Annotated in this window: 49 protein-coding genes and 2 tRNA genes; 32 read left to right on the top strand and 19 right to left on the bottom strand. The window is 60.5% G+C overall.

Annotated features, from left to right (window positions below):
- Positions 1-256: 256 nt before the first annotated feature.
- A tRNA-Arg gene (locus C4334_RS05275) sits at positions 257-333 on the bottom strand.
- A gap of 340 nt (positions 334-673) precedes the next feature.
- Positions 674-1138, bottom strand: a complete 465-nt coding sequence (locus tag C4334_RS05270; RefSeq protein WP_352431035.1) for a c-type cytochrome — start codon at positions 1136-1138, stop codon at positions 674-676.
- A gap of 522 nt (positions 1139-1660) precedes the next feature.
- Here C4334_RS05270 and C4334_RS05265 point away from each other — a divergent pair.
- Genes C4334_RS05265 through C4334_RS05245 form a run of 5 tightly spaced genes read left to right on the top strand, consistent with a single transcriptional unit; the run spans position 1661 to position 6937 of the window.
- A complete protein-coding gene (locus tag C4334_RS05265) occupies positions 1661-3295 on the top strand; it encodes an ATP-grasp domain-containing protein (RefSeq protein ID WP_352431034.1) in 1635 nt (544 codons plus the stop codon).
- Complete coding sequence (locus C4334_RS05260; protein ID WP_352431033.1) at positions 3283-4206, top strand: succinate--CoA ligase subunit alpha; 924 nt, start codon at positions 3283-3285, stop codon at positions 4204-4206. The genes C4334_RS05265 and C4334_RS05260 overlap by 13 nt, the downstream gene beginning before the upstream one ends.
- The gene (locus C4334_RS05255) at positions 4199-4975 is read left to right on the top strand and encodes a citryl-CoA lyase (protein WP_352431032.1); all 777 of its coding nucleotides are present in this window, start codon (positions 4199-4201) and stop codon (positions 4973-4975) included. The genes C4334_RS05260 and C4334_RS05255 overlap by 8 nt, the downstream gene beginning before the upstream one ends.
- A gap of 43 nt (positions 4976-5018) precedes the next feature.
- Positions 5019-5564, top strand: coding sequence for an HDIG domain-containing metalloprotein (locus C4334_RS05250; protein ID WP_352431031.1), 546 nt, complete (start codon positions 5019-5021; stop codon positions 5562-5564).
- A complete protein-coding gene (locus tag C4334_RS05245; RefSeq protein WP_352431030.1) occupies positions 5564-6937 on the top strand; it encodes an MmgE/PrpD family protein in 1374 nt (457 codons plus the stop codon). The genes C4334_RS05250 and C4334_RS05245 overlap by 1 nt, the downstream gene beginning before the upstream one ends.
- 158 nt (positions 6938-7095) lie before the next feature.
- Here C4334_RS05245 and C4334_RS05240 read toward each other — a convergent pair whose 3' ends face one another.
- A complete protein-coding gene (locus C4334_RS05240; protein WP_352431029.1) occupies positions 7096-7290 on the bottom strand; it encodes a hypothetical protein in 195 nt (64 codons plus the stop codon).
- On the opposite strand from C4334_RS05240, the gene C4334_RS05235 reads away from it, so the two are divergent.
- From C4334_RS05235 to C4334_RS05180, 12 genes are all read left to right on the top strand, one after another.
- A complete protein-coding gene (locus C4334_RS05235) occupies positions 7283-7846 on the top strand; it encodes a copper resistance CopC family protein (RefSeq protein WP_352431028.1) in 564 nt (187 codons plus the stop codon). The two genes, C4334_RS05240 and C4334_RS05235, sit on opposite strands and share 8 nt — an antisense overlap.
- A gap of 119 nt (positions 7847-7965) precedes the next feature.
- Positions 7966-9276 (top strand): TolC family protein, encoded by a 1311-nt coding sequence (locus C4334_RS05230; protein ID WP_352431027.1) that lies wholly within the window; start codon positions 7966-7968, stop codon positions 9274-9276.
- 193 nt (positions 9277-9469) lie between these two features.
- On the top strand, positions 9470-9670 hold the full coding sequence (locus C4334_RS05225; RefSeq protein WP_352431026.1) for a hypothetical protein: 201 nt from the start codon (positions 9470-9472) through the stop codon (positions 9668-9670).
- A 72-nt stretch (positions 9671-9742) separates the two neighbouring features.
- A complete protein-coding gene (locus tag C4334_RS05220) occupies positions 9743-10084 on the top strand; it encodes a hypothetical protein (RefSeq protein WP_352431025.1) in 342 nt (113 codons plus the stop codon).
- Between the two features lie 95 nt (positions 10085-10179).
- Complete coding sequence (locus C4334_RS05215) at positions 10180-12090, top strand: efflux RND transporter periplasmic adaptor subunit (RefSeq protein WP_352431024.1); 1911 nt, start codon at positions 10180-10182, stop codon at positions 12088-12090.
- A gap of 80 nt (positions 12091-12170) precedes the next feature.
- Entirely contained in the window at positions 12171-12908 is a 738-nt protein-coding gene (locus C4334_RS05210; protein ID WP_352431023.1) for a DUF305 domain-containing protein, read from the top strand.
- A 61-nt stretch (positions 12909-12969) separates the two neighbouring features.
- Positions 12970-16143 (top strand): efflux RND transporter permease subunit, encoded by a 3174-nt coding sequence (locus C4334_RS05205; RefSeq protein WP_352431022.1) that lies wholly within the window; start codon positions 12970-12972, stop codon positions 16141-16143.
- Between the two features lie 106 nt (positions 16144-16249).
- Complete coding sequence (locus tag C4334_RS05200; protein ID WP_502943403.1) at positions 16250-18727, top strand: heavy metal translocating P-type ATPase; 2478 nt, start codon at positions 16250-16252, stop codon at positions 18725-18727.
- Positions 18728-18920: 193 nt separating this feature from the next.
- Positions 18921-19349 (top strand): cupredoxin domain-containing protein, encoded by a 429-nt coding sequence (locus tag C4334_RS05195; RefSeq protein WP_352431021.1) that lies wholly within the window; start codon positions 18921-18923, stop codon positions 19347-19349.
- A 214-nt stretch (positions 19350-19563) separates the two neighbouring features.
- Positions 19564-20403: a DUF4198 domain-containing protein gene (locus C4334_RS05190; protein ID WP_352431020.1), complete on the top strand. Its 840-nt coding sequence runs from the start codon at positions 19564-19566 to the stop codon at positions 20401-20403.
- Positions 20404-20482: 79 nt separating this feature from the next.
- Positions 20483-21004: a hypothetical protein gene (locus C4334_RS05185; protein ID WP_352431019.1), complete on the top strand. Its 522-nt coding sequence runs from the start codon at positions 20483-20485 to the stop codon at positions 21002-21004.
- 602 nt (positions 21005-21606) lie between these two features.
- On the top strand, positions 21607-22110 hold the full coding sequence (locus tag C4334_RS05180; RefSeq protein ID WP_352431018.1) for a hypothetical protein: 504 nt from the start codon (positions 21607-21609) through the stop codon (positions 22108-22110).
- A gap of 421 nt (positions 22111-22531) precedes the next feature.
- On the opposite strand, the gene C4334_RS05175 is transcribed toward C4334_RS05180, so the two are convergent.
- The 3 genes from C4334_RS05175 to C4334_RS05165 all read right to left on the bottom strand — a co-directional run bounded on the left by C4334_RS05175 (position 22532) and on the right by C4334_RS05165 (position 24159).
- Positions 22532-22951 (bottom strand): Spy/CpxP family protein refolding chaperone, encoded by a 420-nt coding sequence (locus C4334_RS05175; protein ID WP_352431017.1) that lies wholly within the window; start codon positions 22949-22951, stop codon positions 22532-22534.
- Positions 22948-23373, bottom strand: coding sequence for a hypothetical protein (locus tag C4334_RS05170; protein WP_352431016.1), 426 nt, complete (start codon positions 23371-23373; stop codon positions 22948-22950). The genes C4334_RS05175 and C4334_RS05170 overlap by 4 nt, the downstream gene beginning before the upstream one ends.
- Positions 23374-23535: 162 nt before the next feature.
- Positions 23536-24159, bottom strand: coding sequence for an RNA polymerase sigma factor (locus C4334_RS05165; protein ID WP_352431015.1), 624 nt, complete (start codon positions 24157-24159; stop codon positions 23536-23538).
- A gap of 259 nt (positions 24160-24418) precedes the next feature.
- Here C4334_RS05165 and C4334_RS05160 point away from each other — a divergent pair, with 259 nt between their 5' ends.
- The 6 genes from C4334_RS05160 (at position 24419) to C4334_RS05135 (ending at position 33717) form a co-directional block, all read left to right on the top strand.
- Positions 24419-25729, top strand: a complete 1311-nt coding sequence (locus C4334_RS05160) for an efflux RND transporter periplasmic adaptor subunit (RefSeq protein ID WP_352431014.1) — start codon at positions 24419-24421, stop codon at positions 25727-25729.
- Positions 25730-25768: 39 nt separating this feature from the next.
- Positions 25769-28969, top strand: a complete 3201-nt coding sequence (locus C4334_RS05155) for an efflux RND transporter permease subunit (protein WP_352431013.1) — start codon at positions 25769-25771, stop codon at positions 28967-28969.
- Between the two features lie 58 nt (positions 28970-29027).
- A complete protein-coding gene (locus C4334_RS05150) occupies positions 29028-31187 on the top strand; it encodes a TolC family protein (protein WP_352431012.1) in 2160 nt (719 codons plus the stop codon).
- 262 nt (positions 31188-31449) lie between these two features.
- Positions 31450-32316, top strand: a complete 867-nt coding sequence (locus C4334_RS05145) for a hypothetical protein (RefSeq protein ID WP_352431011.1) — start codon at positions 31450-31452, stop codon at positions 32314-32316.
- An 87-nt stretch (positions 32317-32403) separates the two neighbouring features.
- Positions 32404-33057 carry a YqaA family protein gene (locus C4334_RS05140; RefSeq protein ID WP_352431010.1) on the top strand — a complete coding sequence of 218 codons (654 nt, stop codon included), beginning with the start codon at positions 32404-32406 and terminating at the stop codon, positions 33055-33057.
- A gap of 45 nt (positions 33058-33102) precedes the next feature.
- Positions 33103-33717 (top strand): YqaA family protein, encoded by a 615-nt coding sequence (locus tag C4334_RS05135; protein WP_352431009.1) that lies wholly within the window; start codon positions 33103-33105, stop codon positions 33715-33717.
- A gap of 145 nt (positions 33718-33862) precedes the next feature.
- Here C4334_RS05135 and C4334_RS05130 read toward each other — a convergent pair whose 3' ends face one another.
- On the bottom strand, positions 33863-34654 hold the full coding sequence (locus C4334_RS05130; RefSeq protein WP_352431008.1) for a 3'-5' exonuclease: 792 nt from the start codon (positions 34652-34654) through the stop codon (positions 33863-33865).
- 139 nt (positions 34655-34793) lie between these two features.
- On the opposite strand from C4334_RS05130, the gene pyrE reads away from it, so the two are divergent.
- The 4 genes from pyrE to C4334_RS05110 all read left to right on the top strand — a co-directional run bounded on the left by pyrE (position 34794) and on the right by C4334_RS05110 (position 38498).
- A complete protein-coding gene (pyrE, locus tag C4334_RS05125) occupies positions 34794-35387 on the top strand; it encodes an orotate phosphoribosyltransferase (protein ID WP_352431037.1) in 594 nt (197 codons plus the stop codon).
- Between the two features lie 120 nt (positions 35388-35507).
- Positions 35508-36260, top strand: coding sequence for a tRNA pseudouridine(38-40) synthase TruA (gene truA, locus C4334_RS05120; protein WP_352431007.1), 753 nt, complete (start codon positions 35508-35510; stop codon positions 36258-36260).
- A 330-nt stretch (positions 36261-36590) separates the two neighbouring features.
- Positions 36591-37403 (top strand): undecaprenyl pyrophosphate synthase, encoded by an 813-nt coding sequence (uppS, locus tag C4334_RS05115; protein ID WP_352431006.1) that lies wholly within the window; start codon positions 36591-36593, stop codon positions 37401-37403.
- 282 nt (positions 37404-37685) lie between these two features.
- The gene (locus tag C4334_RS05110; protein ID WP_352431005.1) at positions 37686-38498 is read left to right on the top strand and encodes a phosphatidate cytidylyltransferase; all 813 of its coding nucleotides are present in this window, start codon (positions 37686-37688) and stop codon (positions 38496-38498) included.
- 195 nt (positions 38499-38693) lie between these two features.
- On the opposite strand, the gene C4334_RS05105 is transcribed toward C4334_RS05110, so the two are convergent.
- The 3 genes from C4334_RS05105 to C4334_RS05095 all read right to left on the bottom strand — a co-directional run bounded on the left by C4334_RS05105 (position 38694) and on the right by C4334_RS05095 (position 42152).
- Positions 38694-39179, bottom strand: a complete 486-nt coding sequence (locus C4334_RS05105) for a hypothetical protein (protein ID WP_352431004.1) — start codon at positions 39177-39179, stop codon at positions 38694-38696.
- A gap of 67 nt (positions 39180-39246) precedes the next feature.
- Positions 39247-41601, bottom strand: a complete 2355-nt coding sequence (locus C4334_RS05100) for an ATP-binding protein (protein ID WP_352431003.1) — start codon at positions 41599-41601, stop codon at positions 39247-39249.
- A 146-nt stretch (positions 41602-41747) separates the two neighbouring features.
- Entirely contained in the window at positions 41748-42152 is a 405-nt protein-coding gene (locus C4334_RS05095; protein ID WP_352431002.1) for a response regulator, read from the bottom strand.
- Positions 42153-42416: 264 nt separating this feature from the next.
- Between C4334_RS05095 and C4334_RS05090 the strand changes: the two genes are divergently transcribed.
- Positions 42417-43022 (top strand): hypothetical protein, encoded by a 606-nt coding sequence (locus tag C4334_RS05090; protein WP_352431001.1) that lies wholly within the window; start codon positions 42417-42419, stop codon positions 43020-43022.
- Between the two features lie 85 nt (positions 43023-43107).
- Positions 43108-44502 carry a sigma-54-dependent transcriptional regulator gene (locus tag C4334_RS05085; protein WP_352431000.1) on the top strand — a complete coding sequence of 465 codons (1395 nt, stop codon included), beginning with the start codon at positions 43108-43110 and terminating at the stop codon, positions 44500-44502.
- Positions 44503-44780: 278 nt separating this feature from the next.
- Here the strand turns inward: C4334_RS05085 and C4334_RS05080 are convergent, their stop codons facing one another.
- From C4334_RS05080 to egtD, 4 genes are read right to left on the bottom strand one after another with little or no spacing between them, the layout of a single operon-like run.
- Entirely contained in the window at positions 44781-46337 is a 1557-nt protein-coding gene (locus C4334_RS05080) for a glycine betaine ABC transporter substrate-binding protein (RefSeq protein WP_352430999.1), read from the bottom strand.
- A 58-nt stretch (positions 46338-46395) separates the two neighbouring features.
- Complete coding sequence (locus C4334_RS05075; RefSeq protein WP_352431036.1) at positions 46396-47181, bottom strand: ATP-binding cassette domain-containing protein; 786 nt, start codon at positions 47179-47181, stop codon at positions 46396-46398.
- Entirely contained in the window at positions 47181-48572 is a 1392-nt protein-coding gene (locus C4334_RS05070; protein ID WP_352430998.1) for a glutamate-cysteine ligase family protein, read from the bottom strand. Before C4334_RS05070 ends, C4334_RS05075 begins: the two co-directional genes overlap by 1 nt.
- 18 nt (positions 48573-48590) lie before the next feature.
- Entirely contained in the window at positions 48591-49583 is a 993-nt protein-coding gene (egtD, locus tag C4334_RS05065; RefSeq protein ID WP_352430997.1) for an L-histidine N(alpha)-methyltransferase, read from the bottom strand.
- A gap of 188 nt (positions 49584-49771) precedes the next feature.
- On the opposite strand from egtD, the gene egtB reads away from it, so the two are divergent.
- Together egtB and C4334_RS05055 are read left to right on the top strand one after the other, a co-directional pair.
- Complete coding sequence (egtB, locus tag C4334_RS05060; RefSeq protein WP_352430996.1) at positions 49772-51130, top strand: ergothioneine biosynthesis protein EgtB; 1359 nt, start codon at positions 49772-49774, stop codon at positions 51128-51130.
- 44 nt (positions 51131-51174) lie between these two features.
- Complete coding sequence (locus tag C4334_RS05055) at positions 51175-51369, top strand: hypothetical protein (protein WP_352430995.1); 195 nt, start codon at positions 51175-51177, stop codon at positions 51367-51369.
- Between the two features lie 19 nt (positions 51370-51388).
- Here C4334_RS05055 and C4334_RS05050 read toward each other — a convergent pair whose 3' ends face one another.
- The 5 genes from C4334_RS05050 to C4334_RS05030 all read right to left on the bottom strand — a co-directional run bounded on the left by C4334_RS05050 (position 51389) and on the right by C4334_RS05030 (position 55531).
- Entirely contained in the window at positions 51389-52171 is a 783-nt protein-coding gene (locus C4334_RS05050) for an endonuclease/exonuclease/phosphatase family protein (protein WP_352430994.1), read from the bottom strand.
- Between the two features lie 158 nt (positions 52172-52329).
- Positions 52330-52405: transfer RNA gene (locus tag C4334_RS05045), tRNA-Ala, on the bottom strand.
- Between the two features lie 708 nt (positions 52406-53113).
- Complete coding sequence (locus C4334_RS05040) at positions 53114-53899, bottom strand: enoyl-CoA hydratase/isomerase family protein (RefSeq protein WP_352430993.1); 786 nt, start codon at positions 53897-53899, stop codon at positions 53114-53116.
- Between the two features lie 304 nt (positions 53900-54203).
- On the bottom strand, positions 54204-54635 hold the full coding sequence (locus tag C4334_RS05035; RefSeq protein WP_352430992.1) for a PilZ domain-containing protein: 432 nt from the start codon (positions 54633-54635) through the stop codon (positions 54204-54206).
- Complete coding sequence (locus C4334_RS05030) at positions 54632-55531, bottom strand: 3-hydroxyacyl-CoA dehydrogenase family protein (protein ID WP_352430991.1); 900 nt, start codon at positions 55529-55531, stop codon at positions 54632-54634. The genes C4334_RS05035 and C4334_RS05030 overlap by 4 nt, the downstream gene beginning before the upstream one ends.
- A 197-nt stretch (positions 55532-55728) precedes the next feature.
- Between C4334_RS05030 and trxB the strand changes: the two genes are divergently transcribed.
- Positions 55729-56841: a thioredoxin-disulfide reductase gene (gene trxB / locus C4334_RS05025; RefSeq protein ID WP_352430990.1), complete on the top strand. Its 1113-nt coding sequence runs from the start codon at positions 55729-55731 to the stop codon at positions 56839-56841.
- Positions 56842-56890 lie beyond the last annotated feature (49 nt).

The raw sequence follows: 56890 nt of genomic DNA, 5'->3' as shown, positions 1-56890 counted from the left end.
CGCCACTGTATCCATCACCGCCGAGTTTGTGGAAAAGCTTCCGTTGCTGATGGACACCGCCACTGTATCCATCACCGCCGAGTTTGTGGAAAAGCTTCCGTTGCTGATGGACACCGCCACTGTATCCATCACCGCCGAGTTTGTGGAAAAGCTTCCGTTGCTGATGGACGGACGGGCAAGAGTGAAAGCAGCGCGCTTTTCGGCGCACATGCTGTGCGATCGGTTCAAACTTCACTTCGCAGCTTGTGAGTATTGTTGGTGCACCCGGCAGGACTCGAACCTGCGACCTTTTGATTCGAAGTCAAACGCTCTATCCAACTGAGCTACGGGTGCACGTGGTGAACTCAGAAAGCGTGCAAGCGCGTTGCCGATGACAAGAAGCTGCCTTTAACTCATCCTCATCATAAACGCGCCGAATCACGCTCAACACGCCAAAAGCTAAACCAAATCCAGCCCCACTGTCAATCTTCCAATCCTTCTGTGCAGGTGAGCGCCTGCGATCGTTCGAGAGGATGCAAAGGGTTCGCGCTGCTTAGCGGCATATGGCTTTCAAAAGCTGTTTCGCCCCTGAGCGTGACGAAGAGTCAATATCACATAGCACATCGCTGGCGGGCGAACGCCGCCAATATCTTTCGACCGTTGCGTCTTGCCTAAGCTTTGTTTGGGAGATGATTCATCGATCAGGGCGCGCCGTTTGGATCTCTCGCCGGATGTATTTCACCACTGCGTCAATTTGCTCAGGCGTCAGTCGCCCGGCGAAAGGAGGCATTGCGCCTTTGCCGTTGATGATCTGTTGACGCATTTGCTCATCGCTCAGCGCGCGCGCCTGTGGCGATTTCAGGTTAATTTCCGCGACCATCTGAGCCATCGGCCCGCCCTCGCCCGTTGCCCCATGGCACACAGCGCACTCGCGCTGAAAGATCGCTCGTGCTTCGGCCAGCTCTCCCGTGGCGGCTGCGTCTTGCCGGGTTGGGCTTTGGCAAGCAGCGGAGATGAGACAGAACGATGTCAGCACGGAGCAAAGCCACAGCTGCCGAACCGTGCAGGGTGACGAAATCTCAAACCAACTTAGCACACGCACGGCAAAGAGCACACGTCGCCTTAGCGAGCGCGACTTGGAAGCGCAGAGCAAAATCATGCGTCGTTTGATGACCTTCCTTCCTGTGAGTATAAACGAGCCAAACGGCGCGTCGCAAGGAAAAGGGCGAGCAGCGCTGAATAGTAAGGTATGTGTGCTCTTCCGAACGAGGCCATCGCGCGTTCAGTCTTCATTTTGGAGACGAAAGGCGTTCGCTTCGTCGGCGAAGACGCATTCTCCGTTTAGCCAGCGTTGCGCAGGCGAAAAGCGCTTGCACTCAAAGTCCGTTTTCATCGCAACGGGCGGAAACTCTCGCTGCAGTGCGAAACGAGCGACTCCGTGAATGGCGGAAGGATGGTGACAAAACGGCGGCGATTTGCTATATTGACCTAACATCATAACGATTCTCGGCGAGCGCTTCGAAATCGTTATGCGGGAGAGAGTTTTACTGGAGATGTTCGGCGTTCACAGGGACCGTTTACGAGATGAAGGATGGCATGAAGGACCTTTGATGAGATCGGGCCGCACGACGCACAAGCGAGAGAGGGCGACGAGGCGGTTTTCAGAAGGATCACGAATCGCATGGCTAAGTTGTTCGAGCACGAAGGTAAAAGAGCGCTCGCGCTTCGCGGGATGTCGGTCCCGCGTGGGCGAGTAGTCAAAGACCCGGACGAGGCGCGTGTAGCTGCCATCGAGCTGGGCGGGCAAGCAGTCGTCAAGGCTCAAGTCTGGGACACGGATCGCGCGCGACGCGGTGGCATACGCTTTGTCACTACGCCTAATGAGGCGCGCGCCGCCGCGGACGAAATCTTCGCCTCGAAAGCTCTTGGACAGAGAGTTGAAAGCGTTCTGGTCGAGGAGAGGTTAGAGGTTGCGCGAGAGTTCTACATCGGAGCGGCGGTGGATGATCGTGTGCGGCGTCTCGTGCTGTTATTTAGCGCGCTAGGCGGGAGCGGCATCGAAGGTCGCAAAGAGAGCGTGTTGCGTTTGCCCGTGAGCGTGCGGCGCGAGCCGACGCGCCAAGAGCTGCGGCATGAGTTGCTTGCGCGCGAGATGTTGGAGGCGGAGCTGGAGGAAAAGTTGCTTGCGGCGCTGCTGATTCTGTACAGGACGGCGCGTGAGACCGAAGCGCGCAGCATCGAGATCAATCCGCTCGCTTGGACTAGCGACAGGCGTTTGGTGGCGCTCGATTGTCGTCTTTCGGTGGACGACTATGCGGTCTTTCGTCATCCGGAACTCGGCATCGAGATCGCGCGTGAGTTCGGTCATGTGCCGACGCCGCTTGAAAGGATCGCTTGGGCCGTGGAACGAGACGATTATCGCGGCACTTTTTACTTCGTCGAATTGGTCGAAGCGCGAGAAGGGGACGGCATCCCCATCGGTTTTCACGGCGCGGGCGGCGGTGGCGCCATGGCCTCCATGGACGCGGCGGTGCGCGTCGGTCTTCGTCCGCTTAATTACGCTGATACGAGCGGCAATCCGGCGGCCTCCAAGGTTTACAGGGCGGCGCGCATCATCCTCGCGCAACCCGGAATCAAGGGCTACTTTCTCTCCGGTTCAGGCGTTGCCAGTCAGGAGCAGTTTCATCTTGCGCGCGCGCTCGTGAAAGCTTTTCGTGAAGAGGGCATCCGAGTCCCTGCCGTTCTACGCTTAGGCGGCAATGGAGAGGAGTTGGCGGCCAAGATCATGGCTCGTTTCGCCCGTTCGGCGCGCGCGCCCGTTGAGACCTACCGGAAGGAGCAGAGCGCCGAGTTCTGCGCGCAAAGGCTGCGAGCGCTCATCGAGGAGGACCGATCGGCACCGGTGTCGGCTGAGGGCCCAACGTTTGAGGTGCCACCGCCCTCCAGACCGTACAGATTTCGCACGCGCACCGGGTGGATCACATACGACCATGCCGCTTGCGCAAAATGCGAGACTAAAGCTTGCGTCATCGAGTGTGTGCCGCAGATCCTCAAGTTGGTTGATGGTTTGCCCGTGCTTGCCATCTCCGAAGAGGAAGCGGCGCGTGGCAGATGCATAGAGTGTTTGGCTTGTGAGGTTGAATGCTGGATGCAAGGTGCCGGTGGCGGGCGCGTCGAACTGCCCATCCCCGGTCTTGACGAATTTGGTTTGCCAGCGGAGGACCAGTCGAAAAAAGAGGCAACTGGCATTGCGCAAGGGGCGAAGACGACTCGATCTGAAATGACTCACGAGGGAACGGGCAAGTGGCCATTTTGATCGATGAGAAAAAGCGCGTCATCGTGCAAGGCATCACGGGACGCGAAGGGATGGTGCGTGCGCGATTGATGCTCGATTACGGAACCAAGCTCATCGGCGGAGTCACGCCGGGGCGCGGCGGGCAAGTAGTTCACGACTTGCCCGTTTTCGATTCCGTCGCCGAGGCGCGTCGTGCGCTCGGGCCAATAGATGCGAGCGTCATCTTCGTTCCGGCACCAAAGGTGAAAGAAGCGGCGCTCGAAGCTTTGCACGCTGGCGTGCCTTTGCTCGCTCTGATCGCCGACCGCGTTCCACTCTACGATGTGTTGGAGATTGTGGAGGTGGCCGCAGAAACCGGCGCGCGCTTCGTTGGGCCGAACACGGTGGGCGTCATGAGCCCCGATCGAGCGGTGCTCGGGATGATGGGTGGTGCAGCGGAGACGGCGCGCACGTGGTTTCGCGCTGGGCCAGTCGGCATCGCTTCGCGCAGCGGCGGATTGAGCGCGGCTGCCGGTTACTACATCTGTCGCGCCGGGATCGGCCTGAGCACCGTTGTGCACGTCGGCGGCGATGCGGTGGTCGGTTTCACGTTGCGCGACGCGGTAGAAGAGTTCGAACGAGATCCTGAGACCGAGATCGTGGTCGTCATCGGCGAGATCGGAACATCTCAAGAAGAACAGGTTGCCGAAGCGGTCGTTGGCGGCAGCGTGTCGAAACCGGTGATCGCTTACATCGGCGGGCGGGCGGCCCAGAGCGGAACTCGTTACTCGCATGCCGGGGCGATCATCGAGGGGGGGCGCGGAACCTACCAGCACAAGGTCGAGGCTTTGCGCCGCGCTGGCATTCACGTAGTTGAGGCTTTCAACGACATTGCGCGCAAGGTCAGCGAGCTGCTCGGAACGAGGCCGAAAGGAGAGCGCGTGCATGGTTGAAAAGCGACGGACCGAGATCGCCTGGGTCGAAGATGGGCGCATTCTGGTGCGCGGGTATCGTCTGGAAGAGTTGATCGGGCGGCTCTCTTTTGCCGATGCGATCTATCTCGTGTTGCGTGGCGAGCTGCCTGATGAGGCGCGCAGCCGGCTTTTTGAGGCCATTCTCGTCTCGGTGGTGGACCATGGACCGAGCCCCCCTTCGACGGTCGCCGCCGTGACGGTGGCTAGCACCGGCGCGGAATTGAATGCCGCTGTCGCCGCCGGCGTTCTCGCCATTTCACGCTATCACGGCGGAGCGATCGAGGAGAGCATGCGCGCGCTCGCTTCGTGCGTGCGAAGACAAAAGGAACGCGGAGCGAGCGCTGAGGAGGTAGCCGAAGAGTTCGTCTCCTTTTGTCGGCAGCGCGGCGTGCGTCTTGCGGGCTTCGGCCACCGGTTGCATCGCGGCGATCCGCGTACGGCGAGGTTGTTCGCCCTAGCCGAAGAGTTGGGGCTTGCCGGCGAATACGTCGCGCAAGGGCGCGCGTTGGAAGAGGCTTTGGCTCGCGTCCTGCAGCGTCATCTGCCGATCAATGCCGATGGGGCCATCGCCGCGTTGCTTTGCGAGTTGAGCTTTCCGCCGCGCGCGGCCAACGGAATCTTCATGATCGCGCGAATCGCCGGGTTGGTCGCACACGTGAGCGAGGAGCAAGGACAGGGTGTGTGGCTACGTCCCGTCGTGCCCGCCGATTACGAATACGTCGGTCCGGCGGAGCGCGAAATGACTTGACGGTAGCGATCCGATATTTCATGTCACGAGGGCGAGCGAAGAGATGAAGAACGAGCTTCGACGTTTAATCCCTGAGTTCGACTTGATCGAAGATGAGGGTTTGCGTGAGCGCGTTTGTGCCGTGTGGGAAGAGGCGATCGCCGAAGGCGGCTGGACGCTGGATGATCTGGCGCGCATGCCGTTCACGTTGATGGCTGACAACGTGCCGATCGGCTTCATCGAGCACGTGCGCACGGTCTGTCAGATGTGCGTCGCCATTCAGGGCGTGCTCGAACGGGCATACGGCGAGCGCATCAGAATCGACCGCGATGTGTTGGTGGCGGGCGCGTTGCTCGCCGATGTCGGCAAGCTCATTGAGTACGAGAAACGGGACGGAGAATACGTTCGCAGCGCACATGGGCGCAGTTTGCGCCATCCATTCACTGGCGTTGGGCTCTGTTACCGTCACGGCATCCCGCCCGCAGTGATGCATGTTGTCGCGACCCATTCGAAGGAAGGCGAACATGTCGCTCGTTCGCCCGAATCTGTGATCTTTCACCACGCCGATTTCATCGACTTCGATCTAGTCAGCGAGAAGAGACCATTCTGATGATGTCGATTGCGCGACAGTGGGCCGATTATGCCGTCCGGCTGCGTTACGAAGATCTGAGCGCTGAGGCGGTTTACGCAGCGAAGCTCTTTCTGCTCGACAGTTTGGGTTGCGCTTTGGGCGGCGCGAAGACGGAGGATTTTCGCCTCCTGTGCGAGGTGGCGATGGAACTCGGTGGGCGCCCCGAGTGCACGGTGATCGGCGCTGACTTGCGCGCCGATTGCCGACAGGCGACGTTGATCAATGCCGTCGCGATTCGCGCGCTCGACTACAACGACGTCTATTGGAGACAAGACCCATCGCATCCGAGCGATCTGTTGCCAGCAGCCTTCACGGTCGGCGAGCGTGAAAAGCGCTCTGGCAAAGATCTCCTGACGGCCATCGTCATCGCATACGAATTGGAGATGCGCATGTGCGAGGCAGCCCGTCCTGGCATACGCGAACTCGGCTGGCACCACGCGACGCTGACGCAGTTCGTCGCGCCTGTGGTTGCAGGCAAAATGCTCGGCCTCGATCGCGAGCAGATGATCAACGCCATCGGCATCGGCGGCGCGCACAACGCGACGCTCGGCGCAGTAACCGCAGGCAGTTTGACCATGATGAAGAACACGGTCGATCCGATGGCGGTCGAAAGCGGCGTGATGGCTGCGCTCATGGCGCGGCGCGGTTACCGCGGTCCGGAGACCATCTTCGAGGGGCGCGAAGGGTTGTTCTCCTCGCTCGGCGAAGAATGGGATGGCGAGAGGTTAGTCGCTGGTTTGGGAGACGGATTCAAGATCGCCCAGTGTTCCATCAAGCTGTATCCATCGGAGGCGCTCACGCACACGCCCATCAGCGCGACGCTCGATCTCGTTCGAGAGCACGATCTAAGCCCGGAGCAGATCGAGCGGATCGAGGTTCACACCTTGCGGCGCGCTGCCGAGATCCTAGCCGACCCAGCCAAGTACGAGATTGATTCGCGCGAAACGGCCGACCACAGCTTGCCGTATTGCATCGCCGCCGCCGTGGTGGAGCGCGAGTTGACGCCGCGGCAGTTCGCCCCTGACAAATTGCGTGACCTGCGCATCTTGGAATTGGTTTCGAAAGTCGTCGCCGTTTTGGAGCCTTCGTTTGAAGCGCGTTTTCCTGAAGAACAACCGTCGCGCGTGCGCATCATCTTGCGCGATGGGCGCGCGCTCGAACGCGAACGTCGCTTCCCGAAAGGCGACCCGCGCGATCCGCTCAGGCGCGATGAGATACAGAAGAAGTTCGAACAGCTTGCCGAAGGTGTAATCAGCGCCGATGCGCAACGTGCGCTCTTCGACGCGATCGATTCGCTTGAGACGCTCGAAGATGTCGGGGCGCTCATGCGTCTGCTCGCGCGATCCACTTGATCGGAGCGTCGCAGCGCATCTTCCGCCAGCCCTCCCTTATCGGTTGCCCGCGCTTTCAGCGCTCGCTTGTTGAGGCGCAGGCTTTTCTTTGCCTGCGTGTGGGGAATTGTGTCTGAACGCAGACAGCGCAGTGTCTGCGAACGGACAGGCTTGCTCTTTCAGTTGCTCCGGTTGAGCCTTTTGGCTGTGGATTTGAGCGGCGGCACATAATTTGCCCGAAAAGTTACGCGATCAATCGCAGCGAAAGGGATCGTGATGCCGACGAAATCAGCGCACCTGTTGTCGGCTCGCTCGTTGGTACGACGCGACCGCTCGCTCAATTGTATGTGGCGAATCTTCCTGCTTGTGTTCATCGCAGCATCGCTCTGCCGCGTTGAAGCGCGAGCGCACGGCGGCGAGGATCACGGCGAAAGCCAACCGCGAATCACCGCGACCGCCACCGAGGTCAAACATCTCGCGCGTGCAGGTGATCTCGAAATCCTCGTCAAACACGCACCCATCAGTGCGGATCAGGCGACCGCAGCGCGCATCTTTCTATCGCGCTATGCGACGAACGAACCGATCGGCAAAGCGCACATCACGCTGCGTCTTGCTGGTCCGGCTGGCACGGAGGTGGCGGCGAAAGAAAGTCGAACCGCTGGACAGTACGAGCTGGAACTTCCGCCGCTTTCACCGGGCACTTACCGTTTATCTGTTCGTGTCGAGGCGGCAAGTGAGAACGTCGAGGTGGATCTCGGCACGTTCGAGGTCGCGCTCGCAAACAGCGCCGTAAGAGACGACTTCTCGACATCGCGCCTTTTCGCTTGGTTCATGTTGTTTGGGATTGCGGCGGCGAGCGCGCTCTTTTTTGTGTGGCGCATCGCCGGACGACGCCCGAAAAAGGAGGCAAAGGAGGCGACGGTCGTTTGATCGTTCGTTCCTTTGAGAAGGGAGCGTACTGTCTGCTCGCGTGCATCGCCGTGCTATGCGCGACCTGCATTGGGCCAGAAACGCGGTCACAAGAAGCAACGAAGCGGAGCGCGGCAGCTATGCGTCCCGACGCCTCAGCTTTGACCGCGGAACAACTCGTCGAAATGGCGCTCGCGCGACGCGCTGACTTGCTTGCGGCGCGGGCGCGCGCTGAAGCGGCACGTGCGCGCGCGTTGCAGGCCGGTTTACGCCCTAACCCGACGTTGGAGACCGAGTACGGCACGCCGCGTTTTCTTGGCGGCGAAGCGGAACTGGATTTCTCCGTCGGCGTCTCGCAGCTCTTTGAGCTAGGCGACAAGCGCCGTCTGCGCAAGGAGGCCGCGCGCTTGGAAGCCGAACGCGTCGAGGCGGAACTTCATGCGCTTGAACAGCGAATCGCTTCCGAAGTGCGCGCTGCGTTTGCGCGCGCGGTGGCGGCGGGCCAGCTATTGGAGACGTTGAACCAGTTGGTCGCGCTCGGTGAGGATTTGGAGCGGGCGACGGCGGCGAGATTGAAAGAGGGCGACGTCGCCGCGGTCGATCTCGACGCAGTGCGCGTCGAATTGGAGCGCGTGCGCGCCGAACGCGCACGCGCGCAGGCCGATTTTGAGGCGGAGCTGATCGCGTTACGATCATCCGTTGGGCTTGATCTCGACGCCCCGTTGCGCGTTGCTCCGCTCGAAGAGCGTCCGCCACGGTTGGACTTCTCGCTGGCCGAGTTGACGGAGATAGCTTTGCGCGAGCGCGCCGATCTGCGAGCCGCGCGACTGGCTGAAAGCGCGAGCGCGGCGCGCCTGAGGTTGGCCGAAGCGCAGCGGACGCCGGACGTGGCGGCGGTAGCCCGCTTCTCGCGAAGCAAACAGATCGTCGATCTGCCGGAGAGGCTCGGTGGCGTAGCGCTTGACCGCGATAACGAATTGACCTTCGGCTTACAGGTCGCACTCCCAGTCTTCAATCGCAATCAAGGCGAGATCGCCGCTGCTGCCAGCGAGCGTGTGCAAGCGACAAAAGAGCGCGAGTTCCTCGAAGCGGCAATCAAGCGCGACGTGGCGCTCGGTTATCGACGGTATCTGGCCGCGGCGGAGAGCTTGGAGCTATTTGCCGATCGCATTGTCCCGCAATCGGAAGCGATCTTGCGCCGCGTACGCGCCGCGTATGGTCTGGGCGAGTTTTCAATCTTCGACGTGCTTCAAGAGCAGAGGCGGTTGATCGAAAGCCAAACGCGCTATCGCGAAGCGGTGCGTGATTACTACGCCGCGCTTGCCGATCTTGAACGAGCGGTCGGCGCGCCGCTCCTGCGCCGACCGCGCGCGGATCGATCCGCACCGACGACGAGCACTGATGCGGAAAAGCTTCGTCGCGCGCTGTTGCAGGAACGCATCCAGCGCTGATGTCGGCGACCGGTCAGCGCGCGTGCGCATCGATTTCCGCCGAGGAGAGAACGAACCTTTGTCTTGCTCGGCGCCCTTTCAAAGTTTTTATGAGCTAGACAGGGGTGAAGAGCTAAGCGATCAAGCGCGCTCGTCTCGCGCGCTGCTTTTCAGAGTTTTATGGGTTAATTGGATTTCGAAGCGAGGTGATCGTATGAGGAACTTGGTTGGAATCGTTGCGCTCGCATCTTTAGCTTATGCGGTCGCTTCTTTCAGCGCATGCGCGACCGAAAAGCGCGAGGTTAAATCGAACGCGAACGCACGCGGAGCGGTCCCGAACGCAGTGGTGAAGGCGAACGTTGCGGTGAACGACGAGGTGCCAGCAGCGGTGCGCGCTGCGCTCGCCGATGCGTAGACCGTCGCGGTCGAAAAGAAAGAGCTATCCACATCGCAGCTCGCCGAAGTCGAACGCGAAGCCGGAACCAAGGTGCAAAACGCGACGCACACGACCTATTTCGGTTACGCATCGAACGGCGGCGCTCGACGCCAAGTCGGGGCAGCGACCCTGCTCGATGTAGATGGCAAGCAAGTGATCATCATTTACGAGAGCCGGAACGGTTTGCCGTACATCAAAGAGGTGCGCGCCGAAGGACTGCCCTCGGAATTCCTCGCGCAGTTTCGCGGTAAAGGGCACGACGATCCGCTGCAACTCGGACGCGACGTACAAGCGCGCGGTCTCGATCAGCCGACGGCGCGTGCCATCGTCGACGCCGTCAGGCTCGACACGCGCGTGATGCAAACGCTTTACGGCGCACCGCACACGCACTGATCGGTGAGTTTGTAAGCTTTCGTCGCGGCCAAGGAAAGTCCCGACGCATTGCGCTCAGCAGATCGGTGTTTCATGCGCGAGCAAATATGAAGAGAATGCGGAAGATCATGGCAAGCTGGACCAGATTCACGGGCTGCTGGCTCGTACTCATGGTCGCTTTGTGTTTCTCCGTCCGCGCACACGAGGGAGAAGATCACGGCGCGCCCGCTCGCTCCACCGCAACCGCTGTCGCTCTTTCTGCGCGCGTGGCCGAGCGAAACGTGCAGACGCCGGTGGGGCAGTTTCGCTTTCGTCTGCGACAGACGCCGCCGGACCCGCGCGTGGGCGAAGAGACGCAGTTCGAGGTTGAAGTTCTGGAGCGCGTCGAAGGAGGTTTCGGTTCGAGCGAAGGGTTGCAACCGGCGAAAATTTCGCGCGTTGTGGCGCGCATCGCCAAAGCCGACGGCACCGTGATCGAACCGCAGCTCGACGCGCACGAAGAGAATCGACCCGGCGTGCGCGGTGTTCATTACGTTTTCGGATCAGCGGGAGAATACAAGATCTCCTTCGATTTCACGCTCGCCGACGGCCGTTCTCTGTCGGTCGATTTCCCCGTGTCGGTTGTCGTTGCGCCGATCAACTGGACGTTCTGGCTGGTGCTCGGCGCGCTCTTTCTCCTTTCGGCAAGCGTCGTCGTTGGCTACCACGTCGTGTTGCGGCGTCGGGGCGTTGCTGGCAAGGAGGTCGCACGTCGCGCGTTGCCTGTCAGCATCACTGTCTTTGTGCTCTTCATCGTCGGCGCGATATTGCTTGCGCGCGTCGAACGGCCACGCCAATCGAGAGCGACGGGCGAAACGACAGCGAGCGCCGCCGTTCTGCCGAACGCAGTCGCGGGGCCGGAAATCGTCATCCCGAAAGAATCACAACTGCTCTTTGGCATTCGCACCGCAATAGTTGAAGAGCGTCCCGTGACCGCTGGGTTGAAGGTGACGGGCGTCGTGCGCGCGCGTCCCAACTCGCGCGCGACCATTGCGCCTCCCGTTTCGGGGCGCGTCTTTTTCAAGGATGGATTGACGCTCGGCTCTTTCGTTGCGCGCGGTGAACGGATCGGCACGGTCGAACAGATCCTCGGCGCGTCGGAACAAGCGGGCCTTGAAGCGCAGCGCACGGAGTTGCAGCGTGCTGTTTTGGAGCAGCAGGCGAAGAGAAGCGAACAAGAGGCTCTGGCACAACAGGCGCGAGCGCGCCTAGCGCAAGCGGAACGTGAATTGCGCCGAGCCACGGAGCTTCTCGAGGTCGGCGCCGTGCCGCGAAAGCGCGTCGAAGAGGCGCAGACCGCTGTTCAGATAGCGCGTCAAGAGGTCATCGCCGCAGAACAGCAAGCGCGCATCGCCGCCGAACAGGTGCGCGTGGTGCAGACGGGAGCGCAGCGCATTGGTCCAGTCCGTCGCTTCCCGTTGATCGCTCCGGTGACGGGCGTCATCAGCGACGTCAAAGCGGCGACGGGGCAGCAGGTCGAGGCGGGAAGTGAGCTGCTGAACGTCGTGGATCTATCGGTCGTCTACCTTGAGGCGCGAGTTTTTGAAGGCGATCTGGCGAAGGTGCGTGATGCGCGACAGGCGAGCTATACGACGCCGGCTTTTCCCGATGAAGTGTTCGGTCTCGGCAAGGGTGGGGGAGGTCGTATCGTCGCCATAGGGACGAGTGTGGATCCGCAGACGCGGAGCGTGCCAGTGATCTTCGAAGTCGCGAACCCCGCGAACCGTTTGCGCGATGGCATGTTCGTCGAGATCGTTTTCGACGTCGGCGAGACGACGCCCGTCCTCGCCGTGCCCAAACGCGCTGTCATCACCGAAGAGGGGCGCACATACGTCTTCGTCTTCAATGGCAGCGAGAGGTTTGAAAAACGCGCCGTGCTTCTCGGCGCTGAAGGACGTGATTTCTACGCGGTCAAATCGGGATTGAATCGGGGCGAGCGCGTCGTTGTCGATGGCGTCTATCAGTTGCGCTCGGCTCGACCCGGGTGATCGAGCGCGATCTAATCACGCGAACTGCTTGGCCGGTGATGAGAAGGAGCGAAAAATTCGGCGAAACCGTGGAGGAGAAGATGCGAGAAGAACTCACGTTGGCACTTAAAGAAGTCTCCGCAAAGCGAGGGAAGAAGGCTATCCGCTACACAATGCGCGTATGGCGGTGGTTAATGTTTGCATCGGCAGCAAGCTTGATCGTCGCGCTCACGGCTTGCGGCACCGAACCGGCAAAGATAAATGGAAACCGCACCGCCGCGCAGAACGAAGCGGCGAATCAGAAGATGAGTCATGGCGGCAGCCAAGACTCGCACGCGACGATGGACCACGCGCAGATGCAAAGCTCGCCGGGTGCGGAAAAAGCCCCGTATGACTTGCAGTTCATCGACACGATGATCGCGCATCACCAAGGCGCGATAGACATGGCGCGGCTGGCAGCGGATCGCGCCGAAAGGGGCGAACTCAAGGAGCTTGCGCGAAAGATCATCGCCGATCAGGAGCGCGAAATCGCGCAGATGCGCCAGTGGCGCGAGCGTTGGTACAAAGGGCAAGCGCCCGCGATGAACATGGACCTTCCCGGCATGAGAGAGTCTATGCAGATGGATATGGGCAAGCTCGCAGAAGCGCGCGGGAGAGTTTTCGACCTGCTTTTCATCGATATGATGATCCCCCATCATGAAGGGGCCGTGAAGATGTCACGGCAAGCGCTCGAGCGCGCTGAGCACGTCGAAGTGAGACGTTTAGCCGAGCAGATCATCGCCGCGCAGCAAGCTGAAATCGCGCAGATGCGCCAGTGGCGCGCGGAATGGGAGAAGTGATCGGCGATCCGAGGAGGAGCTCTACGGAGCTTCTCCTCGCGCGTTGCACGAGGCTGGCCCAATGCTCAACGCAATCATCAAATGGTCGCTAGAGAACCGGCTGCTCGTCGTCGCCATCGCGGCGTTGACGCTGGCATGGGGGACTTACATCGCGCTTCAGTTGCCGGTCGACGTCTTCCCCGATCTGAACAAGCCGACGGTGACGATCTTGACCGAAGCGCCGGGGCTAGCTCCTGAAGAAGTGGAAACGCTCGTCACCGTGCCGATCGAGACCGTGCTCAACGGTGCGCCCGGCGTGACGCGCGTCCGGTCGCAAAGCGGCATCGGGCTATCGGTCATCACCGTCGAGTTCGATTGGGGAACGGACATTTACCGCAACCGCCAGTTGGTGAGCGAGAAATTGCAGCTTGCGCGTGAGCAACTCCCGCAAGGGGTTACGCCCGTGATGGGGCCGATCGCCTCGATCATGGGTGAGATCATGTTGATATCCGTGCGTTCGCGCGATGGTTCGACTGATCCGATGGAATTGCGATCGCTCGCCGACTGGACCATACGTCCGCGATTGATGTCGATCCCGGGCGTCGCGCAAGTGATTAACATCGGTGGCGGCGTCAAGCAGTACCAAGTGCTCATTTCGCCAGCCAAGCTCGCGCAGTTCGAGCTGACGATCGAAGACGTTGCGCGCGCGCTCGAACGCGCCAACTTGAACACGACGGGCGGCTTCCTCGACGCGCAATCGCAAGAGTTTCTCGTCCGCAATCTGGCGCGCGCCTACACGATCGAAGATCTTCGACGGACAGCGGTCGCTTATCGCAATGGCGCTTCCGTCTTGCTCGGTGAGGTAGCTGCGGTCAAGGAAGGCCCGCGCATCAAACGAGGCGATGCCGGGACCAACGGCGCGCCCGCCGTCATCATGTCGGTGCAGAAGCAGCCGGGCGCTTCGACGATCGAGCTGACCGAAAAAATCGACGACGCGATCCGCGAAATCCAAGCGACGTTGCCGCCCGACATCGAGATCAACCTGCGCTTGTTCCGTCAAGCGAACTTCATTCAGGCTTCGATCCGCAACGTCATCGAAGCGCTGCGCGACGGCGCGATACTGGTCACGGTCGTCCTCTTCCTGTTCTTGCTCAACTTGCGGACCACGGCGATCACGCTCACGGCCATTCCGCTCTCTTTCATCGTCACTTTTCTCGTCTTCCGCGCCTTCGATGTTTCGATCAACACGATGACGCTCGGCGGATTGGCGGTCGCCATCGGCGAGCTGGTGGATGATTCCATCGTCGATGTGGAGAACATCTTTCGCCGTTTGCGCGAAAACAGAGCATCTCCCGACCCGAAACCGGCGCGGCGCGTCATCTACGAGGCGTCGCTCGAAATTCGTTCGAGCATCGTCTATGCGACCCTCATCGTCGCACTGGTCTTCGTTCCGCTCTTCGCTTTGACCGGCATCGAAGGACGATTGCTCGCGCCGCTCGGTCTTGCCTACATCACATCGCTCATCGCGTCGCTCGTGGTGAGTTTAACGGTGACGCCGGTGCTCGCCTCTTACCTGTTGCCGCAGATGAAGGTAATGCGCCACGGGCGTGAAAGCTTTCTGGTCCGGTTCTTGAAACGATGGGACGAGCGATTGCTTCGCCACACGTTGCGCCATCCGAACGTCGTTATGGCGAGCGCAGGTGCGCTCCTCGTCGCCGCGTTGGCCACGCTGCCTTTCGTCGGGACATCCTTCCTGCCGGAGTTCAACGAAGGGACGTTGACGATCAACGTGCTGGCCGAACCTGGGATTAGCCTCGAGGAGAGCGATCGCATCGGGAGAATAGCCGAAAAACTGATCCTGGAAGTGCCGGAGGTCGTCGCGACCGGTCGGCGCACAGGGCGCGCCGAAATGGATGAGCATGCCGAAGGCGTCCACTACACCGAGATAGATGTCGATCTTCGGCGCAGCGAACGCACACGCGATGAGATACTACGGGACATCCGGCAGAAGCTCGCGGTCATTCCGGGCGTGACGGTGAACGTCGGACAGCCGATCTCGCATCGATTGGACCACCTGCAATCGGGCGTGCGCGCGCAGATCGCCATCAAGCTTTTCGGCGATGATCTGGCGACTTTGCGCAACAAAGCCGAGGAGATCGTCAACGTCGTCGGCACGGTCAACGGCGCGACCGACGTGCAGATCGAAAAGCAGGTGCTCATCCCGCAAGTGCGGTTTGAGGTCGATCGTGAAGCGGCGGCTCGTTATGGTTTACAACCGGGCGAGGTCGCTGAAACTTTGGAGATGGCGCTCAACGGAAAGAAGGTCTCGGAGATCGTCGAGGGGCAGCGGCGTTACGACCTCATCATACGCTTCGGTGACGAAGCGCGCTCCTCGCTCGATGCGCTCCGAAACGTGACGATCGACACGCCGCAAGGGACTCAAATACCGGTCGCGGCGGTAGCGCGCATTGAAAATCTTCCGGGGCCGAATCAGATCTTGCGCGAGAACGCGCAGCGTCGGATCGTCGTTTCGGCCAACGTCGCGGGGCGCGACTTGGGTTCGGTCGTGCGCGACATTCAAGATCGCGTGCGAAGGCAAGTGCAACTTCCCCCTGGTTACTTCATCGAGTACGGCGGCCAGTTCGAGGCGCAGCAGGAGGCGACCCGTAGGCTCACGCTGCTTAGCATCTTTTCGGTCGTCGCCATCTTCTTCCTTTTGATCAAAGCGCTCGGCGATTGGCGTTCTGCCCTGCAGGTGATGGTCAATATTCCGCTCGCCTTGATCGGCGCGATCTTCGCCATGCTCCTTTCAGGCGGCGTCTTTTCGGTGGCGACGCTGGTCGGTTTCATCTCGCTCATCGGGATCACGTCGCGCAATGGCATCATGATGATCTCGCACTACATTCACCTGATGCGCGAAGAGGGCGAAGATTTCACCGAACGGATGATCATTCGCGGTTCGCTCGAAAGGCTCGTGCCCGTGATGATGACGGCTCTGACCGCTGGGCTTTCCTTGATCCCGTTCATTTTGGCAGCCGATGCACCCGGCAAAGAGATTTTGCATCCGCTCGCCGTCGTCGTTCTCGGCGGCATCTTGACGGCGACTTTGCTGGACCAATTGGTGACGCCCGCGGTCTTCTACAAATTCGGTCGTCCCATCGCCGAGCGGGTCATCAAGGAGCGGAGGCTGAGAGAGAGAGAGGCTGGAGAAGGAGAGAAGACGCGCTTCGAAACGCCGCAACCTGTTGGGGATTGACCGATCAGCGGATGAAAATGGCAGAAGCCCGCTTTAAGTTTCGACTGCGAGGCGTCGCTCATCATCTACGCTCAGCGAAAGCGGAGAAGAGAACGTGAAAGCATCCGTGAATCGAACAGAAAGCGAAGAACATGGCGAAGCCAAAATGGAGCGCGTTGATTTGCAGATCAACGGGATGACGTGCGCGGCGTGCGCACGGCGCATCGAACGGCGGCTGCGCAAAGTCGCGGGCGTCAAGCAAGCGAACGTCAACTTCGCCACTTCGCGCGCCACAGTCGAGTACGACGCGCGCGCGTGCGATGCGCGTCAGTTGATCGCCGCAGTCAAAGATGTCGGCTACGATGTCGGCGGCAGATCGCGCGTGAGTTTCGTCGTCGACGATTCGGCGCGCCCCGCTGGGTCGAGCCAACCGCTTGAGAACCATTTGAAGCGTTTGCGTGGCGTCGTCGAAGCGACCTTCAACTTGGTGAATATGGAGGTGCGCGTCGAGTATCTGCCGGGGGTTGTGGATGCGCAGACGATTCGTCGCGCCATCGAAGGGTTCGGCTACCAAGTGCGCGAGACCAGTGGAGAGGGACCGCACGAGCTCATCGAAGAAGATGATGCGCACGCGGCGGAGTATCGGAGCTTGCGGCGAAAGTTCATCATCGCGACGGTCCTTTCTCTTCCGGTGCTCGCTATTGCCATGAGTCATGGCCGGTTCGATTTCCCCGGAAGCGGCTGGTTGCAACTGGTCTTGACGACGCCGGTCGTCTTCTACTGCGGCGCGCAGTTTTACAAAGGGGCTTGGGCGGCGTTTCGTCACCGCGCCGCCGACATGAACACGCTGATCGCGGTCGGCACGGGGACGGCTTATCTCTATTCGGTGGCGGCTACCTTCTTCCCGCGTTTCTTCGCGTCAGCGGCTACGGGGCACAACGTTCCGGTCTATTTTGAAGCGGCGGGTGTCATCATCGCGCTCATCCTGCTCGGTCGGATGTTGGAAGCGCGCGCGAAAGGGCGAACGAGCGACGCGATCCGACGTCTCATCGGGTTGCAAGCGCGCACGGCGCGCGTCGTTCGTGACGGACGTGAATTGGAGGTTCAAGTCGAAGAGGTCGTGCCGGGCGACATCGTTGTAGTACGACCTGGCGAGAAGATCCCCGTCGATGGAATCATCGTCGAAGGATCGAGCGCGGTGGACGAATCGATGTTGACGGGCGAGAGCTTGCCGGTCGAAAAGGACCAAGGCGATGAGGTCTTCGGCGGAACGCTCAACAAAACCGGTAGCTTCAAATTCCGCGCGACCAAGGTCGGCAAGGAGACGGCCTTGCAGCAGATCGTCAAACTCGTGCAGGAAGCGCAAGGGGCGAAGGCTCCCGTCGCGCGGCTGGCCGATGTGGTGAGCGGCATCTTCACGCCGATCGTCATCTGCGTGGCGATTGCGACCTTCGTCATCTGGTACGTCGTTGCGCCCGTGGATGTGCGTCTGAACATGGCGCTCGTCAATTTCGTCTCGGTGCTGATCATCGCTTGCCCATGTGCGCTCGGTCTGGCGACGCCGACGGCGATCATGGTCGGCACAGGGCGCGGAGCCGAACTGGGCATTCTGATCAAAGGCGGCGAAGCTTTGGAGACGGCGCATCGGTTGCAAGTCGTTCTGCTCGACAAGACCGGGACGATCACCAAAGGGCGCCCGACCGTGACGGAGATCGTTGCATCAGATGCTTTTGCCGCCGATGAACTGCTGCGTTTGATCGCTTCCGCCGAACGCGCGAGCGAACATCCGCTCGGGGAAGCGATCGTGCGAGCTGCGCAAACGCGCGGCATGGAACTCAGCGAGCCGACCGAATTCAAAGCGCTCGCTGGTCATGGCATTGAAGCGCGAGTCGAAGGGCACGACCTGTTGCTTGGGAGTCTGAAGCTGATGCGCGATCATCACGTCGCGCTTGACGGATTTGAAGCGCGCGCGGCGACGCTCTCTGCCGACGGCAAGACGCCCGTTTATGCGGCAGTGGACGGACGTTTCGCCGGTTTGGTCGCCATCGCTGATGAGATCAAACCGGAAGCGGGCGAAGCTGTAGCGATGTTGAAGCGAATGGGGCTTGAAGTCGTCATGATCACCGGCGACGACCGTCGGACGGCGGAAGCGGTGGCGCGCGCCGTTGGAATCGAACGGGTGCTCGCCGAAGTCCTGCCGCAAGACAAAGCGCGCGAAGTAAAACGCTTCCAGCAGGAGGAGAAGAAGACTGTTGGCATGGTCGGCGACGGAATCAACGATGCGCCAGCTCTCGCGCAAGCTGATGTCGGCATCGCCATCGGAACGGGGACGGACGTCGCCATTGAAGCTTCGGACGTCACGTTGATACGGGATGATTTGCGTGGCGTTGCAATGGCCATCAGACTCGCGCGCGCGACCATGCGCGTCATCAAACAGAATCTCTTCTGGGCCTTTATCTACAACACGCTCGGCATCCCCGTAGCGGCAGGGGCGCTCTATCCATTCACCGGCTGGCTGCTTTCGCCGATCATCGCAAGCGCGGCGATGAGCCTTTCGAGCGTGTCGGTGGTGGCGAACAGTTTGCGATTGCGTCGGTTCAAGTAGGGTTGCGAGGCGAGACTTCGTTCTCGCCTCATTCGCACCGGTTGATGTCGGGCGTTCGAGCGAACAATTTTACGGACTAGATTCGCCATTGTCGGTTGGCGAACATTACCCTGGTGGAAAGTTTATGAGTGTTCAACCGTTCGCGGCGCATCGCCGAGACCGCGTTTGCGAATGATCTCCGCGGTGAGGAAAGATGAGCATCTGGATTTGGGCGACAACATCGGCGACATTGGATGGAAGCGAATGGGCGGTGATCGTCGCTGGCGCGGCGGCGATCATCTTCGTGCTCTGGTACTTCTTCGGCGAGCGTCAAGGCGTTGCGGCGAAGGCGACCGAAGGTGGAGCACAAGAGATTTCAATTACGGTCAAGGGCGGCTATTCGCCCGATACGATCATCGTCAAACAAGGGCGGCCCGTGCGGCTGAAGTTCCGGCGTGAAGAGACGGCCTCGTGCAGCGAACAGGTCATCTTCAGCGATTTCGGAATCGTGCGCGATCTTCCGCCGTTTCAGACGACCGTCGTAGAATTTACGCCAGATAAACCCGGTGAGTACGCTTTCACTTGCGGCATGCGAATGCTGCGTGGAAGATTGATCGTCGAGCCGGATGGTCCCGCCGTTTAGGAGCAAACGGCGAGGGGAGCGTTGATAATACTTCAGCCGTGTCGGTGCGTGCCCAAGGATGATCGGGGATGACAAAGCAGCGCGTCGTTGCGGTTTAAAATGTGCTGAGAGCGTGGAGTCGCTCTAGTCGTGTGAGCTGTCTATATTCTCAGGCGAAGAGCATGACCTCGGTCAGAGGTGCTAGGTAGAGATGAGACTAGAAGACCAACGGAAGGTGTTTAGCGAAAGGGACGGATTGCATCGCGCGAGGAAATGGGCTTTCTGCGTGCCTTTGCTCATCGGCGTTGGGATGTGTGGCGTCTTCGCACACGACCTGTTCTTGAAGCTTGATACCTACTTTCTGAAACCTGGGACGCGTGCCACGGTCAAACTGCTCAACGGGACTTTTCAAACAAGCGACGGCATAGTGCGGCGCGAACGCTTGCGCGATGCGCGCGTCGTCCTGCCCGGTGGAGATGTCGTGCGCCCATCCGCAGAACAGTGGCGCGATGAAGCGCAGACGACCATGCTCGATATCGAGACCAAAGGCGCAGGGACTTACGTCGTTGGCGTATCGACGGCTCCTCGCGAAATAGAGTTACGAGCCAAGGATTTCAACGAATACTTGGCGCATGACGGATTGCCAGATACTTTAGCGGAGAGACGTCGCCGAGGCGAGTTGAACAAGGACGTTCGCGAGCGATATTCCAAGCACGTGCGCGCCATCCTACAAGTTGGAGACGAAAGGACGGATGATTACAAGACCCTGCTCGGGTATCCGGTGGAGATCGTCCCTGTTTCGAACCCGTATGCGCTCCGCCCGGGACAGGTGCTTGAAGTGCTTTTTTTGAAAGACGGAAAGCCAGTCGCCGATCAGTTCATGCTCGCCGGATACGAACTGAACGGGAGGTTGTCGCGGGAGATCTCCGCGCGAACTGATCGAAATGGAGTCGCACGGTTCCGCTTGAGGAGTCGTGGCAAGTGGTATGTGAAAACGATCCATATGACGCGCGTTTCGGAACCGCACTTGGATTATGAATCGAAGTGGGCGACCTTGACGTTCGAATTGAGATGAAGCCGCGCTATGTTGAGCGATGATTCTTCTCGGTGCCGGGCCGAGAGGAGGTTTTTGATTCGCTCAGAGGATGCCGTTGATGAGCTTGATACGCCGTTACAAAGAGATCATTTTCGGCGTCGGCCTTGGACTCTTGATGTGGGGTATAGATGCCGCGATGCACGTGCGCATGAGCGCCGAAGCGGATCTTCCTGCAAGCTTCGTCGCCGAGCTGTTCTCCCCCGGGGCGACACAGGCGTTCTTTCGCGCGCTCTTCTTGCTGATCGCAATCGCGTTCGGGTTTGCCTTGTGGCGCGCTAATTGGCGCGAACGAGAATTGCGCGCGCTCGAAGAAGCGATCATCTCCTTTCATCGTCAACTCGACAGCCCGGCAATGCGCATCGTCAACCACGTGCGTATGCTGCAAACTCGAACACAGCCGACGCAAGACGACCTCATGCGAACCGTGCTCGAACTGATCGGTGAGGATGCACGAACGATCGACGAATTGGCGCGACAGTACATCAAATTCAGCGAACAAGTCATGGCTGGCCGGACTGCCGAAGCGCTCGAAACCTTGCGTGCCATCATCGCACGGCGAACCGCAGGGCAAGAGTCGTAGTTCGCTCGTCTTTTTCGACGAGTTTCAAGGAAGGATCATTGGCCCGCAGTCGCTCCTGCGAGTCAGGAGATGCTCGCGCTTTTGGCCGCTTAGATCGAGTCGGTCAATCTCGCCTCGAACATGCACGAGCGGCGCGCGACTAACCGAACGACGAGTTCGCGGAAGAGGACGGAGTGAAGATGTGAGCTTGCCGGTTGATAAGCGTTGTGGCGCCGCTCAGCGGCTCACGCAGCGCTCCTCATTGACGTCAAGCGACGTCGTAATCGCTGCGTGACGCATCGCTCCTTCCTTCTTTTTCGATCCGGCTGTGGTTCCATTAAAACATGGTTTGGATGACGAGTGCGATTAGCTTTCCACAAGGGCGGGCCGTTCAAAACTTGCAGCCGACAAAGCTTTGCGAGATCGGCTGCGTCGCTACGGACCTCGTTTGCTGGACGCGAATCTCCCTTGTCGTAGATCGAGCGCGTAGCTAAAATGACCTCGTTAAAGCGGACGTCGCTTGCTCAAAGAGGGTCAGTTAAGTCGAATGGGTCTTCTGCTTTTGCGGCGCTTCGTTTGATGTTCGACGAGATTTGAGATTCAGGGGGGTCGCTGAAAGCCCTATGAGTGCAGATGAAAAGAACAGATTGCTTGGCATTGGGTACATAGTTCTCGGAGCCGTTCAAGTCGCGGGCAGTTTAATCTTGGCGATGTATTTCGCGTTCTTCTTCGGCTTGATCAGCAGACTTCCCGGTTCTTCAGACGACTTCTTCACGCCAATGTTCCCTTTCTTCGTCTTTGTGGTCGCGCTCGTGTTCTATGGTCTATTGACGGGAGGCGGATCGATATTTACCGGCGTCGGGCTGCTGAAAAAGAGGAGATGGGCACGTCCTTTGGCGTTTGTCATGGGCGCGCTTTACGCCTTGCATGTCCCATTGGGCACGGCTCTGGCTATTTTCACGTTCTGGTTTTTGTTGGGCGAGTCGGGAAAGGCGCTCTACGAAGAGCGTCGGGAAGAGAGTGGTTCTCAAGCTCCTCGTTTGAACGAGCCACCTTCTAGGGTATGGCGTGAAGAGGAACAAAAACGTGAGCGCGAAAGGGTTGAACCGCCCGATTGGCGGATCTGATCTTGAAAGCAGTTGCCGCGTTCTTGTTCTAATTCTTTCGTTGAACCGCCCCGATTGGCGAGGCTGAACAAGACGGTCCGTTATTCGCAACGCGATGAAGAGAAGAGCCGCTTCGGTTAGCCCGGAATCGTCAGCCTCTCCCGCCTCTGTCTAGATAGTGCTTAGAACTCTGCCGTTCCTTACAACCGCTCCGGCTGGTCCGGCGACAGCTTCGCCCGCGTTTGTCTAGGCGGTGCTCTGACCTCTGCCGCCCCAGCAAGCTCGCCGCCGTCGCCCTTCCGCTGTGATCAGCGTCTCTTTTAATCACCGGCTTGGTGGAGCGTAACCGAACGATTTGGGCATCGAACGGGAGATTCAACTGCTTATTTTGGCAAGGATTCTATCGTACCAAGCGGTTGCCGAGCGGGTAGATACTGAGCCGCTAGCGTTCACGCTTTTCGGCTTCGTTGCGTTCGGCCTCTTTCTGCGCGACGATGGCATCGAAGCGTGCGCGTTGCTCCGGCGTGAGCACGGCGCGAATACGCGCGTCAGCGTTCTGGCGTATAGCGTCGTAGCGCGGGCGGACTTCGGCGCGCAGCCGGCGGAATTCGTCGCGCGTTTGATCGAGTATTTGGCGAATTTGCGTGGCCTGTTCTTCGGTCAAGTTTAAGTCGCGGCGAAGTTGTTCGAAGAAAGCCTCCCTTTTGTCTCCTGGACCGCTTCGGTTGTAGGGCTGGCGGTCGGTTCCGTGTGCGCGGAGCTGATAGAGTGTGCTGAGCGCGGCGCCCGTGACGCAGCCGAGAACGAAGATGCCGAGCATGGCGGCGACGATCTTCAATTTGGTTCGATCTCTTGGGGTCATCGGTTGTTTCCGGGACGGTCTTCGCGCGTCAGGATCGTCGTTAAAAGTTCATCGTTGGAGAGCGCGCGGCGTTCGGAAAAGAGCCACCTTTCCGCCGCGCTCTGGTTGATGCCGAGCAATAGATCGTCGTTAAAAGCGGCGCCGGACACTCCGCCGTTGCCGAACCAAAGCAGCATCAGAGCCAGAATGGTCGCCAGCGCCATGAGGGGAACCGTGCGGCGAAAGAGCGCGAGAAAGAGCAGGCCGCTTTCATCTTTAGCCCTTTGTCGCTCGGCGATGCGCGCTCGCACGCGCGTGAAAAGGTAGGGCGCATCCGCCACGCGCTCGGCGTCCGCTTCGCCCGCTCTGGCCGCGGCGCGCACGAGCGCTCGCCCCACTTTGTCGAGAACATCTTCCTGATTGGCGCGGTTTCGGTTGAACATCTGCTGCCTTCGCTTTCGATCGAAGCGGACGAACCCCCCGGGGGTGAAAACGGTCGTTCGCTTGAACCGGTTACAAAATCTTCCCGATCTTTTGCCGTTTGTTTGGCTGGAAAACGTTGGTTCAATCGCCTCCGCAACGTGTGTTCCGCTCGTGGCGAACGCTCACAGCAAGCGTCGCAGCGCGCGCCTGAGCGCAAGGCGTGCACGGTGAGCGCGCACTTTCACTTTGGACGGCGACCATCGCGTGATCGCGGCGATTTCAGCGACCGACATCTCCTCGACCTCAAGCATGACGAGGAGCAGGCGGTCTTCTGGATTGAGACGCGAAAGCAGCTTTTCAGCGAGATCGCGCGCGATGGCGCTGGCCTCCACATCGTGTTCCGGCCCAGCGACGAAGGCCTTTTCGCGCAACCACTCGGCTTCTTCGTCCGACGGTTCGCCCGTCGCATTTTCCGGGCGGCGCGCCGCACGGCGCAACTCATCATAGCACGCATTGAAGGCGATGCGCGCAATCCACGCGGCGAAGGATTGCTCCTGCGCGTTGACGAAATCTTTCAGGGCGAAGTAGGCTTTGGTGAAGCTTTCTTGTACGATCTCCTCGATCTGTTCGCGGCGGCGGAAGAAGCGTCCAGCGATCAATGCTACGCGGCGGCGGTGACGATTGAAAAGCTCCTCGAACGCCGCTTCGTCTCCAGCGCAGGCGCGTGCCGCCAGCGTTGCATCGGAACAGAGGGCGGATGGCGCAGCGTTGGTCTCAACTGTGCTCGTACTTTTCGCCTCGTCCATCGTTCAGCTCAAGCGGCTCGGCGCGCTGTTGAATCTTGCTCCACGCGTCGCGATTTGCGCAAGCCCCGCTTCGTGTCATATGTTCCACTTGGGCGTGACAGAAGCGTGAAAAGGCGTGCACCATACTTTGCGCCGCGCGGCGATTCGCCTCTTTCGGAACAACTTCGATTCGCCTCTTTCGGAACAACTTACAGCGGGAGAAAGTTGTAACCCGAAGGACGGTGTGGACGTCTTTAAGCGCAGGCGGACGCGAGGGATCATGTCGTTGTTTGCAAAGGTCAAATCGAGCGCTTTGATCATCCCTTTCATCCTCGCCATCGGGAGCGTGGCTTGCAACCGATCGGCAGCGCGCGAAGAAAACGGCGCTGTTGCAAGCGGGGCTGAACTGCCGCCGGTCGCCGTCACGACCACGACCGCCGTGGCGCGCGAAGTCTCAAGTTTCATTCAAGCTACGGGGAGTTTAGTTGCAGAAGAGACCTCCGACGTTGCGCCACAGATCTCCGGTCAGGTCGTCGCCACACTGGTCAACGTCGGCGCCTTTGTTCGTCAAGGAGCGGTCATCGCGCGTCTGGATGATCGGGACGCGCGCCTGCGCGTCGAGCAGGCGCGCGCCAATTTGCGTCAAACTGAAGCGGCAGTGCGCCAAGCTGAAGCGCGACTTGGATTGCGCGGTGGCGGCGGTTTCAACGCCGAGACGATCCCCGAGGTCCGCGCCGCGCGCGCCAACTACGAGCAGGCGCTTGCCGAACTACAGCTTGCCGAAGCCAACGAAAAGCGTTACCGTGAACTGGTCGAGACGGGCGATGTCGCGCGCAACATCTATGATCAATATCGCACGCAACGCGACACGGCGCGCGCGCGCGCCAACAGCGCCCGCGAGCAATTGGAAGCGGCGATCAACGCGGCGCGTCAGAACAACGAAGCGATCCGCACGGCGGAAGCGGCTGTCGAAGGCGCGCGCGCGCAACTCGCCATCGCGCAAAAAGCTTTGTCCGACACGGTAATTCGCGCCCCTTACTCCGGTTACATCAGCAATCGCCCGGTGGCCGTTGGCGAATATGTCACGCCGGCATCGGTGATCGTCACGCTGCTGCGGACCAATCCGATCAAGTTGCAAGCGCAGGTCCCGGAGGCCGAAGCCCCTTTCATCCGACCGGGGATGAGCGTCTCCGTGGAGGTGGAGGCCTTTCCGCAGCGCCGTTTCGCTGGTCGCGTCGTAGCTGTCAATCCGGCGATCGATCCGGCATCGCGCTCGGCGATCGTCGAAGCCGAGATCGAGAACGGCGATAATGCGCTTCGTTCCGGAATGTTCGCCAAGGTGCGCATCTTGCGCGGCCAAGGGCAACGGGTAGTGCTCGTGCCACGCGCCGCCGTGCTTCGCGATCAAAGCACGCAGTCATACCGCGTCTTCGTCGTTCAAGGCGGCGTGGCGCGTCTGCGCGTCGTGCAGCTTGGCGAAGAGGAGGGCGACATGGTCCAGATCATTTCCGGCGTCAACGATGGTGAAGTGGTCGCGACGAGCAACCTGCCGCAACTTTACGAGGGAGCCAAAATCCGTCCGGTGTCGTAACGAGCGCGCTGGGGCGAGCCACGGAGTGCGAGGTCTTTTATGCAGAAGCTAGCGGAAATTTGCGTCCGACGACCGGTCTTCGCCACCGTTATCATCCTCATTCTGACGGTGATCGGAGGGTTCTCGTTCTTTCGACTCGGCGTCGACCGTTTCCCGAAGATCGACTTGCCGACGGTCACCATTTCGACCAGCAATCCGGGCGCTGCTCCCCAGGAGATCGAGACCGAAATCACGGACGTCATCGAAGGCGCGGTCAATACCGTACCGGGCATCGAAGAGATGCGTTCGAGTTCGTCGCAAGGACGCTCGAACGTCACGATCACCTTCAACCTCGAAAAAGACCCGGACGTGGCAGCGCAAGAAGTGCGCGATAAAGTGAGCACGATACTCAACCGGTTGCCGGAGACGGCCGATCCACCCATCGTGCAAAAATCCGATCCCGATTCGGCGCCCATCATTCAGTACGCCGTCAGCGCGCCACGTCCCATCGTCGAATTGACCGACATCGTCGATAAACAAGTACGCGAGCGACTTGAATCGGTTGATGGCGTCGGCGAAGTTTTCATCTACGGCGCGCGGCCAAGGCAGATCAAAATCTACCTCGATCCGGAGAAGATGCGCGCCTACAGCCTTTCGGTGACCGATGTCGCCAATGCTTTGCGGACACAGAATCTCGAACTGCCCGGCGGAAGCCTTGACGAAGGCGCGCGTCGCGTGAACTTGCGGACGATGAGCCGCGTCGAGCGGGTCGGTGACTTCAACGACATCGTTATCACCACCAAGAACCGATATCCGGTGCGCATTCGCGACATCGGGCGCGTCGAGGATGGAGGCGCCGACCCGACTTCAGCCGCTTCGTTGAACGGCGTGCCGTCCGTCTCGGTCGCTGTGCGCAAGCAATCAGGTGCCAACACGATGGCCGTCATTCGCGCCGTCAAGCAGCGCATGGAAGAGATCCGACCGCTGCTACCGTCTGATTTCAAGGTGGCAGTGACGCGCGATCAATCCGAGTTCATCGAAAACTCCCTGCATGCCATCGAAGAGCACCTGATCGTCGGCGGTCTGCTCGCCGCCTTGGTCGTCTTCATCTTCTTGTGGAACTTCCGCTCAACGCTGATCGCTGCGTTCGCCATCCCAGCCTCGATCATCTCGGCATTTGCCTTCATCGCTGCGCTTGGGTATTCGCTCAACCAAATGACGATGCTCGCCTTGACTTTGATGGTCGGCATCGTGATCGATGACGCCATCGTCGTTCTGGAGAACATCTACCGCTTCATCGAAGAGAAGGGGATGGCGCCGTTTCAAGCGGCGATCGAGGCGACGCGCGAGATCGGACTGGCGGTGATGGCGACGACGCTTTCGCTGCTGGCCGTCTTCGTCCCGGTCGGATTCATGCGCGGCATCGTCGGGCGCTTCATGTCGTCGTTCGGTTTGACTTCGGCTGCTGCCATCGCAGTGAGCTTGCTCGTCTCTTTCACCTTGACGCCGATGTTGGCTGCGCGCTGGCTGAGGAGAGAAGAGGCGTCCGCGGCCAGCAACGAACCTCCGGTCTTCACTGATGCGACCGCGCATGCTTCATCGCGCGATTCGCGCTTCTATCGTCTGATCGATCGCACTTACACGCGCATGCTTGAGTGGTCCATGGCGCACCGGCTCGTCGTCGTTCTGCTCTGCGCGTTGACGGTCGCGTCGATCTGGCCGCTCTACCGGGCCGTCGGCATGAACTTCTTGCCCGACGAAGACGAATCCACTTACCAGGTCTTCCTGCGCATGCCGCAGGGGACGAGCCTTGCGGCGACGCAGTCGGTGCTTGATCGCATCGCGCGTGACATACGCGAGCAGATCCCCGGCGTGGAGAACACGCTCGCCATCGCCGGTTTCGGCCGCGGCAGCGGTCCAAACGGCGGTTTCGTGCTGGTCCGGCTGGTGCCGGTCGAAAAGCGCCAGTACTCGCAAACGGAGCTCATTCAAAAAACGCGCGCGTTGTTGCGCAAATACCCGAAAGAGTACGAAATCGGCGTTTCCGGCTCATCCTCGATCGGCGCGAGCATCGGCACGGGGCGTGCTTCTTCGCTCGCGTTCTACGTCGCCGGGCCAGAGATCGAAAAGCTTGATGAGTACTCACAAAGACTGTTGGAAAAGGTCAAGCAAGACCCAAATATCCGCGATGCTTCGCGTTCGCTTGAGCCGGGCAGCCCCGAAGTGCGCATCATCGTCGAGCGAAAGCGCGCGGCTGATCTCGGCGTGCGGGCGGGCGACATCGCCCAAGCGCTTAACATCCTCGCTGCCGGTCAGCGCGTAACCACATACAGCGAGGGGTCGTATCAGTATGATGTGGTGTTGCAGGCGGATGAACCCTTCCGGCGGAGTCGCGAAAGCCTCCGACGGTTCACGGTCGCCTCGGCCATGGGCGCGCCCGTCGAACTGGAAAAGGTTGTGCGCCTTGAGGAAGGGACCAGTCCAGCCTCCATCGATCGCATCAACCGTCAGCGACAGGTAACGATCTCGGCCAGCGTCGCGCCCAACGGTTCAGAAGGGGCCGCGCTCGAAGCGATTCAACGCTATGCGCAGGAGCTGAACATGGAGCCGGGCTACCGCATCGGCGTGACGGGGCAATCCAGGGAGCTGCAAAATGCCGTCAACGCCTTTGCGCTGGCCTTTCTGCTTTCGATCATCTTCATGTATTTGGTCTTAGCGGCGCAGTTCGAATCCTTCATCCATCCGGTAACGATCCTGCTGACGTTGCCGCTCGCCGTGCCGTTTGCGCTTCTTTCGACGCTGCTCGCCGGACAGCGTCTGAACATCTTTTCGGCGCTCGGCATCCTGCTGCTTTTCGGCATCGTCAAGAAGAACGCCATCCTGCAGATAGACCACACGAATGAGTTGCGCGCGCAGGGCATGGACCGGTACGAAGCGATCATTCAGGCTAATCGCGACCGTTTGCGTCCGATCCTGATGACGACCATCGCGCTCGTTGCCGGCATGATCCCGCTGACGATTTCAAGCGGTCCGGGATCGGGGACCAACCGTTCTATCGGCGTGTTGGTGGTGGGCGGCCAATCGCTCTGCTTGTTGTTGACGCTTCTGGCCGTGCCGGTCTTCTACTCGCTCTTCGATGACCTCGGGCACAGTCGCATCTTGGGCCGCGTTGGCGCGCGTGTGCGCGGGGCGTTCGCTTGGGCGCGGCGTCGCGCGGCGACTGCCACGGGCTTGTTGTTCGCTTTGATCTTCAGGCACTAAGGTCGGAAAGCGCGATCGCTTCAATCAGTCTGCGATCGCAGCAGGAAATCGAAAAGTCATGGTCGGACGTTTTCGGCAATCCACATTGTCTCTTCTGCTCACGGCCGCGCTCGTCTCGGCGTCGTTTGCGCGCCAGCAGGGCGCGCCGCCGGGAACCGCAGTTGCGCCGCCTTCATCCGGCACAGCACCTTCAGCCAACAATCCGACGGGGCAACAACCGTCGTCGCTTGCGGCTCCATCAGCCAACACGCCCGCTGGGCAAGCGCCGGTCGGTTTGTCCAACGCCGCGCCGTCGCTGCCGAGCACGCAGCTTCAGCGGAGCGTACAGCCTGCACCGCAAGGACCGACGCCTTCCACCGCTCCGACGCCGCAGACGCCGCAAGGCGCACCATCGGGTGGAAGTGGCACGCCGCCGAGCGGTGCGCCGCAGGAGTTGCGCCCGCCGGGGCGCGAGAGCGTGCCGGCTCCAGCGCCCGAACAACTGCCGTCGGTGCCGGAGATCGCGCCCGGCTATCGCGCGCCGTTGCGCCCATTGCCTGAATGGGGGCGCGTCGGAGTCGATGTTTCCAAACAACGCCCGATCTCGTTGCGCGAAGCGATCGCGTTGGCGCTAGCTAACAACAAGGATATTGAAGTCGCACGGCAGAACGTGCGCCTTGCCGAATTCGATCTGGAAGCGGCGCGCGGAGCTTATGATCCGCGCATCGGTTCGACCTCGTACTACGAACGGGTTGAAACGCCAGTCGCTAGCTTCTTGAGCGGCGGAGCCAACGGCGCAGTGACGCAGACCGATTTCACCGGCACGCTCCGTTTCGAAGGGCTGACGCCGAAATTGGGCGGCGGCTATCGCATCGATTTTTCCAGCATCAGGTTGACGACCGATAATCAGTTCGTCGCGCTCAATCCGCAGTATCCGACCGCGTTGACCTTCAACTACACGCAGCCCGTTTGGCGCGGATTGCGGTTCGATCAATACCGACGCCAAATCGAGATCGCCAAAAAGAACCTCTCTCTGACCGACGCGCAGTTTCGACAGCGAGCGATCGAGACGATCACCGCCGTGCAGCGCGCCTACTGGGATTTGGTCTTCGCTCTACGCAACTTACAGATTCAACGCGATGCCGTGCGCGATGCGCGCCAGCAGCTCGAACACAACAAACGTCTGGTAGCTGAAGGTTTGCTTGCCCCTATCGACGTCGTAGCCGCGGAAGCGCAGGTCTCCGGTTTCGAGCAGAGCGTTTACACGGCGCTCGATGATGTCAACCGTGCGGAGAACGCGCTCAAACTTCTGATTGCCGAAGATAGCCTGTCGCCGATCTGGAGCGTCGCGCTCGTGCCCACCGATGCGGTCGATCTCGATCCGCCGCGCATCGGACTGGAAGAGGCGATTCGCACCGCTTTGAACGAGCGCCCCGAATTGAAGCAATCCGATGTGGCACAAGAGATCAATGAGGTGGACCGACGCTTCTATCGCGAGCAGACCAAACCCCAAGTCGATCTGATCGCAAGCTACGGCGTCACCGGACTGGCGGGCGATCTGTCGCCGACCGCTAGTTTCAATCCGTTCACGGCGGCGTCGGCGCAACTGCGCGAGCGCGTCAACCTGTTGTCGCGGTTGAACGGATTGCCGCCGCTGCCGCAGCCTCCGGCACAAACCTTTCCGCCGCTGCTCATCGGCGGCTACGGACAGTCGTTGACGAATCTCGCCGCCAACAGGTTTAACAATTTCCGTGTCGGCGTCACCATCAATTTGCCATTGCGCAACAGAACTGCAGAGGCGCAACTCGGGCGCGCGTTGGTCGAGGGCGAGCGATTGCGCACGCAGCGCAAACAGCTCGAAGAGGTGATCGCCGTTGACGTACGCAACGCGCTGCAAGCGGTGCGCACGGCGGAGTCGCGTTTGCGCGCGGCGGCGACGGCGCGCGCCGCTTCCGAGCAGCAGTACGAAAGCGAACGGCGTAAGTTCGACGCCGGACAATCGACCATTTTCTTCGTGCTCGAACGGCAAACCGCGCTCGCTACAGCGCGCGGCAACGAACTGCGCGCGCAAGTTGAATTGAACAAAGCCATTGCCGAGCTGCAACGTGCTACCGGCAACGCGCTCGCCGTCAATCGCATCAGCGTCCGCAAAACGACCGGCGTCATCGAACTATCGCTCGACGATGCCGGTTCAGGGAGCAATCAAGTAGGATCAGCGCTCCATTCGGCAGCGAGGTGAGGAACAGGCGCCCCGTGACTTTTTGGCGAACGGCCGTACAACTGGCCCTTTTCGCGCGACCGGACTGGCTATTTTGCCAAAAGGTTTTGAATCTTCGGATGATCTTCGTGGATGGAGATGGAATCCGCGCCTTTGCGAACCAGTTTTCTCGCCGCAAAGCTTTGCATCATCAAGACGCTTTTCGACGGGCGTTTTAGGGTAGCGCCTTGTTGCATGCGTCTGCTAGAATCGCCGAAACGGAGCGAGGCTGAGGGAGAGGGAAATGGATCGCGCGAAAAGGCTGCTGCAAGTTCTGACACTGCTCTGTTGTTGCGCGCTCGCTCCGCGCGCGCAACAACGTCCGCTCCTGACCGAAGATGTGGACATCATCCCGCCGGGCAGCGCGCGCATCGAGGTCGGCATAGATTTCGTGCAGGACGCCAAATTCCCGCTTTCGGGCCTACGCGGCGACCTGACACGGGTAGGCGTGGTCGGCATCAACGTCGGGCTTGCGCCCAACGTCGAATTTCAAATCGCCGGCGTTGCACAGAACTTCCTGAGCATCAACTCGATGGGACCAGCGGCCATTCCGCTCAGCTTTCCGCCCGGAACTCTTTCCACCAACGATGTCGGTGATTTCACGCTTTCGACCAAGATCAAGCTACGGAGTGAGACGCGCCGGGCACCGGCGGTCGGATTTCGCTTCGGCGTCCAACTGCCGAATTCGAATCAGGGGCGCGGCATCGGGACCAATCAAACCAACGCTTATGGCGCGCTTCTGTTCGGCAAGAGGTTTGGGCGCGACGGTCGCTTGAACGCTTTCGGCAACCTCGGGTTGGGCATTTTGAGCGCGCCGCTTCAACCGTTCACGCAAAACGATGTGTTGCTTTACGGAGCAGCCGGCATCTACAGGCTCAACAGTCGGATCAACCTCGCGGGCGAAGTGAACGGGCGCGCCAACGTGCGTCGCGGGCGCGCGCCGCTCGGCACCGAATCGCAAGGCGAGGCGCGGTTGGGCGTGCAGGTGCAGGCTGCCGGTTTGCGCTTCGATTTTGCCGGCATCAAGGGATTAACCGACCTCAGTCCGCGTTCCGGCATCACCTTCGGCGTCACATACGATACGCCAACCGTTTTCACGCCCGCACGTTGATGGGTTGATGCCGCACTCAGATGGCGCTCGGTTTCGAAGCCGTGGTCGCTTCACACGCCGTGCTTTTTTGTGCAAGACTCGAAAGCGATGTTCGATTGGTTACGTGCAACGGCCCATTGGCTGCAGCAGTTCATCATCAGCGTGCCGGTCTACATCGCCGGACCGGCGATGGTCGTCATCGGCGCGCTCGATTCTTCGTTGTTGTCGCTGCCCGAAATCAACGACTATTTAGTCGTCATGCGTTGCTACAGCGAGCCGCGCGAAGTCTTCTATTTCCCGCTTTTCGCGGCGCTCGGCTCGGTCATCGGTTGCACGCTGCTTTACACGCTCATGCGGCGCGGAGGGCAGGCGGTGCTGCGCGCGCGCTTTCGACCGGAGCATATCGAGCGCGTCGAACGAGCTTATGCCCGTTTCGGGCTTTTCGCGTTAGCGATCCCAGCCCTGCTGCCGCCGCCCATGCCGTTCAAAATCTTCGTCGCCACGGCTGGCGCGCTCGAATATCCGCGCTGGCGCTTCATGGCGACGATCATGATTGCACGCAGCTTGCGCTACTACGTCGAGGGAACATTGGCCGTCTTCTACGGCGCGCGCGTTCTGCTCTTTCTCAAAGACAACGGCTTGATGATCGTCAGCATCGTGGCTGCGCTCGTGTTAATTGGGTTGATCGTTTACCTGCTGCTGAAAAGACGTGCGCCCAAAGCCGCCAAGGAGATCGAGACTGGCGAGAGCGCGGCGCCATAGCTCGGAATGGCTTCTCGCAATTCGCTCTAACTTCAATCCAATACGATGATGCTACTTCCTGCTTTTTTCACCGGTCGTTTCGCGCAGCTAGCGCACTATTTGACGACTTTCGGCGTGTTTGGCGTGTTCGCCATCGCGTTGCTCGATTCAGCTCTCGTCCCGTTGCCCGGTGGTCCTGATGCGGCGTTGATGCTGTTGGCCGCGACGCATCCGGCATGGTCTTGGGTCTACGTCTTAGCGGCGGCCGCTGGATCGGTGATCGGCTGCGTGGCGCTCTACCGGATTGCGCATCGCGCTGGGCGTCGCGCGTTGGATCGTTTTTCGACGCAGAAACGCGCGCGCGTTGAGCGTTGGATTGCGCGCTATGACGTTTTAGCTGTGCTCGTCGCTTCGATCTTGCCGCCGCCTTTTCCGTTCAAGCTCTTCGTCGTTTCCGCTGGCGTCTTTCGGTTGAACCTCGTTCGATTCGCGCTGGCGATCGGTGCCGGACGCGCGTTTCGCTTTTCGCTCGAAGCGTTTCTTGCCGCGCGTTATGGCGATCGCGCGAGCGCCATAGTCGCCCAGCATTACCCGGCGATCGGATTGGTCGTCGCCGTCGCTTTAGTCGCGTTCTTCGTCGCCAAGAGATGCTTGTGGCGAACGCGCCCATCGTTGGGTTGAGACAGCACGCACACCGCACGCCGACCAGATGAGTTCGCGCGAAATCGGTTCGTTGCTCCCATCGGCGCTTTCGAAGTGCGGTCTTGGTTGACCGACGAAGAAGCAGCGGACGATGTTGAGGCTGCCGATGCGGGCGTGACGGGATCTAGCCGACCGACGAAAAGGCTTCGCTGCTGCTGTGCCGCACGCGCGCCAGCAGTTGAAGGAAGATCTGCGCTGTGGCGAGGGCATCGCCAGCGGCGCGATGGTGTTGATCGAGGCGCACGTCAAAGTAGCGCGCGAGCGAGCTGAGGCGATAGCTCGATAGACCGGGCAAGATTCTTCTTGCCAAGCGGACGGTGCAGATGCTTTCGTTGGCCAATCTGTATCCGGGGAAGAGGCGATCTATTTCATTGTTCAGGAAGCGCAAATCGAAGGCGGCGTTGTGTGCGACGAGCGTCGAGCAGCGAATGAACTCCAACCAATCATGCAAGATGTCGGCAAAGCGTGGGGCGCGCTCGACCATCGCATCGGTGATGCCGGTCAGTGTCACGATGAACGGTGGGATGGGCGTTTCCGGATTCACCAATCGATGAAACTCGGCGACGATTGAGCTGCCTTTGATTCGATAGGCTCCGATCTCCGTGATGCGGCAATGTGGAGTGCGCGCGCCCGTGGTCTCGACATCAACGACGACGAAATCATCCGCTTCGAGCAGGGCATCGACGGGAGCAAGCGCGATCAGTTCCACCTCGCCTTCGCCCGTGATGCGCAAACGCGGATCGTCGGCGATCAAATCTTGCACCAAAGCTGTGGCCGATTTTGCGTCCAGACAGCGAATCTGCAAGACTTGATCGGTCACCACCAGAGCCGGAACGCGCCCGCCAAAGCGCCGCGCAAGTTCCACCGTCTCTTGCGCAAGCTCCGAGGTCGGCACGAGATTGGGGTAGGGTGGCATGGCGAGCGCATTGTAACATGAACCGAAATCAGCGTGACAACTATTGCGTTGGCTTCTGGACCAATGATCGGACAAGGTTGCGCGAAGCAGACGCGGCAAGCCCAAAACGTTGAGAAGGCATGATGGAGCGAAGTTGACTATGCGTCAGGAAGAGGTGATCGAACGGTTCCGCCACACGGGCGCGTGGCTTGAAGGCCATTTCCTCCTCTCCAGCGGGTTGCACAGCACAAACTATTTGCAATGCGCGTTGCTGTTGCAGCATCCGCGCGAGGCCGAAGCCTTTGGTCAAGCCATCGCGCGCGCCTTTCAGGTGGAGCGGATTGAAACGGTGGCAGCCCCCGCGCTCGGCGGCATCATCATCGGTTATGAAGTGGCACGCGCGCTCGGGGCGCGTTTCATCTGGACAGAGCGCGAAGAGGGGCGGATGTGCTTGCGACGTGGATTCGCGCTGCGTCCCGGCGAGAGCATCCTGGTCGTCGAAGATGTGGTGACCACAGGCGGCTCGACGCGCGAAACAATTGATGTCTTGCGCCAAGCGGGCGGACGTGTTGTCGCCGCCGCCGCTATCGTGGATCGTTCGGGCGGGCGCGCCGATGTCGGCGTGCCGCGCCACGCTTTGGCTAAGTTGGAAGTGCCCGTGTATGCACCGGGCAACTGTCCAGCCTGTGCGCGCGGCGAGCTGTTGATCAAACCGGGAAGCCGGACGAGCAAAGGAGAGGGCTCGTTGGAATGATCCGTTGCGCGGGACGCGCCAGAAAACGCTGGCGAAGCTATGGCGGTTGCGACGCTTGTAGATTCTGAGTCGCACGTGGCGTGCCGGAAGATGAGCGCTGCCGCTCTTTGATCGGATGATATGAACTACCGCGTGACGCTGCAGTATGACGGGACGGACTTTCACGGCTGGCAAATACAGGAGGGCCAGCGCACCGTTCAGGGTGAGTTGACGCGCGTCCTCACGCTGCTCGAAGGCGCGCCGGTAGTGGTACATGGTGCTGGGCGCACCGATGCCGGCGTACATGCCGAAGCGCAGGTGGCCAGCTTCCGCTTGATGAAGCGCGTGATCGCGCCCGCCAAGCTGCGCAGCGCGCTCAACGGCAATCTCGCGTGGGACGTGCGTGCCATCGCCGTCGAAGAGGCGCCAGAAGATTTTCACGCGCGCTTCTCGGCGCGCGGCAAAACTTACGTCTATCGCATCTTCAACGAACCTTTCATCTCACCTTTTTGGCAGCGGTATGCGCTTCACGAAGCGCGTCCGTTGGACCTTGAACGTCTGCGTCGTGCGCGTCTCGCGTTGCTCGGCGAACACGATTGGACCGCTTTCTCTGCCGCGGAGAGCGAAGCGCGTTCGCGTGTGCGCACCGTCACCGCCGTGAACGTTGCCGAAAAGTGGTGTGCGCGAGGGCGCGGTCGGTTGATCGAGATCGAAATCACGGCGGAGGGCTTTCTGCGCTACATGGCGCGCTCGATCGTCGGAACGCTGCTCGAGATCGCGCGCGGGGAACGCGCGGTCGAATCGATCGCGCTTGCGCTACAGACCGGCAATCGTGGTCTGGCGGGCGCCACCGCTCCGGCACACGGGTTGACGCTCGCATGCGTCCACTATTGAAGGCGCATTGCGTTCAACCGATAGACGCGGTCCGGCTGCCAGCCGCGCTGAGCTCGAAGGTTTTGAGCGTTGCGCCTCCTTGTGGCAGGGGCGAAAAGGTTCGGTGGGGTCGCTAAGAGGCCAGAGTCTCTTTTCGGGTTCCGTCCTTTAGAGGGCGTTTGTCGCGCGTTGGTCGAGCATGAGAAGCGTGACACAAGCTCGATGGCACGTGCGAGTTGCGCCTTTGCCGCGCGTGCCGTTAAGATGCGGAAACGCAAGCGCTGAGCGCTTTGGATCGCGAGACGTGAAAGCGCCGACGCCGAGTGATTGCAACGGCGGGTCGCGTTGCCGATGCGAAAGAACTTTGACCAAGTGGTGGAACCCGGATCGCGCGATGCGCAATTGCTGAACACCATCGCGTGGGATCGGCTGCCGCATCACATCGCCATCATCATGGACGGCAATGGGCGTTGGGCGGCGCAGCGCGGTTTGCCGCGCATCGCCGGGCACCGCGCCGGCGTGGAAGCGGTGCGCGCGGCGGTTGATACGTGCGCGCGTTTGGGCGTCGAGGCCTTGACGCTCTACGCTTTCTCAACCGAAAACTGGAAACGACCGCGTGCTGAAGTCGATGCGTTGATGCGCATGCTCAAACGCTACTTGCGTTTGGAGCTGGATGAAATCCACCGACAAGGCATCCGCTTTCAAGCCATCGGGCGCGTCGGCGAACTCGAACCGAGCGTGCGACGCGAACTCGACCGCGCCACGGAGAAGACGGCGGCCAACGACGGGATGGTGTTGAGCGTTGCGCTCAACTACGGCGGACGCGCCGAGATCGTCGATGCTTGTCGCGCCGCCATCGCGCGAGCGTTGAGAGAAGGGGGCGATCCTGCGGGGATCACCGAAGACGACATCGAACAAGGGCTTTACACGCGCGGTCTTCCGGAACTGGACCTGTTGATCCGCACGAGCGGCGAGATGCGCATCTCGAACTTCCTCCTCTGGCAGCTCGCCTACAGCGAAATCTACGTCACGCCTACGCTGTGGCCCGATTTCCGGCGCGTCCATTTGCTTGAAGCCGTGCTCGACTACCAGCGGCGCGATCGCCGGTTTGGCGGAGTCAAAAACGACGCGCGGCAGACCGCCTATGCCGAAGCGGGTGATTGACCCAACGCGCGCCTTTATGCGTTCGGCGAACCGTTCGCCTTTTCGATGCGCTGTCCATCGGCCCGCTTTGCGGCTAGCTTATCGTCGAACGTCCGCTTCGACCTGGCGGAGCGCTCTCATCGATCGAATTCTCCCTAGCGCCTTTTTTCGGTGGTGCGTCGTAACCCGACGCTCGACCGCTTCGGACGTTTTCGTCGGTTGCGCCCCTCTGAGCTTGATTTATCGGCCCACTTTACGGTTTGATTAACGGTTCTTCGTTGAAACTCGTCCAAACGACTTCTGATGTCCCAACGCATCGTCACGGCCATCTTGCTTCTACCGATCTTGATCGCTTCGATCTGGATCGAAAAGCTTCTGTTCGTCTTCCTCCTTTTCGCCTGTGTGGCGATGGGGTTCGGTTTAGTGGAGTTCTGGCGTTTGGCGCAAAGGTGCGGTTTCGACCCCGATCGCTTGACGGGGAGCGTCTTTGCGGGATTGATCTTTGTGGCTTTTGTTTTCGACCGACCTCAATGGCTGCCGTCACTCGTAGCGGCGTTGGTTTGCGTCGCTCTCGTGCGCGCGTTGCTGCGCGGCGCGCCGTTCGATCGCATGATCGGACAAGTCGGCGCCACATTGCTCGGCGTCCTCTACGTCGCGTTGCTCGGCGGATTTTTGGTCGGCGTTCGGCGAGGGTTTGAGCCGTTGTTGGCCGCCAAGCTACTCTCCTTCTTTCTGCTCGTCATCATGGGCGCGGATACGGCGGCTTACTACGCGGGGCGCGCATTCGGCAAACGTAAGCTGGCGCCCAGTATCAGCCCGGGTAAAACTTGGGAGGGGGCCGCAGCGGGCATGATCGCCAGTCTAGCGGCGGCTCTCATCGCGCACCACTGGTTCTTTCCGGAACTGCGTTTGAGCGTCGGTTTAGCCTTGGCCGCTGTGATGAACGTTGTCGGCGTGGCAGGCGACTTAACCGAAAGCGCACTCAAAAGAGGCGCCGGGGCCAAAGATGCCGCGAGCATCTTGCCCGGACACGGCGGTTTTCTTGACCGACTGGATAGTCTGCTGTTCAACGCGCCGCTGCTCTACTTCTTCGGCAAAGCATATTTCAGCGCTTGACGCAGTGCGTTTCGCTGGAGGACGAGACCGTCAAAGCCCCGCAGAGGCTTTTTCATCAGGGGCATCGAGAGAACCAAGCAGCCTGGGCTTTAATGCCCCGGCCCTCCGGAAGCTTCTTCATCGAACGGGCCAAACAGCGAAGCGGTCTTCGGACGCGACCAGCCACTAGGTCGCGATGCCGATCAAAGGCGCGCTTCAGCGCTTGAACCGGAAGCCGACGATTTCCATCTTGATGTTGGCGCGCACGGCATCTTTGCTGATCCCTTCGAGCAGGATGCGCGCTTGCATGGTCTCGTTGTTGGCGAGTTCCGGTTTCTGGTTAGGGATGACGGCGACGGTTCGTTCTTTGATCGGCTTGCCGTTCGGATCGAGGACCGCGCCGTAAACTTCCAATCCGTCGAGCGTTTGGCCTGTGAAATTACGCACCGTGCCTTGCAACGTCATCACGATGTCGCCCAACGCGCGCGTCGATTCGAAGGCTTCCACCGAATCGAGTTGGATGCGAGCGCGATAGCGCTCAAAATCGGGCGCACCGGCACGAATCGCATTGGGAAGCTGGGTTGGCGGTTGCGGTGGACCGGACCTGCTGTAGAAGGCGTAGATCAGTCCGGCGACGATCGCTGCGCTGAGGATGCCGACGATGATGAAGATGGTGCGCCGTGAACTGTCCGCGTCTGCCATAATCGCTCCGAAAAGGGAAGAAATCTCTAACTCGAGAATGATGATAAACCGAGCGATTTATCTATCATCAGCGTTCGCTTCGGCGCAAGTCGTAAGCGAACGCTGGGCCGTCGACGAGCGAGCCTGTGCCGGTGCGTTGCCGCACGACGCGCGGCAAGAGGACGCGGAACCGGCTCCCTTGCCCGACGCGGCTTTCGACTTGAATTTCGCCGCCGAGCAGTTGAACGACTTTGCGCGTGATGGCTAGTCCCAACCCGACGCCGCCGTGTGCGCGCGTCAAGCGGTCATCAGCTTGGCGGAACTCCTCGAAGATGACGGGCATGACCTCTTCTGGAATGCCGATCCCCGTGTCAGCCACTTCCACGAGCCAAGATCCTTCGTCGCGGGTTTCGGCTTTGAGCGTGATGACGCCGCTCGAGGTGAACTTGATGGCGTTGCTCAGTAGGTTGAAGATGACCTGCGTTAATTTGTCGCGGTCGGTCGTCACCGTTCCCAGATCATGAGCGATCTCGACGATGAATTCGAGCCCTTTGTTTCGAGCTTCCTCGGCGAAACCTTCGGCTAGCGAAGCGACGAGATCAGCCGCTTCCACCTCTTCAAGCCGCAGGCTGGCGCGGCCCGCTTCGAGTTGCGAATAGTCGATGAGCGTGTTGACCAGCGTCAACAGCGCGCGCGCGTTGCGGTCCATGCGCTCGACGGTTTCGCGCTGCGGCGGCGTGAGCGGCGTTTGCGCGTCGCGTTGCAACAGGCGACACAGCCCGATGATCACGTTGAGCGGCGTGCGCAGTTCGTGACTGACGTTGGCGACAAAAGCCGACTTGAGCCGGTCGTGTTCGCGCAACCTTTCGTAGGCTTCAGTCAGTTGTTCATGCCGACGCACTTCGTCCGTAACGTCGCGAAAGACGGCGACAGCTCCTTCACGTCTTCCGCGTTCGCCGATAAGCGGCGTCGCGCTCACGTTCAGCACCCGTTCTTCGTGGCCGAAGGTGAGGAAGATCAAACGTTCGTCGCTGACGCGCTCGCCATTTTCCAGCGCGCGTCCGAGCGGCGTAGCGATGGGCGCGAGCCGTTGGCCATCCAAAGTGAAAAGATGGAGCGTATTGAGCAAACGCCAAACGTTGTGGCCGTGTTCCCTTTGATTGAGGCCAAGCGTGCGCGCTGCCTTGGGGTTGACGCGATAAGCGCCTTGGCCATCGACGATAATGACGCCTTCGTCCATTTGGTTGATGACGCTCTCTAGTTCGGCGGCGCGCGCCCGTTCGGCGGCGAAAGCCGATTGCGCCAACCGTTCGGCTCGGACGCGATCGGAGACGGCGGAAAGGATCAGGAGCAGATCGGCACGCCCGGTCCCATGCGCGCGCATCGGCCACAAGATGATGTCCCAAAATGCCTGCTTTTCGCCCGATTGGTCGAGGTCGAGTTGCAAGCTGTAGTTAACGAACGGGCGCCGCACGCGCCGCACGTCTTCCACCGCATGTTGAAGCCCGAAGAAAGCTTGGGCTACCTCGAAGAGTTTGTGCCCGGCGAGATCGTCGGCGCTTTTGCCGACGAAACGCGCGAAAGTCGGATTCGCCGTCCGAATCGTCAACTCATCGTCGAGCACGGCGACGCCGAGCGGCAGACTGTTGAGCACTTCGGCGATGAAAGCGCGTTGATTTTGCAGCTCTTCGAAGCGCTCCTGTAAACTGGCGGCCATGGCGTTGAAGCTTCGCGCCAACGTCCCCAATTCATCTTTGGTCTCGATCTCGATGCGTTCATGCAGGTGCCCTTCGCCGAAGGTAGAAGCGGCTTGCGCCAGACGGCTGAGCGGCGTGGTGAAACGGCCAACGGCCCAGATCGCCAGCAGCGTCGTGGCGATGAGCGCTGCCGCCCAAGTCGCCATCAGCCACAATACCGTCCACACGGAGCGCGTGTATTCGGGTACGCCAACAACTACGCTCCAGCCATAAGGTTCGATGCGGCGGACGCTGGTCACCCTTTGAACGCCATCGCTCCACGTCTGTTTGCTCGCTCCCTGTGCTGTGGAGCGAGGCACGGGCAGGCGCACTTCGCCGAACAGCGGTTGCCCGCGCGGATCGAGCACGATCACGGTGGCTTCCGCTTCGGCTGGCAGTTGTTGCTGCAAAGTCGCGTATAGACTGGCGATCTCCGCCAGTGAAAATGACTCTTCGGCGAGTTTATCGCGGTGATCGTCGAGCCAGATTTCGAGCGTACTGGCGGCAGCGGCGGTCGTCAGTCGAACGATAATGCGCCCCTGTTCGGCGAGATTTTGCCGATGTTTGTTAAGCTGAAGCAAGCTGACGATTAGAAGCGGAAGCGACAGCATCACGAGCATGATGAGCAGTCTTGCCTGTACGCTCTGCATCACGCCTTGCCTGATGCCGCCTGGCTGCTCCTGTTTTTCGCCCGGCGCGTCGCTCATCAGCTTCTCCCCATTCGCCGCTACGATAAGGGTGCATTGCGGTAAAGACCGCAAGTATTCGAAAGGCAAGTTTCATGCCGACTCGATGACGACGTCACCGCGAGTTCATTCGAGGGCGGAGCCGACGAAGGTCTTCGATCGCGTGATCAGGCTTCGGGAAGGTCGCCGTCCGGGGCGAGCAAGCGTTTCAAAAGCAGCTCCAAACGATCGAAATCAACCGGTTTAGCGACGTACTGGTGGCATCCAGCGGCATGGGCTTCGGCCTGAAAGTCGCGCGTATCGTGTGCTGAGACGGCGACGATGGGAATATGGCGCAGGGCCGGATTTTGCCGAATGCGGCGCGTCGCTTCCAAGCCATCGATCACGGGCAAGCTCAGATCCATCAGGATCAGGTCCGGGCGTTCGCGCTCAGCCTTCTCGATGGCCTCCCTGCCGTTGGTCGCCTCGATCACGCGGTAACCGCACATCTCTAGCAAACGCCTCATCATGAAGCGGTTGTCCTCGAAATCTTCGACCACGAGAATGAGATGTTGCCGCTCGGCGTTGTTCATCGGTCGGAAGTCGCCTTTACCGCAGAGCTGAAGGCCGTTTTTTACGTCAAAACGCGCTCGATGTGCAAACACGCGCAGCCGGAAAAATCTGACCGCCCTGCCGATTGTTTGGATGCACGGGCGGGCGTTTCGCTCCTGAAAATCTTTCTGCTAAGATAGCGCATCGAACTGCGACAGTCTGTAGCGGCGCGACTGCGCTTTATTGATACACTCTTGGCGCATGATTGCGCGACAGCGAACCTTTGGGCGAAGGGGGAAGGGGGGTTGAGCGGGGAGGAATGGTCAGCCGATGACCGAGAAGCCCTGTTGGAACTTGGACGCGCTTTTGTGGAGATCGTCCACGACATCAAGAACCAATTGGGCGGTCTCAAACTCTACGTTACCTTTTTGCGCCGCAAAGCGGTTGCGGAAGGCCGTGCGGCGGACGAGCTTGAGGCGCTGGACAAGCTCGATTCTGGACTCGATCGAGCCGCTGGAGAATTGAGCGTTTTGGTTCGCTGTGCGCGTCCCGTTGCGCTGCGAGGCGCTGACGAGAGCGATCTGGCTCGCATCGTGTTCGGTTTCGGACAACGGTCCGGGCGCGAAGTGGTCTGCGAGGCGGGCGATTACCGCGGGCGGTTTGACGCGCTCGCGCTCGTCGAGGCTTTGATGTTGCTTTGCAGCAGTGGGACTAGCTGCCCCGTCAGGTTGCAGCGTTGCGGGCCGCACGCCGTCATCGAATGGCGCCGCGTCGATCCAGCGGAAGAAACGACGACCCGCATCCGCTTGCGCCGCGCGCTCGGCGAGCGCATCGTTCAAGCTCATGGCGGCGCTGTGGAAAGCGATGGGGACGTGATTCGAGTGCGTTTGCCGCTTCTGTCAGAGGCGTGAGCAGCTTTCCCGATTCCCTCTGCGTTTGCTAAGGGTGACTGCAATCGACAGCGTTGGATTTCAACCGTCAAGGAGCGAGGACAAGGTGGACCGAAAAGAAGTGCGCATTCTCGTCGTCGATGACGAATCATTGATGAGCGATGCGCTCAAGCAGAACCTAAGCGCCGAGGGATACCGCGTTGACGCGGCGGCCAACGGCGCGGAAGCCATCGAGCTTTTCGATCAAGGTGGGCATCATTTGGTGATCTGCGACCTCATGTTGCCGGACATGGACGGGATGAGCATCCTCAAACACGTCAAGGACACCCGTCCGTCAACGGAAGTGATCATGATCACCGGTTACGGCTCGGTGGCGCGCGCCGTGGAGGCGACCAAAGCCGGGGCCTTCTATTTCGTCGAAAAGCCCTTCGAGTTCGAGCAGTTGCACATTCTGATCGAGAAGGCGCTGGAGCGACGTGAGCTCGTGACCGAAACGGAGAACATGCGTCGGCAGCTTTCGACGCGCACGGAGTATTTCAACATCATCGGCGCGTCCAAAGCGATGCAGAACATCTACGAGACGATCGAGTCGGTGGCCAAATCCGATGCCAACATCTTGATCGTCGGCGAATCGGGCACGGGCAAGGAGCTGATCGCCAATGCCATTCACTACAACTCGCACCGCGCCAAAAAGCCGTTCATCAAGGTCAATTGCGCCGCGCTGCCGAAAGAGTTGATTGAATCAGAGCTTTTCGGACATACCAAGGGGGCGTTCACCGGCGCTTACGCCGACAAGGACGGTTTGGTGCAGCACGCGGCAGGCGGCTCGCTGCTGCTCGATGAGATCACCGAAATGCCCATTGAACTGCAACCGAAGCTCTTGCGCGTGCTGCAAGATCGCAGCTATCGCAAGCTCGGTTCGGAGAAGACCTATGCCGCCGACTTCCGCCTCATCACTTCGACCAACCGCATGCCGGCTGATGCCATTCGCGAAGGGCGTCTGCGCGACGACCTCTTCTACCGCATCTCGACGATCACGATTCATGTCCCGCCGTTGCGCGAGCGCGCCGAAGACATTCAACTTCTGGCCGAACATTTCCTGAAGACCTACGCGCGCAAGTACCAACGACCGATCACCGGCATCTCGCAAGCGGCTTACGCGCGCCTGTTTGCCCATACGTGGCCCGGCAACGTGCGCGAACTACAGAACGTCATTGAGCGCGCCGTGTTGTTGGCCAAAGGAAACAAGATCGAGCCGCACGATTTGCCGTTCGACAACGGTTCGTTGCTCGAAAAGAGCGCGCCGCAGAACGCTTGGGACGTGCCGCCGAATATGACGCTCGAAGAGATCGAAAAGCTGGTCATCGAGCGAACGCTGCAGCGCACCGGCGGCAACAAACAAGCGGCGGCCAACATCCTCGGCATCTACCGGCCGCGTCTTTACAGCAAGATCAGAAAATACAAGATCGACGTCAACGCTCTCGTCTCCTCTTCGGAGTGAAGTGCCGAACCGCTTGGTCTTTTGTCCGCGGCGACGTGCTGCCGCATCACGGACGACGCCACTGAAGAATGAGCGCCCGCCGAATCTCTCATCCGAAACGGCGAGCTGGCGTCGCGCACTTGAATGCAATCGGCGCGTCGCCCTGCGTGGAGTTCGTACCCCAAAAGTCGGTGCCTGGCTTTTCATCGGGAATCAACTCGCACTCCGACGCCCCGCAACGGCCCTTCCAGTTCTACTGTGCGAGTTCGGCGTGGCTGAACTGCGCCGCTTCGGCCCCCTTAAAAACCTTTCCGCGCTCGCCACGCGCGTGCGACTTCCGCTGGCGACCGGCGTTCGCCATCCACTTCGTAGTTCATTTGGCGCATCTCTGCGGTGGAGATTGAACCGGCTAGCCTTTCCAAGACTTCGCGCGCTTCGGGGATGCGCGTCGCCGTTTCGCGACGAACGAGCATCACTGCTTCGTAAGGCGGGAAATAGCGACGGTCGTCCTCGAGTTGAACGAGATCGAGCGCGGCAATCAACCCATCGGTGGAGTTGCCAGCGATCACATCAACCTCGCCAGCGGCCAGAGCGCGGTAGGTGAGCGCCAAGTCCATTTCGCGCGGCGGCGCGGCGAAGCGCAGGTTGTAAGCGCGCACGAAACCGGCGTAACCGTCGGAACGAGAGATGAAGTCCTGACCGAATCCGGCGCGCCAGCTCGGCGCATAAGGCGCGATGTCTGAGATGGTGCGCAAGCGGAGTCGACGCGCGTCTGCGCCGCGAACGAGGATGGCGAAGTCGTTGCGAAAGCCTAAAGGTGGTCCGACGATGACATCGAATTTCTCCAAATACTCGCGTTGCACATGCTCGTACACGGCGCGCACGTCTGTGAGCGGTGGATGACCGAGTATGGCCGTGTAAGCGGTTCCCGTATATTCTGGGTAAAGATCTATCTGGCCAGCGATGAGTGCGTTGTGGCATAGGTTGCCGCCTAGCTCGAAACGTCGCTCGACTTCAACGCCGCGCGCTTCGAGCATCTGCGCGATGATTTCGCCGAGAATGACTTGTTCGGTGAAATCTTTGGAGCCGACGACCAAACGTGGCTTCGTCAGACCGGCAGTAGGCGCAGTGGCAAAACGCCATGCGGAGAAGATAGCGAGTAGCAGAACGAGCGCCGCGCTGCCAGCTAGCCCTACTGCTCGAAGATCGAAAGTGCGCGATGGACGGCGAGCGCGAAGGCGCGATTCCAGTCTGCCGAGCGCCCAATCAACGGCAAGGGCCATCATCGCCGCCGGAACGGCGCCAGCCAGAATCAGCCGGTCGTCGTTGGCGCGAAGGCCACGAAAGATCAGCGTCCCTAGACCGCCAGCGCCAATGGCGGCAGCAATGGTTGCCACGCCGACCCCGATCACGGCGGCAACGCGCACGCCAGCCATGATGACGCCCATAGCGAGCGGCAGCTCCACTTGCCAAAGCAACTGGCGCGGCGTCATGCCCATGGCGATGGCCGCTTCGCGCACGTGGCGATCAACGCCTTCGATTCCCGTAATGGTGTTGCGAATGATTGGTAGCAGCGCGTATAGGATCAGCGCCACCGTCGCCGTGCGCGCGCCAATACCGCCGATCAGAGGAAGCGGGATGAGCAGCCCGAAGAGCGCGAGGCTCGGCACGGTTTGCAACACGCCAGCGATGCCGAGCGCTAGGTCTTTCCAGCGCGGATGGCGTACGAGGAGAATGCCGAGCGGAATGCCGATGAGCGCTGCAATCGCCGTCGAGATGACGACGAGCACGAGGTGTTCGCTCGTTAAACGGAGCAGCAGTGGCCAGTTTTGCGCGAAGAACTGAAGTCTTTCCATCGTCTTCGGTGCGATCTTCGCCTCGCGTTAGATGGGGCGCCGATGTCGAACCGCTCGATCATTCGGCGCAACTCGGTGCCATTCGATCCTCGTCGAAACCCTCCACGCGCAGCGTCGCGAGATAGGCGCGAGCGTACTCATCTGTGGTCCGCAAGAATTCACGCGGCGTGGCGAGAAGCTGCATGCGTCCGTCGCGCATCAAGGCGATGCGCGAGGCGAGCAACAGCGCTTCGCGCAGATCGTGCGTGACGAAGACCACGGTCTTGTGCAAGCGACGGCAGAGGGCGGCGAATTCGCGCTGTAGTTCGGCGCGCGTCAACGGATCGAGCGCGCCAAAGGGTTCATCGAGCAACAAAAGGGGCGGATCAGCGGCGAGCGCACGCGCCACGCCGACGCGCTGTCGCTGCCCGCCCGAAAGCTCATGCGGAAAACGCGCGGCGAAGCGTTCGCTGTCGAGTCCGACCAGTTGCAGCATCTCGCGGACGCGATGGCGGATGCGTTCTTCCGGCCACGCGTCCAGCCGCGGCACGAGCGCGATGTTCTCTTCGACCGTGAAATGCGGAAAGAGGCCGGCCTCTTGGATCACGTACCCGATGCTTCGGCGCAAGCGAACCGGATCCCACGCCGTTGTCGCGCGCCCTTCGACCAGCACTGTGCCTCGCGTCGGCAGGAGCAGGCGGTTGATTAGCTTCAAGGTCGTCGTCTTGCCGCACCCCGACTCGCCGACGATGACCAGCGTTTCGCCGCGTGCGATGGCGAAATCGAGATCAGCGACGATGGGGCGCGGGGCGTGCTCGACGGAGAAGGTGACCCCGCGAAACTCAACCGCCGGACCGGAGCGCATCAGGCTACCCGCAGATGAGCGATGACGTGCGCCATCTTCTTGTGCCATGAGCCTTCCCAATTCCGCAAGAGCATATCCGCCGGGCTTGCGCGTTCGGCCAGCGCTTCTTTGAGCGGATCGAGATACCGCTCCTCATCTGATGCCACGCGCCGCAACCCTTCCGCCGCCAGCGCGACGAGATCGCGCGCCAGCTCAAAGACGTGCAGATCGCTCGTGGTGGCGAGCAATCCTTCGCGCGCGACGAGGCGTTCAAGCGTCAGCATCTCTCCTCGCCGTAGACGCGGCAACCGCCGACGCGCTTCATTCAAAATGGTCCGGTCGTAAAGCAACCCGCGCCACAACGCCGCCAGCGCGAGCGCCATCTCGACGCGGTTGCCATCCATGGCGCGCAGCTCCAGATGCGAACGCAAGCGCGCGTTGGTGAAGATGGTCGATAGGTGATCGGTCCAGTCTTGAAATCGCGGTTCGATATCGCGCGGCGGATTGAAGAGGAATTCGGCGAAGCTGCGTCCTTGCGGATTGCGCAGGTAATGCCCATCGCGGCGGACGAAGATCATCGGCACCCGTTGCGCGTAAGCGACAAGCGTTTCGGGCGTGATCGTATCGGCAAACGCTGCCGGCGCCGGGCCGCAGCGGTCAGGATCGGTCTCGGTCCACACGAGGGCGCGCACCGAACGGTAACCGGAAGGCGCACCGCCTTCAAACGGCGCGTTGGCGGCAAGCGCCGCGATGAAGGGCGCCGCCATGTTGGCGAGCGCGAATTGCTGCCCCAGCTCTTCGGTGGAAGTGTAGTCGAGGTTGATTTGCACGGCGCAGGTACGTGCCATCATGTCAAGCGCGCGACGCCCGTGGCGCGCAAGATATGGGCGTAGCACTTGGTAGCGCCTTTTCGGATACCAGCGCTGCTCGTCGAGAGAGCGAATGGGGTCGAAACCGGCGGCGATGAAGAGAAGGGCGCGGCGTTGAGCGATCTCGCGCAAGCGCGAAAGGAAATCTCGCACGTCGCGTTCGAGTTCAGCGAGCGTAAAGCGTGGCGCGCTCGAAAATTCGATTTGGCCTCCTGGCTCGACCGTGGCGCGCCCCCCACCTTCGAGCTGCGCTTCGACGATGCTCTCACTTTCGCGCACCAGATCCTCTTCGGAACGAGCTAGCTCGGCGAGCACGTCACGAACTTGCGAAGCGGAAAGGCGATCCAACGTGCGCGCGGCGTAGCCGAAAAGCTCCAGTTCGATGCCGCAGCGGCGTGCCCCGATGGGCTTAGCGTTGAAGCGCACGTGCTCTGCCAGAAGCGGCGCATCGCAGGCACCGAGCGATCGGCGCGGATCGAAGAGAACTTGGCGCGGCGAAGAGTTGAAACCAGCTTCTTCCGGTGGCGCATCCTTGTCTTTCATGATTCCCGCTCAACCCGTTCAAATTGCCAAGAGCAAATTGCTGCTGAAAAGACGCTGGCGATCGAACCACGTTGACTTGCGTTCGAATCCGTTCTGTCTTGCCAGTTCTGAGATTTCGTCGAGGTCGTACTTGTAAGAGTTCTCCGTGTGGATACGCTCGCCGCGCTCGAATGGGACCTCGATGGCGAGCGCCGCGATGCGCACGCGCTGCGTTCGCGCGCTCTCGAGATAAAGCTCCACGCGCCCGAGGGCTTCATTGTAGATGGCGACGTGGCGAAAAGCTCGCGGATCGAAGTCGGCATCGAGTTCGCGATTGATGCGCGCAAGCAGATTGAGATTGAAAGCCGCCGTCACGCCGAGCGCATCATCGTAGGCGGCTTCGAGAAGCTCGCGGCCTTTTTTCAAGTCAATGCCGACGAGCAGCGCATCGTCGCGCCGGAGCGCGCGGCGAACTGCGCGCAAGAATCGTCCGGCTTCATCGCGGTCGAAGTTGCCGATGTTGGAGCCGAGAAAAAGCGTCAGCATCGAACCGTTGCGCGCGGTGCGCAAGCGCGCGAGCGCCGTTTCGTAATCGCTCGCATAGGCCTCGATGCGCAGCGTCGGATATTTGCCGAGCAGTTGGCGCGCGCTCCTTTCAAGCGCCGCTGTTGAGATGTCCACCGGCACGTAACGAAGATCGGGTCGCCCTCGTTCAAGGAGGACCTCGATCAGCCATCGGGTCTTGGTGGCACTGCCGCTGCCGAATTCGAGCACGGTCTCGGGCGTGACCTTTAGGCTGTCGATTATCGCCTCCGCGTGAGTGGCGAGGATTTCGTCTTCGGCGCGCGTCAGGTAGTATTCAGGCAGCAAGCAGATCGCTTCGAAGAGTTGCGACCCGAGCGCGTCGTAGAAGTATTTCGGTGGGAGGCTCTTCGGGCGAGACGACAACCCGCGTTGCACGTCGGCAGAGAAGGTTTGCGCCGAGTCGCTCGCCTCGCTCCGGTGAATGCGTAGTCGCGCACTTGAAGTCATTGCGATCCCCTTGAATATACGAATCGAAGCGAGCGGAAGATGCCCACTCGTCTCGACTGTGCGGAAGACCGTAGCCGCGCCCGTCCTCGCTTTCGACCTCGCTATGATACTCTAGAACGCGGGGCGAGAGCGGGTCAAAAGATGCGCAAAAGTCAAAACTTTTTCTTGCAATGGGGAGGACACCGAAGATGAACGACGAGATGATCGGTCGGCCACGCGCGTTGCCTGCGGACAAAGGTCTCATCGCTGAACAACTGGAGCGGACGCGCGAACGCACGCTCGGCCTATTCGATCTTGCGCAGGAGAAGCATCTGCACCAGAGTCCGGGGTTCGGGTATCGACCGATCATTTGGCATCTGGCGCACATCGGGGCGTTCGAGGAGCACTGGATATTGCAACGAGCCAAAGGCGACGCGCCGCTTGATCGAGGCTACATGCGACTCTTCGATCCGATCAAAACGCCGCGCGAAGAATCACGCGATCTTCCCTCGCGACGCGAAATGGAAGATTACTTGGGACGCGTGCGCGAGCGAACTTTGAGCTTTCTCGAGCGAGCTTCTTTCACTACGGAAACCCCTTTGCTCCGCGACGCTTACGTCTTTCATCTCGTCTTGGAGCATGAGCGACAACACCAGGAAACGTTGCTCTATCTTTTTCAGCTCCTTCCGCTGGAGAAGAAGAACGCTTTGCCGCCGGTGGACGAAAGACGCGACGCGGAAGACAGCGCCGTGCTCACTGCGGAGTCTGTGTCGAGCGACGCGCGCGAGCACTGGATTCGCGTGCCCGAAGGCGAATGCGTCATCGGCGCGGTTTGGTCCGTTTTCGCCTACGACAACGAGTTCCCGTCTCACACGGTCCATTTGCCGGCCTTCGAAATCGCGCGCACGCCAGTAACCAACGCCGAATACCTCTGTTTCGTTGAAGAGGGCGGTTACCAAAGACGAGAGTTTTGGAGCGCTCAGGGGTGGGCGTGGCGCGAGCGCGAAGGCTGGACCGCACCGCTCTATTGGCAGCGGGATGAAGACGGGTGGACGCTGCGGACGATCTTCCAGCAAAGACCTTTGCCTCTGGCCCACCCCGTATGGGGCATCAGTTGGTACGAAGCCGAAGCTTACGCGCGTTTCATCGGCAAAAGGCTTCCCACCGAAGCCGAATGGGAGCGCGCTGCATCGTGGGATGGAGCAAGAAAACGTCTCTATGCATGGGGCGATGAACCGCCGTCAGCGAAGCGATGCAATTTCGGCGCGGAACGCTGGAACACGACGCCCGTAAACGCTTTCATTCACGGGCGCAGCGCTTGCGGTTGTTTGGATATGACGGGCAACGTTTGGGAGTGGACGGCGAGCGTCTTCGGCCCTTACGACGGCTTTCGCCCTTTCCCGTATCCGGAATATTCCGCCGAATGGTTCGACGGCGATCATCGCGTGTTGAAAGGCGGTTCGTGGGCGACCAGCGCTTCGGTGCTGCGCACCTCTTTCAGGAACTTCTTCCGGCGCCATTTCCGCATCGCCTTCGCAGGCGTGCGTTGTGCTGCGGAGGCGAATTAAAGCGACCGAGGGGCGGTTAGGCGCGGTCTAAATCGGGACGGGCCATGAAGAGCGAACTCGACGAGAGGGCATGGGCCGTGGTCAGCGAACGAGGCTGCGAGGCGAGCGCGCTGACGTATGAGCAAGCCGTGGAGCTTGTCGCTCGTCTGGTCACGGAAGGGGTTTACGGCTTGTGCATCGTCACCAAAGAAGCGGCGGCCCGCATCGGAAGCGCATCGGACCACAGGGGGGAGGATTGACCGGCATCTTCACCGCTCATCAAGCCGACGCCCATCTGAAGTCTGCGACGAGCGGCAGGTGGTCCGAAGCGATCAACGCCGTATGACTGCGGTGAAGCTCCAGCTTTTCGAGTTGCAGACGAGAATCGTAATAGATGTGGTCTAGATGAACGACCGGCAAGATGCCTGGATAGGTGCGCGGGCGACGCAAGTGTGAACGTATGTCAGCGCTCTGCAGGTGAACGGCGAGGAGTTTCGAGGTCAAACCGCGCGTCCACTCGTTGAAATCGCCGAGCACGATGCGCGCGCCGTTCAACTCCGCATTGCTCAAAATCTCCGCGCTCACCAGACGACGCGCCTGATGGCGACGCTCGACGTAGGATGTGCCGAGATGAACGTTGAAGACGTGGAGCAAGAAGCCGCCATCGAGAACGATGTCAGCACGAAGACAGCCCCGCCGCTCACACCACCGCCACGAAAGATCGTAATTCTGCGCCCGGTGCAGCGGGAAGCGGGATAAAATAGCGTTGCCGTAACCCGATCCGTTGAGGCGGCGATTTTCGCCGAAGCACAGATCGTACCCGAGCGCTTGGGCGATCTCTCGCGCCTGATCGAACGTCTGCGACTTGCCATCGGCGCCGAAGACCTCCTGCAGCGCGACGATGTCAGCATCGATCTCGCGCAGCACTTCGACGATCCGCGCCGGACGCACACGCCGGTCCAGCCCGCGGCATTTATGTACGTTGTAGGTCGCCACGCGAAAGGTCGGCGGCGCAAACGCGACGCATGCGCCAGTCGATGGCTGATCGTTGTATCCAGTCATCCTCGCTAGTTACAGAACCAATAGTTGCCTTTGGTCGCTGTTTCTAATTTGACCGGAAAGTGGTCCGTAGCGAGCGCGCAGCCTTGGACTTTCGAGCGAACCTGTTGCGACCTCGCGCTGCTGTTCGAAAAATTGGCCGGGGAGCTGGGGAAGAGAATTGGTGGAGCCGAGGGGAGTCGAACCCCTGACCTCGTGAATGCCATTCACGCGCTCTCCCAACTGAGCTACGGCCCCACGCGGACGGTCAATCAACGCGAACTACCTAAAAAGGTTAAGCGATCTCTCAATCGGTCGTCAAGTCCCCAGCAATCCCTGTTGTCAATCCCCCTTGCGAGAAGATGCTGCCAGAAAAGCTATCACCGCCCCGCCTATGAGCAGCAGCAATCCGCTGATGATGTGTGCGGTGTTAGGCGCTGACGGCCTTCCGTCCCGGTGAGCAACACTCCGACGCTCGGTTCGATGAACGCTGCGCGATAGGCGATCACACCGCCGATGGCTCCGCGCATGATGCCGATGGTGACGACTGGAGCGCGCGCTTTTTGCGTCCTCGAAGAAACGTCGCTCGCAGCAAGCCGACAGTTGCGGTCTACTGTCTGGGCCGACGAAGGGGAAAGACTCAAGCGCGCAAAATTATCAGCCGATCGCTCCCAAATTCCGCCCCATTAGAAACCAGAAGACCGCTCTTTGACGTTTGCCATTGCGCGGCTCGCGATGCTGGATCGGTGCCGTCATGCCGCAAAAGGTCGTCCCTCGACCCTTCTCCGCTATGAAGAGAGCGACGCATCGTGTTTCGCAGCGTTGCCGTGCGCCTTCGTCAAAGCGCGCTTCCGGTTCAGCGAAGGAGAGCGCATCGCCGCAGCCAAGGCGAGCGATGGCCCACCTCTGATGACGCAGCAATCCAACAGAGAAGCGTGCCCGCCGCGGTCAAAGCGGCGCGCCATTTCATCTGCCCTTGAAATCCGGTTTCCTTTTTTCCAGAAAGGCGCGCACCCCCTCCTCTTTGTCCTCGGTGGAGAAGCAAAGAGCGAAGAGGTCTATTTCGCGCCGCAGACCTTCATCGAGCAGCGAGCGCGACGCCGTCTTGATCGCTTCCTTGGCCAGGCGAAGGGCGATCGGGCTTTTCTCGGCGATGCGATTGGCTATCTCCATCGTCTTGGCCTCCAATTCGGCGGCTGGCACGACCATGTTGACGAGGCCGATTTGATAGGCTGTGCGCGCGTCGATGATGTCGCCCGTCAAGATGAGTTCCATGGCCTTGCCTTCGCCAACGAGGCGGGTCAGGCGCTGCGTGCCGCCGCCGCCCGGAATAATCCCGAGGTTGATCTCTGGCTGACCGAACGACGCCGTCTCGCTCGCGATGCGCAAGTCACATGCCAGAGCGAGTTCGCAGCCGCCGCCCAGACAGTATCCGTTGATCATGGCGATCACCGGTTTCGGGAAAAGATCAATGGCGGTAAAGAGCGAGCGGCCCAACATGACGTCGCGTTGCGTGATCGCCGTGCGACCCGCAAATTCCGCGATGTCGGCCCCAGCGATGAAGGCCCGGTCTCCCGCACCGGTGATGACCACCACGCGGATTTGATCATCGGTTCGCAGCTCTTCCAGCGCGGCAGCTCCTTCCTCACGCGTTTTGATGTTGAGCGCGTTTCGCTTCTCCGGCCGGTTGATGGTCAAAACAGCGACGCGGTCGCGTCTTTCAACCAGAATGGTTTCGTAAGATTGCGTCATAACGGTTGAGTGCTCTCCTTGAAGTTCGAGTCATCGAGCGCCAGCGACCGGCGCCCGCAAAGACACAGAACGCACGCTGCGTTGTTCGTCTTCGAATTGCGCCGGGCGATCTGACGCGCCTTGCGGGGCTTTGGCGCAAAAACGGGTTCGCGTCAGCAGCCCGCAGCTTTCGATCTCGAGGAAGCGTTGTTTTCTTGCTTCGCCGTGTGCGCGGCCTTGTGTCTTGAAGCGTCGCCAGCGCGCAAATCTTCTTCGCATCGAACCGTTAGGTGCGTGCCTGTGGCCTGTGTTCGAAAGCTCGCGCTCAAGCCTTTGAGCGGTCCGCTCCATCCGAGTTGTTTTCCGCTTTCTCCGCTTCTGCGGCGTGTTCATCGGCGACCCACGAGACGAAGAGGCGTATCCAGTTCTCGTTCGGTTCGAGTATTTGCACGCCGACGCGCGCCGTACCGTAAATGGCTGGCACCGTGCGCGCCACGCGCGCTGTGACCTCGACGGGCGATCCATCGGGACGGTGAGCGCGGATGTACAGGCGATCGCCAACGTTCACCTTCTGATTGAGATGAAAGAGCGCGCCTATGGTCGAGATGTCATCCGTTTCCGTTGGTTCGCTCCACGCCTCTCCTCCCTCCGTTCGACCCGAAACGATGATGGGCAATCGCAGCGCCATGCGCAGCGCGAAGCGTCTCTCTTCGTTGCCTTGTCTGATCATTGATCCCTCGCGTCGCAGTCTCCTCATCCCTTTTCACGCTCTTCCACATCCCAACGGTAGAAGCCTTCCCCGGTCTTTTTGCCGAGCTTGCCCTCGGCCACTAAGCGGCGAAGTATCTCTGGCGGGCGAAAGGTTTCTGATCCGAGTTTGCGATAAAGGTATTCGGCGATGGCGAGTCGCACGTCGAGTCCGATGAGGTCGCTCAGACGAAGCGGCCCCATCGGGTGGTTGTAACCGAGTTCCATCGCGGTGTCTATGTCGCGCGCGCTCGCTACGCCCTCTTCCAACATGCGCATCGCTTCGAGTCCGAGTGCCACGCCGAGTCGGCTCGAGGCGAAACCGGGCACATCGCGCACCGTGATCGGTTCCTTCTTCATGCGCCGTCCGACCGCTTGCACCATCTCCACCACTGCCGGAGCGGTCTGCTGGCCGACGACGATCTCGACCAGTTTCATGATGTGGACCGGATTGAAGAAGTGCATGCCGACGACGCGCGCCGGGCAGCTGGCTGCAACAGCGAGTTCGCTGATCGAAAGGGACGAGGTGTTGGTCGCAAAGATGAAGGGGCGCGTTGCCGATTGCTCGAGCTGGCGAAGAAGCTCTTGTTTTAGTTCCAAGACCTCGGGCACGGCCTCGATGAAGAGGTCGGCCCGGAGCGTCTGTTCCAACTGGCGCGTGCCGCGGATTCGTTGCAACGTTGCATCTCGTTCGTCATCGGTGGACTTGCCGAGTTGGATAGCGCGGTGCAGGTTGCGCTCGATTCGCTCCACGCCGCGCTCCAGAGCCTCGCGGCTTGTGTCATAGAGGATCACGGCGTAGCCAGCCATGGCCGCCACTTGCGCAATGCCATGCCCCATCGTGCCAGCGCCGAGAACGGCGATGGTTTCGATCGCGTTGGGTAGCTGTTCTCCGCTCACTGACATAGACTTCGGGCGACGCGCCGCCATCGCGCTCGCGTTTCGACTTCAACGTGCGCAAAAGTTATACTACACGGCGAAGCGAAAAGGCTAGACTCAAATCGGCGGAAATTGCGCGCGAGCGCATCTCGCCACGAGAGCTGAAAAGGCTTGGAAGAGACAGCCGGAGAAAAGTTGCGGCAAACGACCGAAAGGAGCGAGGCATGATCGAGGAAAGAGGCGCTACGCGCCCGATAAGACGCGATGTAGTCATCATCGGATCGGGACCAGCCGGGTTGACTGCTGCCATCTACGCGGCGCGCGCTGATCTGAAGCCGCTCGTAATCGAAGGACCACAACCGGGCGGACAGTTGATGATCACAACGGATGTGGAAAACTACCCCGGATTCAGTCGCGGCATTCAAGGGCCGGAGTTGATGGAAGAGTTTCGCGCCCAAGCCGAACGATTCGGTGCCGAGTTTCTCAGCGCCTGGATCGAGCGCGTTGATCTGGGCCAGCGGCCATTTGTCATTCACACCACGGAGGGAGTGATCACGGCGCGCGCTTTGATCATCGCTTCCGGAGCTTCAGCCAAGTGGCTCGGCATCCCCGGCGAAGCGCCCGCGCCGGAAGGATTCGGCGGGCGAGGTGTGAGCGCCTGCGCGACGTGTGATGGATTCTTTTACAAAGGCAAGCACGTCGTGGTCGTCGGCGGCGGCGATACGGCGATGGAAGAAGCGATCTTTCTGACACGCTACGCTTCGCGCGTGACGGTGATTCATCGGCGTGCCTCTTTGCGCGCGTCCAAGATCATGCAAGACAAAGCCTTCAAAAACCCAAAGATCGATTTTCTGTGGGATACGATCGTCACCGAGATCGTCGGCAACGATGAACAGGGTGTGACGGGCGTGCGTCTGCGCAACACGAAGACGGGCGAAGAGCGCGTCTTCCCATGCGCCGGCGTCTTCGTCGCCATCGGCCATAAGCCGAACACCGAACTGTTTCGCGGGCAGTTGGAGATGGACGAGATGGGGTACATCATCACCAACGGACGTTCGATGGCGACGAGCGTTCCCGGCGTCTTCGCTTGCGGCGACGTGCAAGACCCGTTCTATCGCCAGGCGATCACGGCTGCAGGCACCGGTTGCATGGCTGCGATCGATGCCGAACGTTACTTGGACGACCTGCCGGTTGAAATGCCCGATGGCGAAGAGGTGACGATTCAAGGCGAGATCATCACGCCCGATCACAAGTTGATCATCACACCAAAGGGCGAGGTGATCTCCAACGAACCGCCGGAACCAGCACCTGTCGAGGCGACGGAAACAACGACGTGACGTCCTCCCCTCAATATGAGGGGCATCCGCAAGCGGATGCACGCGCGCT

This window comes from Pyrinomonas sp. (assembly GCF_040289685.1).
In the GTDB taxonomy this organism is placed as follows: domain Bacteria; phylum Acidobacteriota; class Blastocatellia; order Pyrinomonadales; family Pyrinomonadaceae; genus Pyrinomonas.
This window is presented reverse-complemented; position numbering and strand designations above follow the sequence as displayed.

What these genes read in the sequence shown, in the direction of transcription:
- C4334_RS05270 (WP_352431035.1), bottom strand. Translation starts at nt 1,138, where the DNA reads ATGATTTTGCTCTGCGCTTCCAAGTCGCGCTCGCTAAGGCGACGTGTG.
- C4334_RS05265 (WP_352431034.1), top strand. Translation starts at nt 1,661, where the DNA reads ATGGCTAAGTTGTTCGAGCACGAAGGTAAAAGAGCGCTCGCGCTTCGC.
- C4334_RS05255 (WP_352431032.1), top strand. Translation starts at nt 4,199, where the DNA reads ATGGTTGAAAAGCGACGGACCGAGATCGCCTGGGTCGAAGATGGGCGC.
- C4334_RS05250 (WP_352431031.1), top strand. Translation starts at nt 5,019, where the DNA reads ATGAAGAACGAGCTTCGACGTTTAATCCCTGAGTTCGACTTGATCGAA.
- C4334_RS05245 (WP_352431030.1), top strand. Translation starts at nt 5,564, where the DNA reads ATGATGTCGATTGCGCGACAGTGGGCCGATTATGCCGTCCGGCTGCGT.
- C4334_RS05240 (WP_352431029.1), bottom strand. Translation starts at nt 7,290, where the DNA reads ATGAACACAAGCAGGAAGATTCGCCACATACAATTGAGCGAGCGGTCG.
- C4334_RS05230 (WP_352431027.1), top strand. Translation starts at nt 7,966, where the DNA reads ATGCGTCCCGACGCCTCAGCTTTGACCGCGGAACAACTCGTCGAAATG.
- C4334_RS05225 (WP_352431026.1), top strand. Translation starts at nt 9,470, where the DNA reads ATGAGGAACTTGGTTGGAATCGTTGCGCTCGCATCTTTAGCTTATGCG.
- C4334_RS05215 (WP_352431024.1), top strand. Translation starts at nt 10,180, where the DNA reads ATGCGGAAGATCATGGCAAGCTGGACCAGATTCACGGGCTGCTGGCTC.
- C4334_RS05210 (WP_352431023.1), top strand. Translation starts at nt 12,171, where the DNA reads ATGCGAGAAGAACTCACGTTGGCACTTAAAGAAGTCTCCGCAAAGCGA.
- C4334_RS05205 (WP_352431022.1), top strand. Translation starts at nt 12,970, where the DNA reads ATGCTCAACGCAATCATCAAATGGTCGCTAGAGAACCGGCTGCTCGTC.
- C4334_RS05195 (WP_352431021.1), top strand. Translation starts at nt 18,921, where the DNA reads ATGAGCATCTGGATTTGGGCGACAACATCGGCGACATTGGATGGAAGC.
- C4334_RS05185 (WP_352431019.1), top strand. Translation starts at nt 20,483, where the DNA reads ATGAGCTTGATACGCCGTTACAAAGAGATCATTTTCGGCGTCGGCCTT.
- C4334_RS05180 (WP_352431018.1), top strand. Translation starts at nt 21,607, where the DNA reads ATGAGTGCAGATGAAAAGAACAGATTGCTTGGCATTGGGTACATAGTT.
- C4334_RS05175 (WP_352431017.1), bottom strand. Translation starts at nt 22,951, where the DNA reads ATGACCCCAAGAGATCGAACCAAATTGAAGATCGTCGCCGCCATGCTC.
- C4334_RS05170 (WP_352431016.1), bottom strand. Translation starts at nt 23,373, where the DNA reads ATGTTCAACCGAAACCGCGCCAATCAGGAAGATGTTCTCGACAAAGTG.
- C4334_RS05165 (WP_352431015.1), bottom strand. Translation starts at nt 24,159, where the DNA reads ATGGACGAGGCGAAAAGTACGAGCACAGTTGAGACCAACGCTGCGCCA.
- C4334_RS05160 (WP_352431014.1), top strand. Translation starts at nt 24,419, where the DNA reads ATGTCGTTGTTTGCAAAGGTCAAATCGAGCGCTTTGATCATCCCTTTC.
- C4334_RS05155 (WP_352431013.1), top strand. Translation starts at nt 25,769, where the DNA reads ATGCAGAAGCTAGCGGAAATTTGCGTCCGACGACCGGTCTTCGCCACC.
- C4334_RS05150 (WP_352431012.1), top strand. Translation starts at nt 29,028, where the DNA reads ATGGTCGGACGTTTTCGGCAATCCACATTGTCTCTTCTGCTCACGGCC.
- C4334_RS05145 (WP_352431011.1), top strand. Translation starts at nt 31,450, where the DNA reads ATGGATCGCGCGAAAAGGCTGCTGCAAGTTCTGACACTGCTCTGTTGT.
- C4334_RS05140 (WP_352431010.1), top strand. Translation starts at nt 32,404, where the DNA reads ATGTTCGATTGGTTACGTGCAACGGCCCATTGGCTGCAGCAGTTCATC.
- C4334_RS05135 (WP_352431009.1), top strand. Translation starts at nt 33,103, where the DNA reads ATGATGCTACTTCCTGCTTTTTTCACCGGTCGTTTCGCGCAGCTAGCG.
- C4334_RS05130 (WP_352431008.1), bottom strand. Translation starts at nt 34,654, where the DNA reads ATGCCACCCTACCCCAATCTCGTGCCGACCTCGGAGCTTGCGCAAGAG.
- pyrE (WP_352431037.1), top strand. Translation starts at nt 34,794, where the DNA reads ATGCGTCAGGAAGAGGTGATCGAACGGTTCCGCCACACGGGCGCGTGG.
- truA (WP_352431007.1), top strand. Translation starts at nt 35,508, where the DNA reads ATGAACTACCGCGTGACGCTGCAGTATGACGGGACGGACTTTCACGGC.
- uppS (WP_352431006.1), top strand. Translation starts at nt 36,591, where the DNA reads ATGCGAAAGAACTTTGACCAAGTGGTGGAACCCGGATCGCGCGATGCG.
- C4334_RS05110 (WP_352431005.1), top strand. Translation starts at nt 37,686, where the DNA reads ATGTCCCAACGCATCGTCACGGCCATCTTGCTTCTACCGATCTTGATC.
- C4334_RS05105 (WP_352431004.1), bottom strand. Translation starts at nt 39,179, where the DNA reads ATGGCAGACGCGGACAGTTCACGGCGCACCATCTTCATCATCGTCGGC.
- C4334_RS05100 (WP_352431003.1), bottom strand. Translation starts at nt 41,601, where the DNA reads ATGAGCGACGCGCCGGGCGAAAAACAGGAGCAGCCAGGCGGCATCAGG.
- C4334_RS05095 (WP_352431002.1), bottom strand. Translation starts at nt 42,152, where the DNA reads ATGAACAACGCCGAGCGGCAACATCTCATTCTCGTGGTCGAAGATTTC.
- C4334_RS05080 (WP_352430999.1), bottom strand. Translation starts at nt 46,337, where the DNA reads ATGGAAAGACTTCAGTTCTTCGCGCAAAACTGGCCACTGCTGCTCCGT.
- C4334_RS05075 (WP_352431036.1), bottom strand. Translation starts at nt 47,181, where the DNA reads ATGCGCTCCGGTCCGGCGGTTGAGTTTCGCGGGGTCACCTTCTCCGTC.
- C4334_RS05070 (WP_352430998.1), bottom strand. Translation starts at nt 48,572, where the DNA reads ATGAAAGACAAGGATGCGCCACCGGAAGAAGCTGGTTTCAACTCTTCG.
- egtD (WP_352430997.1), bottom strand. Translation starts at nt 49,583, where the DNA reads ATGACTTCAAGTGCGCGACTACGCATTCACCGGAGCGAGGCGAGCGAC.
- egtB (WP_352430996.1), top strand. Translation starts at nt 49,772, where the DNA reads ATGAACGACGAGATGATCGGTCGGCCACGCGCGTTGCCTGCGGACAAA.
- C4334_RS05055 (WP_352430995.1), top strand. Translation starts at nt 51,175, where the DNA reads ATGAAGAGCGAACTCGACGAGAGGGCATGGGCCGTGGTCAGCGAACGA.
- C4334_RS05050 (WP_352430994.1), bottom strand. Translation starts at nt 52,171, where the DNA reads ATGACTGGATACAACGATCAGCCATCGACTGGCGCATGCGTCGCGTTT.
- C4334_RS05040 (WP_352430993.1), bottom strand. Translation starts at nt 53,899, where the DNA reads ATGACGCAATCTTACGAAACCATTCTGGTTGAAAGACGCGACCGCGTC.
- C4334_RS05035 (WP_352430992.1), bottom strand. Translation starts at nt 54,635, where the DNA reads ATGAGGAGACTGCGACGCGAGGGATCAATGATCAGACAAGGCAACGAA.
- C4334_RS05030 (WP_352430991.1), bottom strand. Translation starts at nt 55,531, where the DNA reads ATGTCAGTGAGCGGAGAACAGCTACCCAACGCGATCGAAACCATCGCC.
- trxB (WP_352430990.1), top strand. Translation starts at nt 55,729, where the DNA reads ATGATCGAGGAAAGAGGCGCTACGCGCCCGATAAGACGCGATGTAGTC.